We start from the raw sequence: 55,184 nt of genomic DNA, 5'->3' as shown, positions 1-55,184 counted from the left end.
CCGTATTTTCGGCGGGCTGGCCGGCTGATTCCTCAGCCGTCGGCGCCGCGGCGGGGACCGGCGGCACGGGGTTCGCCGCAGCGCTGGGCGTGGCGGACGCGACAGGCGCCGAGTGTGCCGAGTGTGCCGAGTGTGCCGAGTGTGAGGGCTCAGGCGCCTGGGCGGCGCTCGCCTGCGATGCTGTCGGCGCGGCCGGGGGGGCGGATCCGGGCGATCCGGGCGATTCGGGCGATTCGGCCGGTGCGGGGCTCGTCTCGGCGGCCTTGTTGCCGCCCGACTTGAAGCGCTTGAAGAAACTGAACATGCGTTGAAGAACTCGACGTGGGGGCGCGCGGTCGGCGTGCGTCTCTGATTTGTCTTGCCATTCGCGTCGCACAAAACCCCTACAATGGGCGAGTCGTTGTTTCCGACGCGGGAAATGCGACGTATTTTATCAGACGCGTATCGACGTCCATGACGGGCGAAAGGGGATCCATGACGCGAACCATGCGCTGGCGACACGCCTTGGCCGGACTGGCCCTGGCCGGCGTGATGAGCCTGAGCCATGCGGCCGACACCGGCGGCAGCAAGACCACGGACAACACTTCGGAATTCACGCTATCGAACGGCCTGCGGCTGATCGTTCGCGAAGACCATCGGGCGCCCACGGTGGCCCACGTGGTCTGGTATCGCGCCGGCTCGCTCGACGAGTTCAATGGCACCACGGGCGTCGCGCACGCGCTCGAGCACATGATGTTCAAGGGCACCAGATCCGTGGGCGCCGGCCAGTTCTCGCGCCAGGTCGCCGCGCTGGGCGGCCGCGAGAACGCTTTCACCAGCAAGGATTACACCGGCTACTTCGAGCAGACGGAGAAGTCGCGCCTGCCGGAGATGATGCGGCTGGAGGCCGATCGCATGACCAACCTCACGCTGTCCGCCGACGAATTCGCGAAGGAGATCCAGGTCGTCATGGAAGAGCGCCGTCTGCGCACCGACGATCAGCCGCGCGCATTGCTCTACGAACAACTGATGGCCACGGCGCTCGTGGCCAACCCGTACCGCCGTCCGATCGTCGGCTGGATGGATGATCTTCGGCACATGACCGTGCAGGACACGCGCGACTGGTACGAACGCTGGTACGCGCCGAACAACGCCGTCGTGGTCGTGAGCGGCGACGTCGATCCGGCGCAGGTCAGGCAACTTGCCGAGCAGTACTACGGGCCGCTCAAGCCGCGGGCGCTGCCTGAACGCCGTGCGCAGAACGAGCCGGCGCAAATGGGGGTGCGGCGTGTTTTCGTGAAGGCACCCGCCGAGAACCCGAACGTGATGCTCGCGTGGCGCGCGCCGCGTCTGAGCGACGTCGAGAAGGACGACGACGTCTACGCGCTGCAGGTGCTCGCCGCCGTGCTGGACGGTTATGGCAACGCGCGGCTCACGAGCCGCCTGGTGCGCGAGCAGCGCATCGCCAACGACGTGGGCGCGAGCTATGACGGCGTCGGCCGCGGTCCGCAGTTCTTCCTGATGGACGGCACGCCGGCGCAAGGCAAGACGCCGGAGCAGATCGAAAAGGCGCTGCGCGCGCAGATCGCCGACATCGCCGCGCATGGCGTGACCGAGGCGGAACTCAAGCGCGTGAAGGCGCAGGTGGTCGCATCGCAGATCTACAAGCGCGACTCGGTGTTCGGTCAGGCGATGGAGATCGGACTGAACGAAATGTCGGGCATCTCGTGGCGGCAGATCGACCGCATGCTCGAAAAGGTGAAGGCGGTGACCCCCGCGCAGGTGCAGGCGGTGGCCGGCAAGTACTTCGGCGACGATTCGCTCACGGTAGCCACGCTGGTGCCGCAGCCGATCGACGAAGCGACACGCAAGCGCCGCGCCCAAGGGGCGGAAGACCTGAAGAACATGCGCTGAGAGGGCCACACGATGATGAAGATTTCCGCACTGATGCGTGCGTTTTTCCCTGCGCGCGCGGGCCTGCTGGCGTGCGTGACGGCAGGCGCGGTCGCCGCGCTTGCCGCTACCGGCGCCCGGGCCGCGCTGCCGATCCAGACCTGGACCGCGCCGTCCGGCGCCAAGGTGCTGCTCGTCGAGAGCCGCTCGATCCCGATGATTGACCTGAACATCGATTTCGATGCCGGCAGCCGTTACGATCCGCCCGGCAAGGCCGGACTCGCGCTGCTCACGGCGGGCCTGCTCGACGCAGGCGCCGCGGCCGCGGGCGGGCGCCCCGCACTCACCGAGGCGCAGATTGCCGACCGCTTCGCCGACGTCGGCGCGATGGCAGGCACGCATGCCGGTCGGGACGCCGCGACCGTCACCATGCGCACGCTGTCGTCGCGCGCCGAACGCGACGCGGCCGTCGACACGATGGCGCAGTTCCTGCAGCACCCGACGTTCCCCGATGCCGTGCTCAAGCGCGAATCGGCGCGACTGTCGTCGGCGATTGCCGAGTCGGACACGAAGCCCGAGCCGATTGCCGAGAAGGCGTTCCGCCATGCCATCTATGGCGGCCATCCGTATGGCGTCAGCGCCACGGTGGCGAGCGTGAGCGCCATCAGGCGCGACGACCTCGTGCGCTTTTACCGCGACATGTACAGCGCGAAGCGGGCGGTCGTCACGATCGTCGGCGACATCGACCGCGCGCAGGCCGAGAAGGTGGTCGCCACGCTGACCGAGGCCATGCCGGCGGGCGTCACGCCGCCCGCAATGCCCGCCGTGGCGCCGCTGCGCAGCGCCGTGCAGATCGATCTGCCGCACCCGGCGGAGCAGGCGCACATCGTGACCGGGCAGGCGTCGATGGCGCGCAGCGATCCCGACTACTTTCCGCTGCTCGTGGGCAACTACGTGCTGGGCGGCGGCGGGTTCGTGTCGCGGCTCACGGCCGAAGTGCGCGAGAAGCGCGGGCTGACGTATGGCGTGTCGAGTGCATTCGTGCCGCAATTGCAGGAAGGGCCGTTCGAGATCAGCCTGCAGACGCGTCGCGAACAGGCGCGCGAGGCGCTCAACGTCGTGCGCGAGACGCTCGACAAGTTCGTGCAGGAAGGCCCGACCGACGCGGAGATGCAGGCCGCGAAGGACAACCTGGTGAACGGCTTCCCGCTGCGCCTGGACAGCAACCGCAAGCTGCTGGCCAACGTGGCGGCCATCGGCTTCTACAACCTGCCGCTCGATTACCTCGACACGTGGACCGAAAAGGTCAAGTCCGTCACGGCCGCGCAGGTCAGGGATGCCTTCGCGCGCCACGTGCGGCCGGACCGTCTCGCGACGGTCGTCGTGGGGCCGGGCGACGTATTCGGTACGGCCGGCGCAGGTGCCGCCGCCCCCGGCGGCAAGCCGGCCGCGGGCGCGAAGGCGAAGTAAGCGCCAGGCCGCGCCGGGGGCGATGCCGTTCGCCCTCGGCGTTACCGAAGAATCCGGCGGCGCAGCAGCACGAGCGCGACGGCAAAGCCCGCGACGGCGTACACGGCGAGCGCGCCGGCATGCAGCCACGGCGCATCGATGGCGCGACCGAGCATGGCCGGGCGGATCAGGGCCACGGCATGCGCGAGCGGCAGCCACTCCGTGACGTGCCGCGCGGCTGCCGGCAACTGCGACAACGGAAAGAACACACCCGAGAGCAGCAGCATCGGCGTCATCACGAGCGTTTGGTAGAACATGAAGAAGTCGTAGCTCGGCGCGAGCGCCGTCATGACCATCGCCAGGCTGGCGAATGCAAGACCCGCGAGCAGGATCGCCGGCAGAACGATGGCGAGACTGTCGAGGCGCGCATAGCCGAGCACGCTGGCCACGACGAGAATGGCGAGTCCTGACAGCACCGCCTTGCTTGCCGCCCAGACCACCTCGCCCAGCACCACGTCGCCGAGCGTGAGCGGCGTGTGCATGAGCGCCTCCCACGTGCGTTGCACGTGCATGCGCGAGAAGCCCGAATACATCGACTCGAAGCTCGCGGAGAACATCACGCTCGAGCCGACAGTGCCGGCCGCGAGAAACGCGATGTACGACGTGCCGTCCACGTCGCCGACCATCATCCCCAGTCCGAAGCCCAGCCCGAACAGGTAAATCATGGGATCGGCGAGATTGCCGAACATCGACGCGATCGCGAGCTTGCGCCAGACGAGGAAGTTGCGCCGCCAGACGCTCACCCACGCGCCGGCGCCGGGAAGGTAGCGAGGGAGGTCGGGCCGGGCCGTCGACTCGCTCACCGATGTTTTCAACGGCTCATTCGTCGGCTCATTCGTCGACTCACTCATCGCGCATCTCCCGTCCCGTGAGCTTGAGAAAGACGTCCTCCAGATTCGCCCGACGATGCAAATAGCGCACGCCGGGCTGGTCGTGCAGCGCGGCGACGAGCGGCGCGGCGTCGCGCACGTAGCAGAAGTGCGTCTCGCCGCTCGACTCGATGCGCTCGGCCAATGGCGCGAGCCGGGCGATCAAGCCGCGAGGGACGTCGCCAAAGAGCTCCACCACGTCGCACCCGATCTCGCGCGCGACGAGTTCGGGCGGTGTGCCCTCGGCGATCTTGCGCCCCGCGTCGATGACGCACAGCCGATGACACAGGCGCTCTGCTTCCTCCATGAAGTGGGTCGTCAGCAGAATCGTCTTGCCCTCGTTCATCAGCGATTTCAGCCGCTCCCAGATCAGATGCCGCGCCTGCGGATCGAGACCGGTAGTCGGCTCGTCGAGCACGAGCAGATCGGGATTGTTGATGAGCGCGCGCGCGAGCGTGAGGCGGCGCTTCATGCCGCCGGAGAGCTGACCGACGCGTGCGTCGGCCTTGGCCTCGAGCCGGGCGAAGGCGAGCAGCGCCGGCACGCGCTCACGCACGTCCGCGCGGGAAAGTCCGAAATACCGGCCGAAGACGGCGAGGTTCTCGCGCACGGTGAAGTCGGGATCGAGATTGTCGAATTGCGGCACCACGCCGATGCGCCGCCGTGCCTCGGGCGCCAGCCGCGGCACCGGCATGCCGCCCAGGCGGATGCAGCCCGCGTCGGGCGTCACCAGGCCGAGCAGCATGCGCAACGTGGTCGTTTTGCCCGCGCCGTTCGGCCCCAACAGGCCGAAACACTCGCCGGGCGCGACGCGAAGGGACAGACGATCGACGACAGATCGGCCCTCGTAGGCCTTGCACAGTTCTGTTACCTCGATGGCGGCAGCGGTCATGACGAATCGGGCAGACTCCTGTTGAGCCGCGGCGAGCGGCGGCGAGCCATGGGCCGCGACCGGCGCTCGCCCCATCGCCGACGCGGGCCGTTACGGCGCTGCGCGCTCCGGCGACGGGGCAAGGGGGGCGGGCGATGTGGTATGTTTCGCCTCAACAATGTAGCGTGATTTGCCATGATTTTGGATTCCCTGCGCGTGAATTGCCGCGCGCGACCTCTTTTTTGCATCGATGCGGGCCATAGCGTTCCGTGCCCCGATGTATTGGGTGCGCCCGCTCCAGGTGCGGCGCCCGTCTCCCGGAGCGCGCCATGAAGACCGGTGCCGGCAATGTGGCCCGCCACGCGCCGCAGCAGGTGCGCATCATCGGCGGCCAATGGAAGCGCACGCCGCTGCCCGTGCCGCCCGGCGACGGACTGCGGCCCACGCCTGACCGCGTGCGCGAAACGCTTTTCAATTGGCTCGGACAGGACCTCACCGGCATGCAGTGCCTCGACGCCTTCGCCGGCAGCGGTGCGCTCGGTTTCGAGGCGGCCTCGCGCGGTGCGACGCGTGTCGTGATGATCGAGCAGGCCGCGCCCGCGGTGCGGCAATTGCGCGCCAATCAGGCCAAGCTGGGGGCCAGTCAGATCGAGATCGTTCAGGCCGATGCACGGCGCTTGATAACCACACTCTCGCCCGGGGCATTCGACGTGGTATTTCTCGACCCGCCGTTTGCGAGCGGCTGGCTCGCCGAGCTGTTGGCGCCGGCGGCCCGTCTGCTTGCGCCGCACGGCGTGATCTATGCCGAGTCCGACGCGCCGCTCGCGGACGAAGCGCTCGCCGCGCTCGGGCTCGCGTGCCTGCGCCGGGCGAAAGCCGGGGCGGTGCATTATCATTTGCTTGAATCGATTCCGAAAACCTAGAGACCACAATGAACAAGTACGCAGCATCGGTCCCCAGCCGCGAGGAGACGTTGGCATGGTAGTGGCGATCTATCCAGGGACGTTCGACCCGCTTACCCGAGGGCACGAGGACCTGGTCCGCCGTGCTGCGGGCATTTTCGACAAGCTCGTCGTCGGGGTGGCCGATAGCAAGAACAAGAAACCGTTCTTCACGCTCCAGGAGCGCATCGACATCGCGCGCGAAGTGCTGGGCCACTATCCGAACGTGTCCGTCGAAGGGTTTTCCGGGCTGCTCAAGGACTTCGTGCGCAAGCATCAGGCGCGTGTGATCGTGCGCGGCCTACGCGCGGTGTCCGACTTCGAGTACGAGTTTCAGATGGCGGGCATGAACCGTTATCTGCTGCCCGACGTGGAAACGATGTTCATGACGCCGTCCGACCAGTACCAGTTCATCTCGGGTACGATCGTGCGCGAGATTGCCCAACTGGGCGGCGACGTGAGCAAGTTCGTGTTCCCTTCCGTCGAGAAATGGCTGGTGACGAAAGTCGGCGACCAGTCGGCGAAGGGATAAGTATCGTGTGCGCCGGCCGGGCCTTCGTGGCCCGCTGGCTTCGCGATACGGCTGGAGGTGCCGTATGGCCTTGATGATTACCGATGAATGCATCAATTGCGACGTGTGCGAGCCGGAGTGCCCGAACGACGCAATTTCGATGGGGATCGAAATCTACGAAATCGATCCGAACAAGTGCACCGAGTGTGTCGGTCACTTCGATGAACCGCAGTGCGTGCAGGTGTGCCCGGTGGAGTGCATCCCCGTCAATCCCGAGCACGTCGAGACGCGCGAGCAATTGCTGGACAAGTACACCCATCTGCAAGCGGCCAAATCGGCCTGATTGAGCCCAATTGGGCTGATTCCGCGCCCGGGGCGGGGTTCCGCTTCACACCCTGACGACACATTCTCGCAGCATTCCCGCACAGTCCCGCCGACGAATTACCGGAGGCTCTCGCGAGCGACAAAGAGACGGCGAAAGGGGTGACGAAAGGGACGACAAAAGGGACGACAAAGGCGCCCTGCGGCGCCTCTGTCGTGTGTTGCGAGCGTCGTGTGCTCGCATCACATGAGCGGCCCGTGTCGCTGCGCGGGCGTGGTCTTGCGCCGCCGCGTTACTTCGCGGGCGCGGCGTGCAGCCGCATCATCGCCTTTTCCATCTCGCCCTTGACGATCAGGTCGACGACGTCGAGCGAGCGCGACATCGCGTCGTCGATTTGCGCCTGCTCCTCCTTGCGCGGCGGCTTGAGCACGAAGTCCACCACCTGCTGCTGGCTGCCGGCCGGCTGCAGCGTGCGCGGATGGCCGATGCCCAGTCGCAGACGCCAGAATTCCTGCGTGGTCAGATGCGCGGCAATGTCCTTCAGGCCGTTATGGCCGCCGCTGCCGCCGCCGCGCTTGAGCTTCACGGTGCCCGGCAGCAGATCGAGCTCGTCGTGCACCACGAGAATCTCGTCGGGCAGGATCTTGTAGAAGCGGGCCAGGGCGACGACGGATTGACCCGAGCGGTTCATGAACGTCTGTGGCTCGAGCAGCCAGACTTCCTGGCCGGCCACGCGTGCCCGCGCGGCGAACCCGTGGAAGTTCTTCTGATGGGAGAGCGACGCGCCGCATTGCTGCGCCAGGGCGTCGACAAACCAGAAGCCCGCGTTGTGACGCGTCGCTGTGTATTCGGCGCCCGGATTGCCGAGCCCCACGATCAGCTTGATCATTTCGGTGTCGGAGGTGTTGGGTGCGTCACGCACCGCCATGAAAAAACCCGCCGGACATGACGTCGCGGCGGGTCTTGCGTCCAGCGTCGCCGCTGAAGGCTGACACGCGTGGCTTAGGCAGCCGGCGTTTCGCCTTCGGCAGCCGAGGCGGCAGCTTCGTCAGCCGCAGCGCCGGCCGGTTGGACGGCTTGCGCCACCACCGGGTTTTCCTGCTCGACGTGCAGCGTCAGCGTCACGCCGGCGGGCAGCTTGACGTCCTTGGCATGCACGGTCTGACCGGCTTCCAGCTTCGACAGGTCGACTTCCAGGAATTCCGGCAGCTTGCCCGGCAGGCAGCTGATGTCGAGTTCGTTGAGCGTGTGGCTGATCACGTTCGCGCCCAGCTTCACGGCCGGCGACGTCTCGGCGTTCAGGAAGTGCAGGGGCACCTTCACGTGAATGGACTTGTTCGGATCGACACGCTGGAAATCCACGTGCAGAACGAGTTGCTTGAACGGGTGATACTGCACGTCGCGCAGCAGCACTTGTTCGGTCTTGCCGGCAACTTCCAGGTCGAGGATCGACGAGTGGAAAGCTTCCTTGCGGAGGGCGTGCCACAGTGCGTTGTGATCGAGTTCGATCATCTTGGGTTCAACGTTACCACCGTACACGATGCCCGTAGTCTTACCGGCATTGCGCAGGCGGCGGCTCGCACCAGTACCTTGCTGATTGCGCTCAAAAGCGACGACTTTCATGACAACTCCTTGTACTGCCCGCGACCAGGCAGTGTTTTCTTCCCGAACGGCCCGCCGAAAAACGCGGGATTCAGGAACGACAAAGGCGAGGAAAACGCTCCTCGCCGACACAACAACGGCGCCACACAGGCGCCGTTGCAAAAACTTTACCGAACGCTTACTCCGCGAACAGCGACATCACCGAGTCGCCACGACGGATGCGCGAGAACGTCTCGGCGAGCAGGTTAGCGCAGCTCAGCTGGCGAATCTTGCCGCCCTTCGAGTCGTCACGCAGCGGAATGGTATCCGTCACGACCACTTCGTCGAGCTCCGAGGCGTTGATTCGCGCTGCGGCGCCGCCCGAGAGCACCGGGTGCGTACAGTAGGCGTACACCTTCTGTGCGCCGCGTTCCTTCAATACCTGCGCGGCCTTGCACAGCGTACCGGCGGTATCGACCATGTCATCCATGATGACGCAGGTACGGCCTTCGACTTCACCGATGATGTTCATCACTTCGGCCACGTTGGCCTTCGGACGGCGCTTGTCGATGATGGCCAGATCGCAATGCAGTTGCTTGGCCAGCGCACGGGCGCGCACCACGCCACCGACGTCCGGCGACACCACCAGCAGGTTTTCGTGGTTCTGGGCGCGCACGTCGGCCAGCAGCAGCGGCGACGCGTAGATGTTGTCGACCGGAATATCGAAGAAACCCTGAATCTGGTCGGCGTGCAGGTCCATCGTGATGATGCGTTCGACGCCTGCGATTTGCAGCATGTTGGCCACGACCTTCGCCGAGATCGCCACGCGTGCCGAGCGCGGGCGGCGATCCTGACGGGCATAGCCGAAATACGGGATGGCAGCGGTGATCCGACCGGCGGAAGCGCGCTTGAGCGCGTCGACCATGATCATCAGTTCCATCAGGTTGTCGTTGGTCGGAGCGCACGTCGACTGGAGGACGAAGACGTCCTTGCCACGCACGTTTTCCTGAATTTCGACCTGGATCTCACCATCCGAGAAGCGGCTGGCCATGGCCTTGCCGAGGGGGATACCCAGAGTGTCGACGACCGCTTGGGCCAGGGCGGGATTGGCGTTCCCGGTGAATACCATTAGGTTATCACTACTCATCTGGCTACCTGCGGGACGTTGGATGCTGAGACTCTACAACAGAGAAATTGGCAGGGGAGGAAGGACTCGAACCCTCGTATGCCGGAATCAAAATCCGGTGCCTTAACCAACTTGGCGACTCCCCTACACTAACCGGTGCCTTCATTGCGCCGTAGGAAACGCAACAAAGCAAAACTCTTCACGCGAAGGCGAACAGCGGATGTTCGGCCAGGCTGGTGGTCACCTGACCGAGCCAGCGCTCCGGCAATCGCCTGCATACGGCTTCCGCTTCCGCCTTCGTGTCGAATACCGCAAACACGCTTGCGCCGGATCCTGTCATGCGAGCCGTGGTGAAGGTTCTGAACCAGTCAATCACAGCAGCGACTTCCGCGTATTCTCGAGTGACTACCGCCTGCATGTCGTTACGGAAGATTTCATCCGTTTCGAACACGTTTTTGTTGGCGTGCTCAAGAAAGAACGCCATTGTGACGATCTTCGTATCCCTTGTCAACAGGGGATCGCGAAATATTTTGTCGGTCGCGACGTGCACGCGCGGGTTCACGACGAGAAAGTGCCATTGCGGCAGGTCGATCGCTTCCAGTTCTTCGCCCAGTCCCTGCGCAAACGCATTACGGCCGAACACGAAAAACGGCACGTCCGCCCCAAGCTTGAGGGCCAGCGTCTGGAGCTCGGCGCGCGGCAGGTCGAGCTGCCACATGCGGTTCAGCGCGAGCAGCGTCGTGGCCGCGTCGGAGCTGCCGCCGCCGATGCCGCCGCCGGCCGGCAGACGCTTCTCGATCGCGATGTCCACGCCGAAACGCACGCCGCAATGCGCCTGCAAAAGGCGTGCCGCGCGCACGGTCAGATCGGTCTCGGGCGGCACGCCCGGCAGCGGATTCGTATGGACGATGCGCGCGTCGTCGCGTCGCTCGAAATGCAACGTGTCGGCCCAGTCGATTAGCTGGAAGACGGTTTGTAGTTCGTGATAGCCATTGGGTCGGCGTCCCACGATATGCAGGAACAGGTTGAGCTTGGCCGGGGCAGGGCAGTCACGCAGGATTTCGTACATGGCGATGCGAAGCGGAGCTATCGGAGCACACGGCGCCCGCGAGGGCGTCCGTGCGCCGGGGAATCGTAGGGGCGGTTGATCGACGCGTGCGCCAAGCGGATATCGCGAACGTCGCGCAGCGCACGCGTCTCGGCGCAGCGCCCACAGCACCCGCAGCGCCGTCGGCGGCGATATGCCTCGACAGCCGCCGCCGCCGCAGCAGCAGCACGCGGCGCCAAGCATAGCACCGCCTGCGCGAACGTGCCGAACCGGCCCGGCTCGCTGCTTATTCGTCGATGACCAGGCGCACGGCCAGCGGCGAGCCGTCGAGATCGCGCGAGAGGTCGATGCGCCTGACGCGCAGCGGTGAGCCGTCGAAAAACGCCTGATAGTCGATGGTCCAGCCGTCCTGCGTCAGACGCGTGGGGCGCCGCGTTTGCGGATCGCGCTCGATGCTCGCCCGCGATCCCGGGGCGCTCTGCATGCGCAGCCAGTAGCGAAGGCCGCCGACGGGCAGCGCGAAGCCGAGCGCATCGCGCATGACGTCTTCCAGGCGCGGCCCCGTGAGCGGCGCCTTGCCCGGCAGTTCGAGCGAGGCGCTGCGCGGATTCTCGCGAACGATCGCCTGCGTCTGCCCGAGCGGGTCGAGCAACTGGACGACGGCATTCTCGCCGTTCTGCTGCCAATCGAAGTTGCCGTAGGTATTGCGGGGCTCGCCGCTCTGCTCGTACCGCACCGAGAAGCGGCCGCGATAGTGTTCCGCGCCCGCATCGGCCGATTGGACGATGGGCGCCGGCGGTGCGAGGCTCGCGCAACCGCTTGCGAAAAGCGCAGCGGCGCAGGCCAGCGAGAGGGCGCGGGCCACCCGCGCGTGCGCCGCCGGGTTCCGAAATGCGCACAACATCGTCAATCCGGGCATCAGGGCGCCACGTTGTAGCGCTTCATCGTGGAGCGCAGCGTATCGTCGTCGCCGTCGAGCTTGAGCGCCTCGCGCCAGGTCTTGCGCGCTTCGTCCTGCTGGCCCGATTCCCACAGCACTTCGCCGAGGTGGGCGCCGATTTCCGCCTGCGCCTGAATGCCGTAGGCGCGACGCAGCAGTTCGAGCGCCTGCTGCTTGTCGCCCAGGCGGTATTTCACCCAGCCCAGGCTGTCCATGATGTACGGATCCTCGGGCGAGAGCGCCGACGCCTTTTGCAGCAGCTTGAGCGCCTCGGGCAGACGCGTGTTGCGCTCGGTCAGCGAGTAGCCAAGCGCGTTGTACGCCTGCGCGTTGTCGGGTTGCGTTGCCATCACGCGGCGCATGGCCTTTTCCATGACGTCGTAGTGCTTGTTCAGCTCGGCAACCATGCCGTACTGATAGAGCAAATCCGGATCGTCCGGATGATTCTTGACCTCGGCCTCGAGCAGCTTCTCGGCGTCGCCGTAGCGCTTGGCTTTGACGAGCAGATCGGATTCGGCGCGCTTGAGCGCCAGTTGCTCGCGCGGATCGCTCGACTTGATGCCGTGCAGCAGCGCACGGCCTTCCTCGACCTTGCCCTGGTCGGCGAGCAGTTGCGCGCGGCCGATCTGCGCGGGCAGATAGGCGTTGCTGTCCTCGCGGATCTTCGAGAGCCACTTGTCCGCCGCCGGATAGTCCTTGCGGTCCTGCGCGATCTGCGCGAGATAGACGTAAGCCTGTGCGCCGTCCGTGTTCTGCTGCTCGGCCTCCGAGGCGTACTTCTGCAGATACTGTTCGGCCTTCTCCGGATGCTTCGCGTGCAGGCTCAGCAGCGCAAGCGCCATGAGCGTCGACAACTCGTGCGGATAGCGCTTCTCGAGCGTTTCGAACTGCTTTTGCGCGACATCGAGCTGGTTGTCGGCCAGCAGCAGCTTCGCGTAGGCGAAGCGGGCTTCCTTGGCGCCGGGGTTGCGATCGAGGAACGTCTTGAGTCCCGCGATGGCGTGGGCGCGCTCGGACGGCCCCATCTGGCTGTACACCAACGCCGCGGCTTCATAATCGGGCTTGATCCTGAGCGCGTTCTCCAGCGACGCGCGTGCGCCGGCCGTATCGCCGGCATCGAGCTGCGAACGCGCAATGGCCAGTTGTGCTTCCGGGCGCTGCATGTCGTTGGCCAGCATGCGCTTGAGCGAATCGACGCCGGTGGCTCGCTCGGGACTGCGCGCGATCATCTGCTGCAATTCCAGAATGGCCTGACCGCGACGCGCTTCGGGCACCTTGTTCAGTTCGTCGACGAGCAGCGGCTCGGCTTCGCCGAGATGGCCCGTGCCGACCTGCAGGCTCGCGAGCAGCTGGGACGCCGGGCGCCAAGTCGGATCGAGCTGGTGCCACAGGCGCGCGGCGATCAGCGCGTCGCCGAGCTGGCGCGCACCGAGCGCGATCTCGACCGCCCGGCGCGCCATGCGCGGATCCTTGGTGCGATTGGCCAGCGCGATGTAGGTGTTGTAAGCCGGAGCGAGGTTGCCGCGTTGCAGGCTGAGTTCGGCGGCCATCACTTCGAAGACGATCTCGCTCGAAAGCGCCACGTTCGGCAGCTTTTCCTTCGGGACGGCGGCCCCGGGCGGGACGTCCTCGGCGTCGGTATCGGTATTTGCCGCCGCCGCACGGCTCGCGGCGCCCGGCGCGGATGCCTTGCCGGGGGCCGCGGGCGAGGCCGGTGCGTTCTGCGCGAGCAGCGCGCGCGCGCCGTCCTGGGCCGCTTGCGCGAAGGCATTGGACGATGGCAGGAGCGCCATGACCGCGCTGGCGCAGGTCACGCCGAGCGCCGTGGCGCCGGCCCACGCCCCGCGTGCCAGTGCGCCGCGCAGGCGCAAGGCCATGGGTGCCACGGTTACCGCAGTCTCGGAAGCGGCGGGGATGGACGGGATTCGGGTCTTCGGCATAGGGATCCACGGCAGGTTTCGAGCGATTGTAGCGCGCCCGATACAATAGAGTCTAAATCCTCAGCAAACGTTCGCAGGCATGCCTGAACTCCCCGAAGTCGAAGTCACCCGCCGCGGTATTGCGCCGCACGTGGCGGGCACGCGCGTCGCGCGTATCGACGTGCGCAACGCCGCATTGCGCTGGCCCGTGCCCGACGGTCTCGACACGCTGCTGCGCGGCGAGACGCTCATTGGCGTGGAGCGTCGCGGCAAATACCTGCTGCTCGAATATGCGCCGGGCTGGTTGCTGGTGCACCTGGGCATGACCGGCACGCTGCGCGTGATGCCCGAGCCGCAGGCCTTGCCCGCGGCCGGGGTGCACGATCACATCGATCTCGTGTTCGAGCGATGCGCACTTCGCTATCGCGACCCGCGCCGCTTCGGCGCCATGCTGTTCCACCCCCGCTCGGCCGGCGACGTTCTCTCGCACCCGCTGCTCGCGAGCCTCGGCGTCGAGCCGCTGTCGGACGCGTTCGACGGCAATTGGCTCCATGCCGGCACGCGCGGGCGCACCGTCGCCATCAAGCAGGCGCTGCTCGCTGGCACGATCGTGGTCGGCGTGGGCAATATCTACGCCTCCGAGAGCCTGTTTCGCGCCGGCATCCATCCGCGGCTCGCTGCGGGCAAGCTGTCCCGCCCGCGTGCCGAGAAGCTCGCGCAGGCAATCAAGGTAGTGCTTGCCGCGGCAATCGAGAAAGGGGGCAGCACGCTGCGCGATTTTGTCGGCAGCGACGGTCGCAGCGGCTATTTCCAGCAGGAGTATTTCGTCTACGACCGCACCGGACAGCCATGCCGCGTGTGCGGCACGCCGATTCGCCAGATCGTGCAGCAGCAGCGTTCCACGTTCTTTTGCCCGCATTGCCAGAAATGACGCACGCGCGGCGGCCCGCGAAGACGCCAGCCCGCGAAGACGCCCGCAGCCGCGCTGTACAGTCGTACTCGACGCCTCCCCGGACATCCTCATGAACGCCTCTACCCCCGATTTCGCCGCCGGTTCGCTGGCCGACACCTTTGCCGAGCGGCTGATCGCATGGCAGGCCGAGCACGGCCGTCACGATCTGCCCTGGCAGAACACACGCGACGCGTACCGCATCTGGCTGTCCGAAATCATGTTGCAGCAGACGCAGGTCGCCACGGTGATCCCGTATTACGGCCGCTTTCTCGAGCGCTTTCCCGACGTCGCCGCGCTCGCCAGCGCGCCGCAGGACGATGTCATGGCGCTCTGGAGCGGCCTGGGGTACTACTCGCGTGCCCGCAACCTGCATCGCTGCGCCCAGGTGGTCGTGGCCGAGCATGGCGGGCGCTTCCCGTCGGATCCGGACACGCTCGCCACGTTGCCCGGCATCGGCCGTTCGACGGCCGCCGCGATCGCGGCATTCGCTTACGACGCGCACGCCGCGATTCTCGACGGCAACGTCAAACGGGTACTCGCGCGCGTGTTCGGCATCGAGGGGTTTCCTGGCACGCCGAAGATCGAGCGGGAGATGTGGGCGCTGGCCGAATCGCTGCTGCCCGATCACGATCTGCCGGCCTACACGCAAGGGATGATGGACCTCGGCGCCACGCTGTGCGGGCGCGGCAAGCCGCGCTGCGGCGAATGCCCGTTTGACAGCGATTGCGTGGCGCATGCGACGGGGCGCGAGCGCTCGTTGCCCACGGCCAAGCCGAAGAAGGCGCAGCCGGAGCGCTATGTCGATGTGCTGGTGATTCGCGCGGGCGGGCGAGTGCTGTTCGAGCGGCGCCCGGACAGCGGCATCTGGGGCGGCCTGTGGAGTCTGCCGGAGCTCACGCCGCCGACCGGCGCGCCAGCGCCCGACGACGCCTCACTGCGCGAGCGCCTGTGCGCGCACGCCGCGGCGCTCGGGGCGCAGCAGGGGGCGGTGCAGTCGCTCGCGCCGCTGCATGGGCTCACGCACGTCTTCACGCATTTCCGGCTGCACTTGCGTCCGTGGCTGGTAACGCTCTCGCCGTCTGCCCCCGGGCGGCAGCCGCCGGCGAGCGGCGCACGCCTGGCCTGGCTGGATGCGGCCGGTATCGCCGCCGCCGGTCTGCCGTCACCCATCCGAAAGATCGCCGACGCCTTGTCGCCGAGCGACGGTCAGTTGCTGCTGCCGGCCTGAAGCTCGCGCGCCCGACGTCCGCTGGCAGCGAGCGCGGTCGCGCCGCTCAGGCGGCCTCGAGCGGTGCGAGCTCGCGATGGCGCACGAGCACGCTCGCTTCCTGGCGAAAGCGCGCGCCGAGCGTCTCGGCGATGAAGACGGAGCGGTGCTGCCCGCCCGTGCAGCCGATGGCCACCGTCAGATAGCTGCGGTTGTCGCGCATGAAGCTCGGTAGCCACTTTTGCAGATACGCGCCGATGTCGTCGATCATTTCGGCGACCTCGGGAATGGCCGACAGGAAGTCGATGACCGGCTGATCGCGGCCGGTGAGCGGCCGCAACTGCGTGTCGTAGTAGGGATTGGGCAGCGAGCGCACGTCGAAGACGAGATCGGCGTCGAGCGGCACCCCGTGCTTGAAACCGAACGATTCGAACATCAGCGTAAGCCCGGTGTGATCGTGCTGCACGAACTCGCGGATCCAGCGGCGCAGCGCACTCGCGCGCAGATTGCTGGTGTCGATCTGGTGACCGAGTTCGGTCACGCTGTTGAGCATTTCGCGCTCTTTCTCGATCGCTTCGACGAGCGAGCCGTTGGCCGAGAGCGTGTTGTCGCCCACCGAGAGCGGATGGCGGCGGCGCGTCTCGGAGAAGCGCTGCACCAGGGTTTGCGTGTTGGCGTTGAGGAACAGCACGCGCACATCGTGGCCGAAGCGGCGCAGACCGCCGATGATCGGCGGCAGATCGGCAAGCGAGCCGCCGCTGCGCGCGTCGATGGCGACGGCAAGCCGCGTGTGATTCTGCGTTTCGAGATATTCGGCAAGCTCAGGCAGAAATCGCGACGGCAGGTTGTCGACGCAGTAATACCCGGCGTCCTCGAGGACATTCAGGGCGAGCGACTTGCCGGAGCCCGATACACCGGTAATGAGTACGATCTTCATGACATTTCCCGAATACAACCATCATGGTAAGCGATTGTGTCTTACGGGTGTCGAGCGGCGGGCTGTCCGGGCGTTGCGCTCTCCTCGGCAATGCTCGGCAATTCACGGCAAAGGTAGGCAATTCCAGGAGTTTCCGGCCGCTCCGGCCCGTTTAGGCCCGGTTAGGCCCTTTCCAGCCTCGCCGCCATTCCAGCCATTTCCAGCCCTTTTCAGCCGTTTTCAGCCGTTTTCAGCCGTTTTCGTCCGTTTTCGAACCTTCCGGCCCTTCCGGCCATTTCCCCGCGACCACGGGGCGATTCCGACTGCGCTACGCAAACGAAAACGGCGCCCGGAAGGGGCGCCGTTCGGCGTAGATTGGCGTCGATGCCTCAGGCGGCCGGCTTGTTCGACAGACAGGACTTCATGAACGCCTTGCGGTCGTCGCCCTTCTTGTCGCCCGCTTGCGCGTTGCAGGTCTTCATCTTCTCCTGCTGCGTTTGCTTGGCGGACGCGGCCGGCTTGTTCGACAGGCATTGCTTCATGAACGCCTTGCGATCGTCGCCCTTCTTGTCGCCGGCCTGCGCGTTGCACGCGGTCATCTTGTTTTGCTGTGCGTTGGCCTTCGGGGCTGCCTCGGGCGCGGCGGCGCTTTGGGCGAACACGGGCGACGCGAGCAGCGGGGATACCAGGAGCAGTGCAGCGAATGCTTTCTTCATGATCGTCTCTCCATTAAGGTCGACACGCACGGGGAAGAACCGCGTGGCGATTACAACATGAAAGAAAACGCGCCGCAATCGCGCTGCGTTGACAGAAAACCGCATGCAATGCGGTAAACCCGGAGACGCGGCTCAGAGCAGTTTGCCCTGCATCCCGTCGGGATCCTGCATGGCCTGGCGCTGGCGCTCCATGAAATCCTTGAGCGTGTCGATGCCGCGCAGTTGCAGGATCGTGTTGCGCACGGCGGCCTCCACGAGCACGGCGAGGTTTCGCCCGGCGGCCACTTGCAGGATCACCTTGTTGATGGGCAAGCCGAGCACATCCACCGTCTGCGCTTCGAGCGGCAGGCGCTGGAATTCGCCGTCCGGGCGGCGCACCAGTTGCACGATCAGCTTGAGCTTCATTTTCCGGCGCACGGCCGTCTCGCCGAAGATGGTCTTGATGTCGAGCAGGCCCAGCCCGCGCACTTCCAGCAGGTTTTGCAGCAGTGGGGGGCAGCGTCCTTCCACGAAATCGGGGCCCAGCCGCACGAAATCGACCGCATCGTCGGCGACCAGGCCGTGGCCGCGGCTGATCAATTCCAGACCGAGTTCGCTCTTGCCCAGCCCGGAGTCGCCGGTGAGGAGCACGCCCATGCCCAAAATGTCGATAAAAACGCCGTGCATCGTGCATCGCGGGGCGAACACGCGCGAAATGTACAGCCGCAGGCTGTCGATAACCGATGCGGTGGAGAGCGGGGTGGTGAACAGCGGTGTGGACGACCGGGTGCAGCGCAGCACCAGATCGGGCGGCGCCTCCAGTCCGTCGGCGACGACCAGGAACGGCGGCTCCAGGGCGATGACCTCGCCCATGTGGCGCTTGCGGTTCTCATCGCTCAGGCGCTGGTAATAGCGCAGTTCCGCCTCGCCGAGCACCTGAATGCGGTTCGGGTGGATGAGGTTCAGGTGACCCACGAGGTCGGCGCTGGAGGTGGCGGTGGCCACGCTCTCGGGCGTGAACCCGCGCTCCCAGCCCTCGTGGCCGGTGAGCCACGACAGACGCAGCGTCGCGGCGTTGTCATCGAAAATGCTTTGCGCGTTGATGCCGGTCAGTTCCACCGCGTCGCCTCGTTCGGTTGAGTATGGGAGCTACGGGACTCGAAGTTGGCGGCGGCTCAGGGCTGCCAGTTCGCCAGGGCCGTGTGAACGTCGTCGGCGCTGGGCGCGTTGCTCAATGTCTCGCGCATCGAGCGATCGGAGAGCAACTGCGCGATTTCGGACAGAATCTCGAGATGCTGCTGCGTGGCCTGTTCCGGCACGAGCAGGAAAAACAGCAGGGAGACGGGCTGGCCGTCGGGCGCCTCGAACGGAATCGGGTCGTCCAGACGCACGAAAGCCGCCATCGGATGCTTGAGTCCCTTGATGCGGCCATGCGGGATCGCCACGCCTTCGCCGAGCCCGGTCGAACCCAGGCGCTCGCGCGCGAACAGGTTGTCGGTGACGAGTGCGCGCGACAGTCCGGCGTTGTTCTCGAACAGGAGCCCGGCTTGCTCGAAGACACGCTTCTTGCTGGTGACGGACAGTCCAAGCAGGATATTGGACGCAGGTAAGAGTTTGACTAAACGGTTCATCTTGTAATGCGGGCGAACGCGTAGTCGCCCTCCAACCCCCGATTGACCTCGCATTATAGACCACCCGTAGGCGCGTCAGCCCAGACGCGTCGCCCCATACAAAAGGGGCCGTTCAACGGCCCCGCGGTGGGTGATGCCAGACTTATGACAGACGTAGATTCGCTCGTGTGGTTCCGTGCGGGCTTGCGTCAGTGACAGTCGATGCGACTACCTCGCCGGAAAGGAATTATTGGAGCGGTTCCGCCTCGGGCGGCTGTTGATGCTTGAGGGCTTCGCGACCATGATTCTGCACCTTGTCCTTGTACTGCATTACCTTGCGGTCGAGCATGTCGATCAGCTTGTCGATGGCGGCATACATATTTTCGTCACACTTTTCGACGAAAATTTCCTTGCCCTTGAGATACACGGTGACGCTGGCGATCTGGCGTCCGGCCTTCTCCTTGGTCTTATCGACAGAGAGGATCACCTCGGCGCCGATGAGCTGGTCGAAGTGCCGCAACACGCGTTCAAGCTTGTTGACGACGAATTCGCGCAGGGACGGCGTGAGCTCGAGATGGTGTCCACTGATCTTCAGATTCATAGCTGCTCTCCTTGCTGAAATGCCGAAGTGCAGGCCGCGTCATGAGCGGCGCTGGCTAGCGGGAGTGCGAGCCATTGACGTGACGCAATGTCGCACTGCGGCGTGATGCCCCAGCGAGCCAACATGGCGCACCAGGACTGTCCTACAAAGATTTGCGCAAGTTCACTGCGGGGATTCGCATGGCCTCGCGGTACTTCGCGACGGTGCGCCGCGCAACCACGAATCCTTGCTCTGCCAGCAGCTCCGCGATACGACTGTCGGAAAGGGGGCTTTGGGGGTCTTCTGCTCCTATCAGTTGCTTGATGAGGGCGCGGATGGCTGTCGACGACGCAGCCCCTCCGGCTTCGGTGGCCACATGCGACCCGAAGAAGTACTTGAGCTCGAAGGTTCCAAATGGAGTGAGCATGTACTTACTCGTAGTCACGCGTGAAATCGTGGATTCATGTAAACCCAGCGTATCAGCAATCTCACGTAAAACCAAGGGCCGCATGCCGATTTCGCCATGCGTGAAGAAGTTCTTTTGACGCTCGACAATGGCCTGCGCCACACGCAGGATCGTGTCGAACCGCTGCTGGATGTTCTTGATCAGCCAGCGCGCCTCCTGGAGCTGCTGCTGGAGATTGCCGGTGCCCGGGTCGTTGCGGTTGTTGCGCAGGATGCGCGCGTACATCTCGTTGATGCGCAGGCGCGGCATGACTTCCGGGTTGAGCTCGGCGCTCCAGCCGCTGCCCTGCCTGCGCACCAGTACGTCCGGCACGACGTAATCGGCGGGCGGCGAGCCGTAGGCGGCGCCCGGGAACGGGTCGAGCGAGCGGATCAGCTGGTGCGCGGCGCGCAGTGCGTCTTCGCTCACGCCGAGCAGGCGGCGCAGCCGCGTGTAATCGCGTGCCGCGAGCAATTCCAGGTGATCGCAGACGATGCGCAGCGAAAGCGTGCGAACGCCGCTCGCGGGCAGCCGCTGCAGTTGCAGACGCAGGCATTCGGCCGGATTGCGGGCGCCCACGCCCGCCGGATCGAAGCTCTGCAGCAGCGCGAGGGCGGCGTTGATCTCCTCGGTCTCGAGCGCCAGCTCTTCGGGCATTTCCGCCTGAATTTCGTCGAGCGTGGTGCCGAGATAGCCGTCTTCGTCGAGCGATTCGATAAGGAACTCGACCAGCGCGCGATCGCGCGGGCTGGCCTTGGTCACGCGCAACTGGGCGAGCAGGTGCTCGCGAAGGTTGGGGTGATCGACGTGCAGCTGGGGGCGAGCGTTGTCGTCGTCGTCCGAAGCGCTGCCCGTCCGGGCGAAATCGTTCAGGCTCCAGTCGCTGCCGTTATCGCTCGCCCCGTCCTCGAAGCGGGTTTCGCCGTCGAGTTCGCGGGCGTCGTCGTGGCCGTTGGCGGTGTCGGGGCCGTCGTTGCTGCTGCTCGCCGACGTGCTCCGTTCGTTGCGCAGCGACCCGTCCGTGCCCACGCGCACCGAGCCGGCGAGCCAGTCGTCTTCTCGCTCGAGCATCGGGTTCTGGGTAAGGGCGTGCTCGACTTCCTGCTGGAGTTCGAGCGTCGACAGTTGCAACAACCGAATCGATTGCTGCAACTGCGGCGTGAGGGTCAGGTGCTGCGAGGTGCGAAGTTGAAGAGTCGGTTTCATAGCGTGTCTCGCCTTCATTGTAGAGGCTTTGTCACGCCAACGGAACCGGCCCGGCGCCCTATCGGGGGCAGGGTTTACATGCGAAAAATTTCCTTTACATCCGGAAATTCTCGCCCAGATAGACGCGCCGCACGCTTTCGTCGGCCACGATCTGGTCGGGGGTGCCGGCAGCCAGCACGGAGCCTTCGCTGATGATGTAGGCGTGATCGCAGATGCCAAGCGTCTCGCGCACGTTGTGGTCGGTAATCAGGACACCGATGCCACGGTCTTTCAGAAAGCGCACAATGCGCTGGATTTCCAGCACGGCAATCGGATCGACGCCGGCGAAGGGTTCGTCGAGCAGGATGAACCGGGGCTGCGTGGCCAGCGCACGCGCGATTTCCACGCGACGGCGCTCGCCGCCCGAGAGCGACATTGCCGGGTTCTCGCGCAGATGGCTCACCTGCAGTTCGTCGAGCAGCGCCTCGATGCGGCGCTCGATCTCGTCGCGCTTGAGCGGCTTGCCGGCGGCATCGACCTGCAGTTCGAGCACGGCGCGGATGTTGTCCTCGACCGTGAGCTTGCGAAATACCGACGCTTCCTGCGGCAGGTACGACACGCCCATGCGGGCGCGCTCGTGGATCGGCAGTTCGCTGATGAGATTGCCGTCGAGCTGGATTTCGCCGTCGTCGGCGGGCACCAGCCCCACGATCATGTAGAACGAGGTGGTCTTGCCCGCACCGTTCGGCCCGAGCAAGCCGACGACCTCGCCGCTCTTCACGTCGAGCGAGACGTCCTTGACGACGGTACGCGCGCCGTACTGCTTCTTGAGCGAGCGCACGACGAGCGCGCTCGGCTTGCCCGACGGGCCGGCGCCCGGATTGATGCTGGAGGCGTTGCTGGCAGGATTACTCACGCGGATTCCCGATGCTTTTGGAGGGGGACAGCGGCGGCAGGTCGCCCTTGGGCGCCGCGGCGGGCTTGCTCGCCCCGCCCGGCTGCGCCTGGTTGGCCCCGGTGGCGTTGCGCGGCGCGAGCGTGGCGCGCACGCGGCCCTTCGGATTGTTGGCGTTGACCTGGTCGGCGCCGCTGTTGGCGGTGTAGACCTCGTTGTAGGTGTCGTAGGTGATCACGCTGCCGTGAATCTCGTCGAGCACGCGCGTGCCGCCGGCCAGCCGCTTGAGCGTGGCCTGCGTGGTGAGCGTGGCGACTTCGGTCTTGCCGTTGTAATAGATCGTCTGGCCCCACCCGTCGATGTACTCGTCCACGCCGTCGCGCTTCTGGCGCATGTACGCGAGCGGGCCGCCCGGCTTGTAGAACGCCGTGGCGTACTGATAGCCCTCCGGATCCTGAGTCACTTCGACGCGATCGGCCTTGAGGAGAATCGTCCCCTTGGTCATCGTCACGTTGCCGGTGAAGATGTTGACCTGCTTGAGGTCGTCATAGCTCATGTGATCCGATTCGATGTTGAGCGGCTTGTCGCGGTCGGCACGCTCGGCGTGCGCGAGCGGCGCGCTCAGCGTGGCCAGTGCGCCGAAGACGGCGAGCGCTGCGAAGGCAGCGGCCACCGTGCGCAGCGCACGCAGCGATCGGGATGCAGGTCGCAGGTTGCGGCGATCGATCATGGGGTCTTGGGGCCCTGTTTGGTCTGGGGGGCCGCGCTCGGCGCGGCGGGCGGTGCCGGACGTTTGTTGCTCAGTTCCGCCGGCTGGATGGTGCCGTGGACGTTGCCGAGCAATTGTACGGCCCGCGTGATGTTATTGAAAATCATGCCGTCACCGTACATGACGGAGGCGCCGCGATAGAGCTGGACAGGCTTCTCCGTGCGCACGATGTCCTCGTTCACCAGCACCTGGAAATGCTCGGAGAGCGCGCGCATTTCGGGGTCGCGCGGTCCCGGCTGACGCACCACGACAGCGTTGTCGTACAGGTCGACGACCGACATGTCGGCATTGAGCGTGCCGCGCTTGCCCGTGGCCGTCACTTCCGGCTGGTCGGGGGTGAAGGCGCGCACCGCCGGCAGCGTCATGGCGGTGGTCTGGTCGTCCTCGAAGTGCGTCATGTGCACGGCGTTGACGCGGTACTGCGTCTGGCCGCTCGCCGAGAGCATGGAGATCACCATGTCATCGGCGTAGTAATCGGGGATGTGCTGCTTCACATACGGCGTGCGATCGGCGTTCGACGGCAGCGTGCGTTGCACGAGCCAGTACGTGCCGGCCGCGAGGCAGGCGAGCACGGCGATCGCGATCAGGGAGGCGGGCGAGACGCGTTGAATGGCCATGGGCGGGGCGGCTTCCTCGGGGCGTCAGGCCAGTGCTTCGGCAAGCAGGGCGTCGTAACGTCCCTGCGCGCGCAGGATGAAGTCGCACAGCTCGCGCACGGCGCCTTCGCCGCCGCGCGTGGCGCCGATCCAGTGGCAGCGCGCCTTCACTTCGACGTGGGCGTTCGCCGGGCAGGCCGCGAAGCCCACGCGCGTGAGCACGGGCAGATCGGGCCAGTCGTCGCCGATGTGCCCGCACGCCTCGGGGGCGGCCGACACCTTGGCGCAGAGGTCCTCGAACGCTTCGCGCTTGTCGTGCACGCCCTGGTATACATGTGCGACGCGCAGATCGGCCGCGCGCCTGGCGACGATATCGGACTGGCGCCCCGTGATGATCGCCGTGACGATGCCGGCCTCGGCGAGCAGCTTCAGGCCGTGACCGTCAAGCGAGTCGAACGTCTTGATGACTTCGCCGGCCGGGCCGTAACGCAGGCCGCCGTCGGTGAGCACGCCGTCGACGTCGAAGACCATCACGCGCACACGCGCGGCGCGCGCGCTCGCGTCGGCGACGTCGAAATGGGTGAACGGGGTGTGGCTGGGCTGACTCATCGGCAAGAAGCAGGGGCTTGAGGGCGGGGACTCACACGACCTTCGCGGCGAACAGGTCGTGGACGTTCAGCGCCCCGACGAGGCGGCCGTTCTCGGTGACGAGCAGTTGCGTGATGCCGAAGCGCTCCATCAACTCGGCCGCTTGCGCCGCGAGCTGGTCGGGGCCGATCGTGCGCGGGCCGGCCTTCATCACGTCGGCCAGCCTGAGCGTGCTGAAATCCAGCGTGCGCTTGAACAGGCGGCGCAGGTCGCCGTCGGTGAAGATGCCCACGACCTGATCGTCGCCATCGACGATGGCCGTCATGCCGAGTCCCTTGGCGGTCATCTCGAGCAGCGCCTCGGACAGGCTCGCGTCCGAGCGCACGCGCGGGACGCGATCGCCGGTGCGCATCACGTCCCGCACGAAAGTGAGCAGGCGGCGTCCGAGCGCGCCGCCTGGGTGCGAGCGGGCGAAGTCTTCGGCGCCGAAGCCGCGTGCGTCGAGCAGGGTGACGGCCAATGCGTCGCCGAGCGCGAGGGCGGCCGTGGTGCTGGCAGTCGGCGCGAGGCCCAGCGGGCAGGCTTCCTTGTCGACGTGCGCATCCAGGTGCACGTCCGAGAGCCGCCCCAGGCTCGACGCGGCGTTGCCCGTCATGGCGATGAGCTTCGCGCCAAGGCGCTTGATCGTCGGCAGAATGCTGACGATTTCGCCGGTCTCGCCGGAGTTGGAGAGCGCGACGACGACGTCGTCGGCCGTGATCATGCCGAGGTCGCCGTGGCTGGCTTCGGCAGGATGAACGAAGAATGCGGGCGTGCCGGTGCTGGCGAACGTGGCGGCCAGCTTGCGGCCGATGTGGCCCGACTTGCCCATCCCGGTGACGACGACGCGTCCGCGGCAGGCGAGCAGCAGCGAGACGGCTTCGAAGAAGCTATCGTCGAGGTGCGCGGAGACGCGTTCGATGGCGTCGGCTTCCGTGCGCAACACCTCCCGGGCAACCTCGAGCGCCCGGCCTGGATTGATTTTCGCTATCATGCGCGGAGTATATCAAAACGGATGCGGCGCCGAGGTGCAGCCGCGCCACGCCTGGCCCCGCGCGCATCGGACAGGGCCCCGGCACGTTCGGATATCGCCTGGTTTCCCGATGGAGACCGCCGCCCGGACGCAAACTGGCACGGCACTTGCATGACATCCGGTCATGACAGTTTCGCGCTTCTCTCTGGAAATCCACCTTCGCTGATGGCATCGCCGCTCGAACTCACACTCGTCTTGCTGTTTGCCGCCTGTCTCGGGGTGGTGCTGTTCCGCATGCTTCATCTGCCGCCCATGCTCGGCTATCTGAGCGTCGGCATCGTGATCGGCCCGCACGCGCTCGGGCTGGCTGCCGACTCGCAGCGCGTGCAGTACCTCGCCGAATTCGGCGTTGTCTTCCTGATGTTCTCGATCGGCATCGAATTCTCGCTGCCCAAGCTCAAGAGCATGCGACGCATCGTGCTCGGCCTGGGCGTATCCCAGGTGCTGGGCACGCTGCTCATCGCGCTCGGCCTGGGCGCGCTCGTCAACCTGTTCTGGTCGTTCTCGTGGCAGGCATCGGTGGCGCTGGGCGGCGCTCTGGCAATGTCGTCCACCGCGATCGTCACCAAGATGCTCGCCGAGCGGCTCGAGCTGGAGACCGAGCACGGCCGCAACATCATGGGCGTGCTGCTGTTCCAGGACCTCGCGGTGGTGCCGCTGCTCATCGTGATCTCCGCGCTGGGCGGCAACTCGAAGGCGCTGGTCCTGGCGCTGTCGCTCGCGGCGCTCAAGATCACCGGCGCACTGGCGCTGCTGCTCTGGCTCGGACAGAAGCTCGTCGGCCGATGGTTTCACGTGGTCGCGGCGCGGCGCTCGCAGGAGCTGTTCATGCTCAACCTGCTCCTGCTCACGCTGGGGCTTGCCTACATTACCGAGCATCTCGGTCTGTCCATGGCGCTCGGCGCGTTCATCGCGGGCATGCTGATCGCCGAGACGCCGTACCGGCACCAGGTGGAAGACGACATCAAGCCGTTTCGCGACGTGCTGCTCGGCCTGTTCTTCATCACCACGGGCATGCTGCTCGATCCCGCGATCGTGATGAAGCAGCCGCTGCTCGTGCTGCTTTTCTTCGTCGGCCCGCTGCTCGTCAAGTTCACCCTCATCGCCGGTCTCGCGCGCGTGTTCGGCAGTCCGCCGGGCACGGCGATCCGCACCGGCCTGGGCCTTGCGCAGGCCGGCGAGTTCGGCTTCGTGCTGCTCAATCTGGTGATCGACCGCGAACTGCTGGACCCGTCGCTGTCGCAGGCGGTGCTCGCGGGCATGCTGCTGTCGATGCTCTGCGCACCCTTCCTGATCATCAACGCCGATCGCATCGCGCTGCGCTTCGTCGCCAACGAATGGATGATGCAGTCGCTGCAGATGACCCGCATCGCCACGCAAAGCATCAAGACCTCGGGCCATGTCATCATCTGCGGCTATGGCCGATGCGGGCAGAACCTCGCGCGCATGCTCGAGCAGGAGGGCATTGGCTATGTGGCGCTCGACCTCGATCCCGACCGCGTGATGGAGGCGGCGCGCTCCGGCGAGACGGTCGTGTTCGGTGACGCGGCCCGGCGCGAGGCGCTGGTCGCCGCGGGCATCCACCGCGCCGCGGGTATCGTGGTGACATACGACAGCACGCCGGCGGCGCTCAAGGTGCTGGCGCAGGTGCAGGCGCTGGAGCCGACCCTGCCGGTGGTCGTGCGCACCGTCGACGACACGCACATCGACGACCTGATTGCCGCCGGCGCCACCGAAGTGGTGCCCGAGATCGTGGAGGGCAGCCTGATGCTCGCCTCCCACGCGCTGGTGCTCATGGGCGTGCCGATGCGCCGGGTGTTGCGCCGCGTCGCACAGGCGCGCAACGAGCGCTACAGCCTGCTGCGCGGTTACTTCCACGGCATCGACGACGAAGACGAAGGCGGCGAGCGCGAACAGGTGCGGCTGCAGTCGGTGCCGCTCACACTGAACGCCGACGCGGTCGGCCGCACGCTCGGCGAATTGCGGCTCGACAAGCTCGGCGTGACGGTCACGGCGATCCGGCGCCACGGCATCCGGGGCGTGGAGCCCGTGGCCGAGACGCGGCTCATGGCCGAGGACATCGTCGTGCTGCGCGGCCTGCCCGACAAGCTGGTGCTCGCGGAGCAGCGCCTGCTGGGCAACGGGTAAGCAACCGGTAAGCAGCGGACGAGCAGCAGGTAAGCAGCGCGTAAGGAGTTGGAAGGCGGTGCGCGGAGGCAAATGTCCGGACGCCCGCGCACGCATGAGAGCCCGCCACGCCGACAGCGGGGCGGGGCCACCGGGCCTTTTTGGCATAATGTGGCGTGTTACCTCTCAGTACCGAAACAAGGATCCCCGTGCAGATCGACGAGTCCCCTGCCGCCTACATCAAGAGCCAGATTCGCACCGTGCCGGACTGGCCTTCGCCGGGCGTGCAGTTTCGCGACATCACGCCATTGCTCAAGAACCCGCGAACCCTGCGGGTGCTGATCGACGTGTTCGTGCATCGCTACATGGCGCAGCGCCCGGACTATGTCGCCGGACTGGACGCCCGCGGCTTCATTCTCGGCTCGATCCTGGCCTATGAGCTGAACATCGGCTTCATCCCCATTCGCAAGAAAGGCAAGCTGCCTTACCAAACGGTCGCCGAGGAGTACGAACTCGAGTACGGCAGCGCGACGGTCGAAATCCATGCCGACGCCTGCGGTCCGGGCGATCGCGTGCTGCTCATCGACGATCTGGTCGCCACTGGCGGCACGATGCTCGCCGGCAAGAAACTGCTCGAGCGCCTGGGCGCGACGGTAATCGAAGGGGCGGCCATCGTCGACCTGCCGGAGCTGGGCGGCTCGCGCCTCATCAGCGAGGCGGGCCTGCCGCTATTCCTGCTGTGCTCCTTCGAGGGCCACTGACCTTGCGGCATTCGCCATTGACGCACCCCGTGCAACCTCACCCATGAACCGGACGTCCCGATGCCCAACCTTTGGCTGTTTCTGCTGAGCTCGGTGGCAATCACGCTCGCGCCCGGGCCCGACAACATGCAGGTCATCGCGCGGGGCATTGCGCAGGGCCGCCGGGCGGGTCTTGCCGCCGCGGCGGGCTTCACCTTCGGCTGCCTCTTTCACACGAGCATCGCGGCGATCGGCCTTGCGGCGGTGCTGCGTTCGTCACCGTGGGCGTTCGAGGCGATCAAGCTCGCAGGTGCGGCGTATCTCCTCTGGATCGGCATCAAGGCATTGCGCGCGCGAGGCGCAATGGCGCTGGCAAGCGAGGCCCGGGCGCAGCCGCTTGGCGCGGTGTTCCGCCAGAGCGTGTTCGCCAACATGCTCAATCCGAAGGTCACGCTGTTCTTTCTGGTGTTCCTGCCACAGTTCGTGAGCGCCGATGCGTCGCACCCGGGCTGGCAGATGCTGCTGCTCGGCCTCGTGTTCATGGCGCAGACCATCGTCGTGTTCAGCGCATACGGCTGGTTCGCCGGTGTGCTCGGCACGTGGCTCAAGCGCCGGCCCGGCGCGGGACGCTGGCTCGACCGTGCGGCAGGAGCGATCTTCATCGGCCTGGGGCTGCGCGTGGCATTGCAGGGATAATGCGCGAGGCGCCGAAGTGCAACGGTGCGGGCGGCGCCACCTCGGTGCCGCCGTCGACAAAATGAATTCGTAGTTCAACCGACACTGTCCGAACATGCTTGCCGAACAACGCCAACAATACGTGCTCGAACAACTCGCCAAGACCGGGGCGCTTGCCATCAGCGATCTGGTGCGCGAGCTCGGCGTCTCGCGAGAGACGGTGCGTCGAGATCTGAACACGCTCGCCGCACGCGGGCTGCTGCTCATGACGCACGGCGGCGCGCTCGCCGCCGATCGCAGCGAACCGGACTGGACGCTGCGCGAGAACGTCAATGCCGTGGGCAAGCGCGCCATCGGCGTGCGCGCGGCGGAACTCGTGCCCGACGGTGCGTCGGTCATCATCGACTATGGCACCACGACGCGTGCGCTCGCGCAGGCGCTGCTCTCGAAACACAGGCTGCGCGTGTACACCAACGACTGGCAGATCGCGCGCCTGCTGGGGCGTCACCACGACAATCGCGTCACGCTGCTCGGCGGCGAACTGCAGGACAACGAAGACGCCGTGCAGGGCTGGGACGCCATCAACCAGATCGCCCAATACCACGCGGACTTCGCGTTCATCGGCGTGGGCGGCGTGACCGAGGACGGCGGCATCACCGACTTCAACCGTGCCGCCGCCGAACTGCGGGCGCGCATGCTGCTGTGCGCGAACGTGTCGGCCGTGGTCGCCGACCACACGAAGTTCGGGCGTGTGACGCCCGTGCGCATCCGCCACTTCGAAGCGGCGCGCTACCTCATCAGCGACGCGGCGCCGCACAAGGCCATGCTCGCACAGTTGCGCGCCCGCGGGCCCGAGCTTCTTGTCGCCTAGCGGCGTCGCGCCACAGCACGCCACACGTCGCCACGCGGCAAAGGCGCACACCCGTCCGTCTACACATCCGTATGTCTTCGCGCCGCCGGTGTCCTGTGCGGCGCTGCGAGCTTCGGGCGTTGGGCAACGTCGCGCCCCGCACCTCCAAAAGATGTAGACAAAATTGTGTGCGCGAGGGCGGCCCCCCCGGCTGCCCGCCCGTTCGGCCGCGCCCGCGAGCCGTAGGCGCAGGGCGCTCCGCGCCATGGAAAATCCTCCCAAATCATTGACCGAATAAGGCTTTTTCACTCGCGGGGAAAAGCTCGCCGGTTGTCACTGTCTTGTCATCCAGACTTTTTAGACTGCGTTCACTTTTGGCACAAATTGCCACAAAACAGCTAGTCGGGCGATGCGCGCGCGGCCGCTTCCGTCGGGGCGGACACAGCGGCGCGCGTCGGTGGCGACCGGCGATTCGACTAACAGGTGAACCGTGGACGAAGCGATTCGAATCGAGCGACTGACCAAGACATTCGGCAGCGGGCGCCGCGCGCTGGACGAAGTGGCGCTCAAGGTCATGCCGGGCGAGATGGTGGCGCTCATCGGGGCGTCGGGCTCGGGCAAGTCGACGCTGATGCGTCACATCGCCGGCTTCGTCGCGGCCGATCCGCAGCCGGGCAGCATCGAGATCCTCGGTCGTCCGATCCAGCGCGACGGCCGCATCGTGCGCGAGGTGCGCCAGATCCGGCGCGACATCGGCTTCGTCTTCCAGCAATTCAATCTCGTGGGCCGTCTGCCCGTAATCACCAACGTGCTCACGGGCGTGCTCGCCCGCGTGCCGCTGTGGCGCAGCCTGATGTTCCGCTTCACGCCTGCCGAGCGCCAGGCGGCGATCGCCGCGCTTGGCGAGGTGGGCATTGCCGATCTTGCGTTCCAGCGCGCGAGCACGCTCTCGGGCGGCCAGCAGCAGCGCGCGGCACTGGCGCGCACGCTGGTGCAGGGCGCGAAGATCATTCTCGCCGACGAGCCGATCGCCTCGCTCGACCCGGAGTCGGCGCGCAAGGTCATGGACATGCTCGCGCGCATGAACCGCGACCACAAGCTGACGGTCGTCGTCTCGCTGCATCAGGTCGACGTGGCCATGCGCTACTGCGTGCGCACGGTCGCGTTGCACCAGGGGCGTGTGGTGTACGACGGCCCGTCCTCGGCGCTCACGCCCGATCTGCTGCGCCGGCTGTACGGCGTGCAGGCGAGCGAGTTGCTCAACGACGCTCCCGACGAAGCCTCGGAGGGCGCGGCGGGCACGAATGCAGCCGACGCGCAAACCCCCTTTCTAACCTCGATGTCCCTCAGCCTGACCTGACCAGGAGCCTGCTCTCATGAAACTGTGGAAAACCCTGCTGGCCGGCGCGGCCATGTTCGCTTCGGTGGCGGCGGCGCACGCGCAGGAAATCAACTTCGGCATCATCTCGACCGACTCCAGCGCCGCGCTGCGTCAGCGCTGGCAGCCGCTCATCGACGACATGGAGAAGCAGACGGGCCTGAAGGTGACGCCGTTCTTCGCCACCGACTACGCCGGCGTGATCGAAGGCATGCGCTTTAACAAGGTGCAGCTCGCGTGGATGGGAAACAAGGGCGCGATGGAAGCCGTGGACCGCTCGCAAGGCGAAGTCTTCGCGAAGATCGTCTACGCCGACGGCACCGAGGGCTATTACTCGCTGCTGATCTCGAACAAGTCGAGCCCGTACAAGACACTCGACGACGTGATCCGGAACGGCAAGAAAATCAACTTCGGCCTGGGCGATCCGACTTCGACGTCGGGCACGCTGGTGCCGGGCTACTACGTGTTCGCGAAGCACAACATCGACCCGCGCACGTACTTCAAGAGCGCGCGCAGCTCGAACCACGGTGCGAACCTGATGGCGGTGCTCAACAATCAGGTCGACGTCGCCACGAACAACACCGAAGAGCTCAACAAGCTCGAAGCCACGCAGCCGGAGAAGGCCAGGCAGGTGCACGTGATCTGGAAGTCGCCGCTCATCCCTTCGGACCCGCTGCTCTGGCGCAAGGACCTGCCGGACGCCACGAAGAAGAAGATCCGCGACTTCTTCCTGTCGTATGGCAAGGACGCGCATGAGAAGGAAGTCCTGAAGAACATCTACAACTACGGCGGTTTCCGCGCGTCGACCGACGCCCAACTGTTGCCGATCCGTCAGCTCGAACTGTTCAAGCAGAAGGTGCAGCTCGAATCGGACACCACGCTCGACGCCGCCAGGAAGAAATCGCAACTGGCCGACATCGACAGCAAGCTCGCGGCGCTCGATCAGGCGCTCAGCCAGACGAAGTAACCGTTTCACGACGCAGTTCGTGCCGGCGCATGACGCGATGGCGTTCCGCGCCGGCCGGGCGCGGCGGGCAGGCAGCAGGGCCCGCCGCTGCCGCTGCGGTCCGATTTTTCGCCGGTTGAGGTCAGGCCGGTCCGACTTGTGGCAAACGACATGAACACCAGCGTACCCTCCACTGCAAGCGCCGCGCCCGGCGCGACCGGCCGTCTGCCGGGCGAGCCGCCCAAGCGCTCGTGGCTGTCTCTGACCGGCTGGGGGCTTTTCTTTCTGGTGCTGGTATGGTCGTGGGGCGGTGCGGACATGCGCCCGCTCGATCTGCTTCGCGACTCGGGCAACATGAGCCAGTTCGCGCACGACTTCTTTCCGCCCGACTTCCGTGACTGGCGCGTGTACGTGCACGAGATGATGGTGACCATCCACATCGCGGTGTGGGGCACGGTGCTCGCCGTGGCATGCTCGATCCCGATGGGCTTGCTCTCGGCGTCGAACATGGTGCCCGCATGGGTGTATCAACCGGTGCGCCGTGTGATGGACGCTTGCCGGGCGATCAACGAAATGGTGTTCGCGATGTTGTTCATCGTGGCCGTTGGGCTGGGGCCGTTCGCGGGTGTGCTCGCGCTGTGGGTGCACACGACAGGTACGCTCTCGAAGCTCTTCGCCGAGGCCGTCGAGGCGATCGACCCGCGTCCGGTCGAGGGTGTGCGCGCCACGGGCGCGCGCGCCATCGACGAAATCCTGTACGGCGTGCTGCCGCAGGTCATGCCGCTGTGGATTTCCTACACGCTGTACCGTTTTGAATCGAACGTGCGCTCGGCGTCCGTCGTCGGCATGGTCGGCGCCGGCGGCATCGGCGTGGTGCTATACGAAGTGATTCGCAGCTTCCAGTACGCCCAGACGTGCGCCGTGATGCTCATCATGATCGTCGTGGTGACCTGCATCGACGTGTTCTCCGCGCGCGTGCGAAAGATGGTGATCTGACGCCACGATGGCGCGGTCGCCAAAAAACGCCGGTCGCTCGGGACCGGCGTCATGGCTTTGCACGCCAGCGCATCAGGCCACACGCGCGCCCAGCACATAGGTCGCGCGCGGCACCGGGGGCATGCCGGGGCGCACGGTCACGCGCACCAGGTCCGCACGCAGGCCCGGCACGATGCCGCCGCGGTCCGCAAGACCGGCGGAGCGGGCCGGATTCCACGACACCGTGCGCATTGCCTTCGACAGCGACCAGCCAATGTCGGTGTGCAGCGCGAACGCGGCCTGCAACAGGCTCGGCGGCACGTAATCCGACGACAGTATGTCGAGCACGCCCTCTCTGGCGAGGTCCGCGGCTGCCACGTTACCCGAGTGGGACCCGCCGCGCACGACGTTCGGCGCGCCCATGATCACCCCGATCGCGCGCGCGTGCGCGCTGCGTGCGGCGGCCAGCGTCGTCGGGAATTCGGATAGGGTCACGCCGTCGCGCACGGCCTCCTCCACGTGCTCGAGCGACGTGTCGTCGTGGCTGGCCAGCGGCAGCCCGCGTGCGCGGCTCATCTCCACGATCCTGCGGCGATGCGGGCCGGCGAACGCTGCCTGCTGCGCCTTGAGCTCGCCCAGCATCTTCTCCCAGGTCTCGTCCGACACCTTGCCGTTGCGCTCGTGATACTGACGGTACAGCGCCGGGTCGTGCCACTGACGCTGCCCCGGCGTGTGGTCCATGACCGACACCAGGCGCAGCAGCGGGTGATCGCACATCTCGACGAACGCATCGGCAGCGTCGCGCGTGGCGACTTCGCAGCGCAGATGCAGAAAGTGATCGGCGCGAAACAGGCCGGCGGCCGCCGTCTCGAGCAAGGCCTGCCCGCATTCGTCCTGCACGCGGCGGCTACGCAGGCCGCTCGCGTCGCGCTCGCCGATGACGAGCGAATCGAAGACCGTGGTAATGCCGGCGGCCGCGACCTGCGCGTCGTGAATGGCAAATGCCGCATGCGTGTTCCACAGCACGCCCGGGCGAGGTGCGAGGTGCTTCTCCAGATTATCGGTGTGCAATTCGACCAGACCGGGCAGCAGATGGTCGCCCTCCCAGTCGACGGCATCCGGCACCTGCGTCGTGCCTTCCTCCACGGAGCGAATGCGGCCCTCGCGCACTTCCACGACACCGGTGAAGGTGGTCTGCGGCGTGACGATGTGGGCGTTCTTGATGAGCATGGACGGACTCCGGGGATCAATGATCGTTGCGAAGCGCCGCACGCATGGCGAGCGTGCGTGTGGCGACCGCGTCGCGCGTCGCTTCGTCGTGGAAGATGCCGACGATGGCGCTGCCCGCCGCACGCGCTTCGACAATCAGGTCGGCCACGACGGCGCGATTGCGCGCATCGAGCGACGCCGTCGGCTCGTCGAGCAACAGCACCGGGGCGGCGGCGATCAGTCCGCGCGCGATGTTGATGCGCTGCTGCTCGCCGCCCGAGAAGGTGGCGGGCGCAAGCTCCCACAGCCGCTCCGGGATGTTCAGGCGGGCGAGCAGCTCGCGCGCGCGCCCGGCGGCGTCGGCGTGCGCGTGACCGAGACGCCGCAGCGGCTCGGCCACGATATCTAGCGTGCTCACGCGCGGAATCACGCGCAGGAACTGGCTGACGTAGCCGAGCGTGGTGCGGCGCACGGCGAGCACGTCGCGCGCGCCGGCCGTGCTCAGGTCGACCCAACGCTCGCCATCGCCGTGCGAGGCGTCCCGGTGCCGGATTTCGATGCGTCCCGCGCCCACCAGGTAGTTGCCGTAGAGGCAGCGCAGCAGCGTGCTTTTGCCGGCGCCGGAGGGGCCGACGAGCGCCACGCATTCGCCGCGCCGCACCGTCAGATCCACGCCGTCGAGCGCGGGAATCGTCGCGCCGCCCTGCGCGTGCAGACAGAAGGTCTTGTGCAGGCCCTGGGCGCGCAGCATCACGTCGCGATCGCGCGTGGCGAGCGAGACCGACGCGTGCCCTAGCGGGCCCGGACCGGGGGGGAGGGGAAAGGTCGTCGCGCTCATACGGGCAGTACCGAGGAAACCAGCAGTTGCGTGTAGGGGTGTTGCGGGTCGTCGAGCACCTGGTCGGTGAGCCCGGATTCGACGACGCGCCCGGCCTGCATCACGATCAGGCGGTGGGCAATGAGCCGTGCCACGCCGATATCGTGCGTGACGATGATGGCTGCCAGATGAAGGCGTTCGACGAGCGAGCGCAGCAGATCGAGCAAGCGGGCCTGCACCGACACGTCGAGGCCGGCGGTCGGCTCGTCCATGAACACGAGACGCGGTTCGGTCACCAGGTTGCGCGCGATCTGCAGGCGCTGCTGCATGCCGCCGGAGAACGTGTCGGGCATGTCGTCCACGCGCGCCGGGTCGAGCTCGACCTGCTCCATCCAGTGCCGTGCCTTCGCGCGAATGTTGCCGAAGTGGCGTGCGCCCACGGCCATCAGCCGGTCGCCGATGTTGCCGCCGGCCGAAACGTTCATGCGTAAGCCGTCGCGCGGGTTCTGTTCCACGAAGCCCCATTCGGTGCGCAGCAGGCGGCGCCTCTGTGCTTCGTCGAGCGCACGCAGATCGTGCTGCGCCCCGTCGGCGCCGCGGTAGTGCAGCGTGCCCGCATCGATCTCGTGACGCAGCGCGAGCGCGTTGAGCAGCGTCGACTTGCCCGAGCCGGACTCGCCCACGACGCAAATGACTTCGCCCGGCCACAGATCGAACGAAACGTCCGCGCAACCAATGCGCTGGCCGTAGCGCTTGCCGAGGCCGGCCACGCGAAGCAGCGGGGCGTCCCCGGCCGGCGCAGTGCGCAATGCGGTATCCGGATGCGCGCTCATGCGTTCTCTCCGGCGCCCGGCGCGTCGGCGCGGCCGCCGCAATAGTCGCTGTCCGAGCACACGTACATGCGCGTGCCCGCGTCGTCGGTGATCACTTCGTCGAGGAAGCTGTCCGTCGCGCCGCACAGCGCGCAGTGGGTTTCCCACTTCTGAATGGCAAACGGATGGTCGTCGAAGTCGAGACTCTCGACCGGCGTGTATGGCGGAATCGCATACAGACGCCGTTCGCGTCCCGCACCGAAGAGTTGCAGCGCCGGGTTCATATGCAGCTTGGGGTTGTCGAATTTCGGAATCGGCGAGGGCGACGCGAGATAGCGTCCGTTGACGATCACCGGATAGTCGTAAGTCGTGGCGATCGCGCCGTGCCGCACGATGTCCTCGTACAGGCGCACGCGCATGAGGCCGTATTCGCCGAGCGCGTGCAGCTTGCGCGACTCGGCAATACGCGGCTCGAGACGGAACAGCGGCTCGGGCATCGGCACCTGATAGACCATGATCTGGCCTTCGCGCAGCGGCGTCTCCGGAATGCGGTGACGGGTCTGAATCACGGTGGCCTCGGACGTCCTCGTGGTCGTGGCGACGCCAGCCGTGCGCGCGAAGAAGCGGCGAATGTTCACGGCGTTGGTCGTGTCGTCCGCGCCCTGGTCGATGACCTTGAGCGTGTCGCGCCTGCCGATCACGGCCGCGCTCACCTGAATGCCGCCCGTGCCCCAGCCGTAGGGCAGCGGCATCTCGCGGCTGCCGAACGGCACCTGGTATCCGGGAATCGCCACGGCCTTGAGCAGGCTGCGGCGGATCATGCGTTTGGTCTGCTCGTCGAGAAACGCGAAGTTGTAACCCTCGACGGCGTCGCCGGCCGCCGGGCGGGGCGATGCGCGCTCGCGCGAAATGGCGGCATCGCTCATGCGGCCTCCTTGTTCTGATCGGTGTCCGGCGCGACTGGGGCGGCCGAAGCGACTGAAGCGGCCGAAGCGGTGATGTCGTGCGCATGGGCGGCGCCATGTTTGGCGGCGTGCTCGGCGCGCAGCCGACGCACCAGCGCCAGCTCCGCCTGGAAGTCGACGTAGTGCGGCAGCTTCAGGTGCTGCACGAAGCCCGAGGCTTCCACGTTGTCGCTGTGATAGAGAACGAACTCCTGCTGCTGCGCGGGCGAGGTGACAGCGTCGCCCAGCTCCTGCGTGCGCAACGCGCGCTCGACGAGCGACATCGCCATTGCCTTGCGCTCGTTGTCACCGAACGCAAGGCCGTAACCTTGCGTGAACTGTGGCGCCACGTGCTGGTTGCCGCCGAACTGCGCGACCATCTGGCATTCGGTCACGGTGATCTCGCCAATGTCGATGGCAAAGCCGAGCTCTTCCGGCACGATTTCGACCGCGACCTGTCCGATGCGGATTTCGCCGGCGAACGGGTGGTCGTTGCCGTAGCCGCGCTGCGTCGAATAGCCGAGCGCGAGCAGGAAGCCTTCGTCGCCGCGCGCGAGGTTCTGCAGACGCGCGGTGCGAGGTGCCGGCGTGAACAGCGGCGAATGCACGAGGTCATGCGGTTCGGGGTCCGTGTCGTCGGCGGGCGGCCGCTCGAGCAGGCCGTCGCGCGCCAGAATGTCGGTCACACGCGGCGTGCGGTCGATGGGCGGTACGGCGAATGCCACGGGTGCAGTCCGTGCGTCCGGCGCCGACGCGTCGGTATTCGCGGGCGAGGCCGCGTCGGAGGCGAGCGGTGCGTCGTCGCGCGCATTGTCTTGTGCGAGCAGCGCGAAGTCGAGCAGCCGCTGCGTGTAGTCATACGTGGCCCCCAGGGTCTGTCCGCCGGGCACGTCCTTGAACGTTGCGCAGATGCGCCGCGACAGGCGCATGGCGACCGTGTCGATGGGCAGCGCCGTGCCCAGACGCGGCAGCGTCGTGCGATACGCGCGCAGCAGAAAGATCGCTTCGACGAGATCGCCGGCGGCCTGCTTGATAGCCAGCGCCGCGAGCGTTTCGTCGTACAGCGCGCCTTCGCTCATCACGCGCGCGACTGCGAGGCGCATCTGCTCGCGGATCTGCGTGACGGTGAGCTCGGGCACGCGCGTGTCGCCGCGCCGTGCGCGTGCGAGCAGGTCCCAGGACTGTTCGATGGCACGCTCGCCACCCTTGACGGCGACGTACATCAGCAGACCTCCACATGGGTTGTGCGCGGCAGGCCGAGCACGGTGTCGCCGGCGGTGACCAGCAGATCGAGTCCGGCGGGAAAGCGCGGGGCAAGGGCAGCGCGCGCGCGCCAGAACGCCGCGTCGAGACCGCCGACCGTGACGTCCGAATGCGTGGCAATGCCCGGGCCGCGCAGGCGCAAACGAAGCGCTGCGCGACTTGTCGGCCCCGCATGTCCGTCATGCCCGTCATGTCCACCATGTCCACCGTGACCTGCGTGCAGCGTGGGAACGTCGACGATGAGCGTGGCGGCATGCTCGGGCGACTCGGCCGTGCCGAACGCAAACCGCTCGAGCGCGGGGCAGCGCGCGGGGTCCGTGAGCAGCGCGAACTGCGCGTTGGCCAGTTCCGCTTCGCCGCTCAGCAGGGGCGCACCCGTGTGAAAGCGCAACGCGCTGGCGACTTCCGGCAGCGACGATTGCAGCCAGACGGACGTGGTGGCGTCCGCCAGGGCGAGCAGCGTGGCGCGCGCGGCAACGCTTGCCTCGGCGCTGGGCGCGAGCCGGCTGCCCACGCTGCGCAGTTGCCCGGGCCGGGCGAGCGCGTCGAGCACGGCGCGAAAGACGCCTTGCGCGTCGTGAACCGGGTCGGCAAAACCGGGCTGGAGTTGCGACCAGTCAGGCATCGATGCCATCAGCATTCAGGCCTCCCGAGCCATCGTGAAGAATTCGACACGGCTCGCGGCCGCGTCGGCTTTGTGTTGCGCCGCCGCGGCAGCCAGCCGCTGCGCGATCGCCCTGAGCGGGCCGGCGGCGAGCGTGTCGTGATAGACGGGCATCTGCATGAGGGCGTCGAGCCGCGCCACGCGCTCGGCGCGTTCGGCATCGCGCCCGAGCACGTAACCGGTGCCCACCACGCCGTCGGGCTGGCGCAGGGTGCAGCGCGTCACCGTCGCTTCGCCCAGATTGAAGCGATCGCCGCAGCCGCCCACGCGGCCCTGCACGAGCACGAGGCCAGTCTGCGGCGCGCGCAACCAGACGAATCCGGGAGCGCCGGCGCAGCGCGCAATGGCGCCGTCCAGCTCATCGCGGGTGGCGCGGGCAAGCAGCGCGAGCCAGCGCGCGCGCGCTGGCGGCGCGGCGGCGCCCTCGTTGCCTGTCGTGCCGGAATTTGTGTTTGGCATGATTGTCTAGTCGTATAGACGTGTGTATGATCATCGAGACATCGGAGGGGTAATGCACGCGAACCCATTACAACTTTGCCGGGTGTCAATTTGATGACAGCACAACTCGAACGCGGCGGCGGTGTGGCCGTCTGGCGGCAGATCGCGCAGATTCTCGCCGCGGAAATCGGTCAGCGCCGGTATGGCGAGGGGGCGCCGGACGATCGCCTGCCCAGCGAGACCGAGCTCGCACAGCGCTTCGGCGTGAATCGTCACACCGTGCGGCGCGCGATTCTCGGACTCGCGCAGCAGGGGCTCGTGAGCGTGGAGCACGGGCGCGGCACGTTCGTGCAGGCGGGCGCCATCGGCTACGTGATCGGCCGCCGCACGCGCTTTACCGAAAATCTCTCGCAGCACAATCTCAAGACGGCGCAGCAGATCGTTTCGGCGCACAAGCGCAAAGCCGAGGCCCATGTGGCGCAGGCGCTGGGGCTGCGCGCCGGCTCGCCGGTCTATCGTGTCGAGCTCGCGCGCCGCAGTCTCGATGCGCAGGGCGTCGAATTGCCGCTCGCCTACAGCGAGAACTGGTTTCCGGCGGCGCGCTTTCCCGACTTCCCCGACGCTTTCGCGCAGCACCCGAGCATCAGCGAAACGCTTGCGAGCTTCGGCGTGACCGACTATACGCGCCGGGAGAGCCGCATCGGCGCGCGGCTGCCCGATGCGCAGATCGCGCGTCATCTCGGTATCAATCGCCAGCAGCCCGTGCTGAGCGTGGAGAGCACGGACGTGGACGAAGCGGGCAAGCCGATCAAGTACGGTATCGCCTACTTCCCGGCCGACCGCATGCAACTCGTCGTGCATGGGGAGACGGCATGACGGTCGCGCCCCGCCGCCAACCGCTGCCCGATCTCGACCTCGCCGTGGCGCGCTTTGCCGTCTACTACGCGCCGCCGCCCGGCTCGTGCTGGTGGAACGAAGGCAGCCGCTGGCTGGGCCGCGACGCCATCACCGGCCGCCAACTCGCTTGTCCGCACGTTCCCGGCCTCTCCCGCGCGCTCCGCGACCTGACGGGCGAGCCGCGCCGCTACGGCTTGCACGCCACGCTCAAGGCGCCAATGCGCCTGACACCGGACGCGCGCGTCGACGCGCTTTTCACGACAGCGGCCGGTGTGGCGGCACGCCACGCGGCTTTCGATCTGCCCGTGCAGGCGGACCTCATCGACACCGGGTGCGGCAAGCGCCCCGGCTTCGTCGCGTTGCGCCCGAAAGCGAACGATCCGGCCGGCGCGGCGATGCAATCGCTGGCGGCCGACTGCGTGCGCGCGTTCGACGCGTTGCGCGCCCCGCTGACCGAGGCCGAATGCGAACGCCGGCAAGCGCAGCGGCTTTCATCGCGCCAGCGCGAATTGCTTGCGCGGTGGGGCTATCCGCACGTGCTCGACGAATTCCGTTTTCACGTCACGCTATCGGACCGTGTCGACGCGGCGGACGCTTCGGCGATGATCGACTGGTGGCAGCCGCGCGCGCAGGCGCTCGGTGCGATGCGCGTCGAGGCGATCGCGATCTTCGTCCAGCCGGCGCCCGGCGAGCCGTTCATGCTTCACGAGCGATTCACCCTCGGGGAGGCGGCATGACGAAAGCGCATCTCTTCTATGTGATGGGGCCGTCCGGCGCGGGCAAGGACTCGTTGCTCGCCTACGCGCGCGAGCGGCTCGACACGGCGGCGTGCGGCACGCCGCCCGTGCTGTTCGCGCACCGCTACATCACGCGAGCGCCCGCGCACGGCGAGAACCACATCGCGCTCACGCATGCGGAGTTCGCACAGCGGCGAGCGCTGGGCTGCTTCGCGCTCGACTGGGAGAGCCACGATTGCCGGTACGGCGTCGGTGTGGAGATCGACGCGTGGATGGCGGCCGGTGCGAACGTGGTCGTGAACGGCTCGCGTGCCTTTCTCGGGCGGGCCGTGCGCCGTTACGGCGAGCGGCTGCATCTCGTGGAAGTCCGCGTCGATCCGCAGGTGCGGGCATTGCGCCTGGCCCGACGCGGCCGCGAAACCGGCGACGCGCTGCACAAGCGCGTGACGCATCGCGTCGCGTGGACGCCGCCCGACGGCGTGCCGCTCACCGTCGTCTCCAACGACGGCGCTCTCGCGGAAGCCGGCGACCGTCTGGTGGCCGTGCTCACGTCGCCGGGAAAGGGTTGAGCGACGCGACTTCGCTGGCTCGCCGGCGGGATGGCGATGGCGATGGCGCGGCGGCCATTGCGCCATGAGTCGCACGAAGCTCGCACCGCGTCTCCGGGGAGGGCATGGCGGTGCATGGCCCGGGTTTCGTGACGGCCATATGTCAGTCGCTATATCCGCCCTTCCTCCCCACGTTTCTGTGGCAATATGTGTTGTAATGTTGCAAATTATTGCAATGATGGGGCGATTTGCGTAATCTCACGTCATCGCCCACGACACATTGCCCGGCGTCGGCCGGTGCGAGCCTTTTCCGGAGCCCGCTCATGACTGCAGCCTTGCCCACCCACGCCCGCGTCGTCATCGTTGGCGGCGGCATCGTCGGATGTTCGGTCGCGTACCACCTCGCCAAGCTCGGCTGGACGGACGCTGTCCTGCTGGAACAGGGGCAACTGTCCTGCGGCACGACCTGGCACGCTGCCGGGCTCGTCGGGCAATTGCGCTCACAGGAAAGCATGACGAAGCTCATCCGCTATTCGACCCGGCTCTATGGCGAACTCGAAGCGGAGACCGGACTCGGCACCGGCTGGAAGCCATGCGGCTCGCTGTCGGTCGCACGCACGGCCGAGCGGATGACGCAGCTCAAGCGCACGGCCGCCGTCGCGCGCGCCTATGGCGTGCAGTGCGACGTGATTTCGCCGCGCGAGGCGGGCGAGCTCTGGCCCGTGATGCGCACCGACGATCTCGTGGGCGCGGTGTGGCTGCCGGGCGACGGCAAGGCGAACCCGACCGACCTCACGCAGGCGCTCGCGCGCGGCGCGCGAAGCCGCGGCGTGCGCATTGCCGAGAACACGCGCATCACGGAAATTCACACGGCGTCGCCGAACGGCATCCGCACCGCGACGGGTGTCTCGTGGCGCAACAAGGACGGCGAGAGCGGGCGCATCGACGCCGAGATCGTCGTCAATTGCGCGGGGCAGTGGGCCAAGGCGGTGGGCCGGCTGTGCGGCGTGAGCGTGCCGCTGCATTCGGCCGAGCACTATTACATCGTGACCGAGCGCATCGCCGGCGTGCATCCCGATTTGCCGGTCATGCGCGATCCGGACGGCTACATCTATTTCAAGGAGGAGGTCGGCGGTCTCGTGATGGGCGGCTTCGAGCCGGACGCCAAGCCCTGGGGCATGGACGGCATTCCGGAGCATTTCGAATTCCAGTTGCTGCCCGACGACTGGGACCAGTTCGAAATCCTCATGGAGAACGCGCTCATTCGCGTGCCCGCGCTGCAGACCGCACAGATCCGGCAGTTCTACAACGGTCCGGAGTCATTCACGCCGGACAACAACTTCATCCTCGGCGAGGCGCCCGAGCTGCGCAACTTCTACGTCGGCGCGGGCTTCAACTCGATGGGCATCGCTTCGGCCGGCGGCGCGGGCATGGCGCTCGCCGAGTGGATCGTCGCCGGCGAGCCGACGATGGACCTCTGGCCGGTGGACATCCGGCGCTTTGCGGGCTTCAACGGCAACGACACCTGGCTGCACGATCGCGTGAAGGAAACGCTCGGCCTGCATTACGCCATGCCATGGCCGAATCGCGAACTGGACACGGCGCGGCCGTTTCGTCGCTCGCCGCTGTACGCGGCGCTGCTCGCGAAAGGCGCGTGCTTCGGGAGCAAGATGGGCTGGGAGCGGCCGAACTTCTTCGCGCCGTCGCCGGCCGAGGCGAAGATCGCATACAGCTTCGGCCAGCAGAACTGGCACGCCTGGAGCGGCGCGGAGCACCGCGCGTGTCGCGAGGCCGTGGCGCTGTTCGACATGAGCTCGTTCTCGAAGCTGCTCATCAAGGGCCGGGACGCCGAGGCCGTGCTGCAGACCTTGTGCGCGAATGACGTGGCCGTGCCGCCCGGGCGCACCGTCTACACCGCGATGCTCAACGAGCGCGGCGGCTACGAGTCGGATTTCACGCTCACGCGCCTTGCGCCGGACCAGTACCTGATGGTCACCGGCTCGGCCCAGACCACGCGCGACATGGACTATCTGGAGCGGCGCATCGCCGGCTTGCCGGGCGATCCGCGCTGCACCGTCGTCGACGTCACCGGCCAGTACGCGGTGCTCGCCGTCATGGGCCCGAACTCGCGGGCGCTGCTCCAGCGAGTCTCCCGGGCGGATTTCTCCAACGACGCTTTCCCGTTCGGCGCGAGCCGCGAGATCGACCTCGGCTATGCGACCGTGCGCGCCACGCGCCTCACCTACGTGGGCGAACTCGGCTGGGAGCTCTACGTGCCGGTGGAGTTCGCCGTGGGCGTCTACGAGACGCTGCACGCGGCCGGCGCGGCGCTCGGCCTGAAGGACGCGGGCTACTACGCCATCGACTCGCTGCGCATCGAGAAGGGCTATCGCGCGTGGGGCCGCGAGCTCACGCCGGACACAAACCCCGTGGAGGCCGGCCTCGCGTTCGCCTGCAAGCTGGGCGGCGACGTGCCGTTCGTGGGGCGCACCGCCGTCGAGCACGCCAGGGCGAACGGCGTGCGGCGCCGGCTGGTGAGCGTGGCGCTCGACGGCGCGCGCGACAAGATGCTGTGGGGCGGCGAGGCAGTGCTGCGCGACGGCAAGCCGGTGGGGTTCGTTTCCTCGGCGGCATACGGTCACACGATCGATGCGCCCATCGGGCTGGCATTTCTGACGAACCCGCACGGCACGGTCACGGCCGACTACGTCGAATCGGGACGCTATGAAGTCGAGCTCGCGGGCGAACGCCTCGCGGCGCGCGTGCAGCTGCGCGCGCTGTACGACCCGAAGGGCGAGCGGGTGAAGGCTTGAGCCGCGCCAGCGCGCAAAGGCGTCGGCCCGTAATGCGAAGGGCGAGGCCCGTGCGGGCATTCGAGGGCGGGGACGGTGCTGTGCGGGCCACCGGACGCCACCGGACACCACCGGGCGCCGCACCACACCGCTGGGCGCCGGCGACGGTCTGCGCCGCGCAGCACCGACGCCCGAGACGGGCGGAGTCCCCGCCGCTTCTGTAAAATGCCGCTTTTGCTTCGATTTCGCGCGTCTTCACCGAGGAGCGCGTCCGGTCTCTGACGTATGTCTTTTGCTTGTATTGCGGCGGCGCGCCGCTTCGACGACACGGCGCATTTGCCGCTCGTGATCGGCTCGCAGCGTTATGGATGGATTCGCCGAAGCGACGTGGCGTCGCTGCGCGACTGGCCCGACGTGTTCGAGATCAGCTCGCTTGCCGTGCGCATTCACCCGCGCCACGACACATGCGAGGCCCGGACGGCAGCGCTCGCCCCGGTCATCGAAGCGCTGGCCGCGCAGGGGCGCATCACGGGCTGGCGCAACGAGCGGTATGCCATTCGCCAGCGGCTCTACGACACGCCGCTCGCCTGGATCGAGCGGGCCGCCTCGCGATTCTTCGGTACGCGCACGTTCGCCGTGCATGTGAACGGCTACGTGCCGGCCCGCTTCATCGGCGAAGCCCCGAAGCTGTGGATTGCGCGCCGCAGCGTGCTCAAGGCGACCGATCCCGGCTGTCTCGACAACGCCGCGGCCGGCGGCATCGGCAACGGCATCGGCGTGGGCGACACGCTCGTCAAGGAATGTTGGGAAGAAGCTGGCATTCCGGCGTTTCTCGCCAGCGAGGCGCGTCCGGGCCGCACGCTGCACATTCTGGCGGAGATTCCGCAGGGCGTGCAGTCGGAGCAGATTTTCGTCTACGATCTCGCGCTGCCGCCCGGCTTCGTGCCCGAGAATCAGGACGGCGAGGCGAGTGCGCACTGGCTGTGCGCGGCAGGTCACGTGCGCGACGTGATCGCACGCGGCAAGATGACTGTCGACGCGAGCCTCGCGAGCCTCGACTTCCTGCTGCGCGAAGGCGCGATCCGCGCGAGCGAGTGCGCCGGCATCGAAGCGCTGTTCAAGCCGGCCGACGAATGACCGATACCCGTGCGCCGCGCGCGCTCGAAGCCGCGAGGCCACGAACATGAATTTCAACACTGCAACGACATTGCAAGCCTTTGCCCAGGAGCAATCATGGCACCGATCGAAAATAGCTACATTCTGAAGTTGTCCTGTCCGGACCGTCCCGGCATCGTCCACGCGGTGGCCGGTTTCCTGGTCGAGCGCGGCGGCAACATTCTCGACTCGGCGCAGTTCAACGATCGCTTCACGGGCGGCTTTTTCATGCGCGTGCATTTCCAGCAACTGCCCGGCCAGACCGATCTGGCTACGCTGCAGCGCGAGTTCGCGCCGCTCGCCGAGCAGTACGAGATGCAGTGGGAACTGGTGGACGCCGCTATCAAGCCGCGCGTCTTGCTCATGGTCTCGAAGATCGGCCATTGCCTGAACGATCTGCTGTTCCGCTACAAGACCGGTCAGCTCAACATCGAAATCCCGGCGATCGTCTCGAACCACAAGGATTTCTACCAGCTCGCGGCCAGCTACAACATTCCGTTCCATCATCTGCCGCTGATGAACGCGACGCCGGAATCGAAGGCCGCGCAGGAGGCGAAGGTCTACGAACTCGTCCAGGACAACCACGTCGATCTGGTCGTGCTCGCCCGCTACATGCAGGTGCTCTCGGCCGATCTGTGCAAGAAGCTCGCGGGCCGCGCGATCAACATCCACCATTCGTTCCTGCCGAGCTTCAAGGGCGCGAAGCCGTACTACCAGGCGTTCGATCGCGGTGTGAAGCTGATCGGGGCCACGGCGCACTACGTCACCTCGGATCTCGACGAAGGCCCGATCATCGAGCAGGAAGTCGAGCGCGTGGACCACACGATGGACCCGGAGCAGCTGACCGCCATCGGTCGCGACGTGGAATGCGTGGCGCTCGCGCGCGCCGTGCGCTACCACGCCGAGCACCGCATTTTGCTCAACGGCCACAAGACGGTGATCTTCCGCTGAGCCGCAAGGCCTGCGCGCACACGCGCGCACGGACACGAACGACAACGCCCGGGGCACGATGTCCCGGGCGTTGTCGTTGGACAGAGGAGAGAGGCCGCGGCGAGCGAGACGTCAGCTTCGCTGGGCGAGTTCGCTGCCGGCGTCGCGGGCAAGCCGCGCGATCGAGGCCGTCGAGCTGACGGCGATCAGGCCAACGGCGAGGAACGCCCATGGGAAGTCGGCGTGCGTGACGTGGTCGCGGCCATGCAGATACGACGACGTCTGCAGCACCGCCGCGCCGATCGTGATGCCCAGGGTGAGCGAGACTTGCTGCGCCACGCTCGCAAGACTCGTCGCCTGGCTCATGCGATGTGCGGGCACGTCGGCATAGGAAATGGCGTTGAGACTCGTGAACTGCAGCGAGCGGAAGCAACCGCCGAAGAGCAGCGTGCCGAGAATGACGAGGTGCGGCGTCTGGCCGGTAAACAACCCGTAACCGCCAAGGGTGGCCGCGGCGATCACGGCGTTGGTCATCAGCACTCGCCGGAAGCCCCAGCGCTGCAGAATTCGCAGCGAAAGCGTCTTCATGAACATGGCGCCTGCCGCCGAAATGAAGGTCAGTGCGCCGGACTCCATGGGCGTCATGCCGAAGCCGAGCTGCAGCATCAGCGGCAACAGAAACGGCGTGGCGCCCACGCCGATGCGAAACAGCGTGCCGCCGGCCACGCCCGCACGAAACGTTGGAATGCGGAACAGGTCGAGTCGCAGCAGCGGATGCGCGAGACCCCTGGCATGGCGCAGATACGTCCAGATCAGCGCCGCGCCGATGGCGACGAGCCCGAGCGCCAGCGGCGTGGGAATCAGGTGACGGCCGATCGTGGACAGACCCAGCAGCAGGATCGACAGCCCGAGGCCCGACAGCACGAAGCCCTTCACGTCGAGCGGCGGCACATCGTTCTCGTACAGATCGGGGATGTACCGTGTGGCGAGCACGAAACCGAGCACACCGATCGGAATGTTGATGAAGAAGATCCAGCGCCAGTGCCAGTACGTGGTGATGAAGCCGCCGAGCGGCGGGCCGAGCACCGGCCCGACGAGCGCCGGAATCGTCAGATAGTTGAGCGCGCGCACCATGTCGCGCTTCTCGACCGACTTGAGCAGCGCGAGTCGCCCGACGGGCACCATCATGGCGCCGCCCATGCCCTGCACGAAGCGCGCGATCACGAACTCGGGCAGGCTGGTCGAGATGCCGCAGCAGATCGAGCCGAGCACGAACACGCCGATGGCGGTGCGAAACACGTTTCGTGTGCCGAAGCGGTCGGCGATCCACCCGCTCACCGGAATGAACACGGCGAGGCTGATGAGATAGGTCGTGAGTGCCAGCTTGAGCGTGATCGGGCTCTCGCCGAGATCGCGCGCGATCAATGGCAACGAAGTGGACAACACGGTCGAGTCCATGTTTTCCATGAACAGCGCGCAGGCAACGATCAGTGGAACGAGCATGAGGCGTGGCGTTGCCGGGAGCGGCAACCGGGTAAGCATTCGAAGCACGGCACGGCAGGCGGTATCGGCGTGCGCCGCGCAAATGGGGTCTACGGCGAAAACGTGACCGACCTCCGGGACGGCGCCGGCGCTAAAGCTGCGTTATAGCAAATTCGCCGCAGTGCGTCGCCGTCCTTGCGCGCGGGCCGGCGCCATGCGGGTTGGCGCGGCGCCCGCCGCGCGTCGGGGCGTTTCGACGAGCGGAATGCCGTGTCGTGCCACGATACCGCGTTGTTCCTGGCAAAACATCGGCAATGTGGCGGCAATACGTCGGCGAAGTCCGGCGAAGTCCGCCGCAGCGGGGGCGTCAATGCCTCGCGAGGAAGTCGCGCAGCACCTCGAGGTGCGTGTGCGTGGCGTCGTCTTCGAGACGGTGCGCGGCCGTGAGCAGCGTGACGCGGCCATCGGCCAGGCGCGCCCGGAGCTCGCCGAGCGTGGCGTTGTGCCCGGCGTCGAGCGCGGCGAGTTCGTCGAGGTACTGCTTGCGAAACGCGTCGAACTCGTCGGGATGCTGGTGGAACCACTGGCGCAGCGGCGTGCTCGGAGTGACGTCCTTGGCCCAGAAGTCGATGTGCGCCTTCGCCTTGGCGAGACCGCGCGGCCAGAGGCGATCGGCCAGCACGCGCTGACCGTCGTCGGGCTCGGGGGCGTCATAGGCGCGCTTGAAGCGGATGTCGGGCGATTCGCTGCTGCGTTTGCGGGCCGGGGCGCGTTTAGCCGGGGGCGCCGCACCGGCGGCTTTCGGTGATGGCATGAGGGACGGTCTCCGCGGGGCGCGCATGCACGCGCGATACCTCGGAGCTTACCGGAGGGCGGCCGCGTGTGCGAGTCTCGCCCGCCGCGCCCGCCGCGCCCATCATGCCCATCACGCCCATCATGCCGCCCGCGTGAGGGGCGCCACCTGCCGGATGCCCAGCGCAGCCAGCGCTTGCCCGATCGCGGTCACGACATTGCGCATTTCGTTCTCGTCGATGGCGCCGATGCAGCCCACGCGAAACGTCTCGATCTGCGTGAGCTTGCCCGGATACAGGATGTAGCCGCGATCGCGCACGGCGGCGTAGAACGCCTTGAAGTCGTACTTGCTGTCGGCCGGCGCGTGGAACGTCACGATCACGGGCGCCTGCACTTCGGGCGCAAGAAACGGCCGGAAACCCAGCGACGCCATACCCTCGATCAACGTCCTGCAATTGCGCCGATAGCGCTCGCCGCGCACCGGCTGGCCGCCTTGCGCGAGAAACTGGTCGACCGCCGCACGCAGCGCAGCCACCACGTGCGTGGGGGGTGTGAAGCGCCATTGCGTCGTCTTCTGCATGTAGACGTACTGGTCGTGCAGGTCCATCGCCAGCGAGTGACTGTTGCCGGCGCTCGCTTCGAGCACGGACTTCTTCGCGATCACGAAGCCCATGCCGGGCACGCCTTCGAGGCACTTGCCGCTCGCGGCGATGAGCGCATCGAACGGCATCGTGCGCACGTCGATCTCCACCGCGCCGAACGAACTCATCGCGTCCACGATCAGCCCCTTGCCGTACTTCTGGCAGACGCGCGCGATATCGGCGAGCGGATTGAGCAGGCCGGCGCCCGTCTCCAGATGCACTTGCGCGACGTGCGTGATCGACGGGTCGCGCGTGAGCGCGTCCTCGACGGCGGCGGCCGTGGCCGTCTGGTCTTCGGCAATGGCAAGCGCGACGGCGTCGCGCCCGAGATAGCGGCAGATCTTCAGAATGCGCTGGCAGTACGCACCGTTGTCCGGCACGAGAATGCGCGCGCCTCGCGGCGTGAGCGTGCCGATGGCCGCCTCGACGGAGAACGTGCCCGAGCCTTGCAGCGGCACGCACACGTAGTCCTCGCCGCCATGCACGATGTCCACCAGATCGAGGCACAGCGAAGCCGTGATGCGATTGAACTGGGCGTCCCACGAGCCCCAGTCGCGCAGCATGGCCTGGCGGGTGGCCGGCGACGTGGTGAGCGGGCCGGGGGTGAGCAGAATCGGTTCCTGACCGAGAATCATGACCGCCTCCTATCAAGCGGGGAAACAAGCGAGAGAAGTAACCGCACCGTCGACATTCGCGAACATGGCGGGCGAGGGCCCGTGGACACCGCCGCGCGCCGGCTTCATACGTGAGATCCGGAGGCGGGCGCGCCGCCCGACGCGTTCGGCGTGCTCGCCGTCGGCCGGCGCCACGCCTGCGTGTAGCGCTCCACCACCTGCTGAATGCCGTGATAGAGCAGGCAGACCAGCACGGAGGTGAGCACCACCAGCGTGGCCATTGCCGCCGCGGGACCGATGGAGCCGGTCTCGTCCATGTTCACGATGGCCACCGAGGCGAGCGACGTGTCGGCCGAGTAGAGGAACACCACGGCGGAGACTGTCGTCATCGCGTTCACGAACAGGTAGCGGCTGATGTCGATGATGGACGGCAGGCAGATTGGCGCCGACACGCGCCAGAAGGTGCGGTAGAAGGGCACCTTGAGCGAGGCCGAGACGTATTCGAACTCCGGATCGATCTGCTTGAGCGCGGTAAGCGCCGTGAGGTGGCTCGACGAGTAGTAGTGCACCACGTTGACGATCACGAGGATCGCGAGCGTGCCGTAGAGGCCGTGCAGCGGGTTCGCCTCGGACACGAAGAAAAAGATGTAGCCGAGGCCGAGCACGAGACCCGGCACGCCCATCGGCAACACGGCCATCATGCGGATGAAGCCGCGCAACCAGGTCATGCCGCGCGTCTTCTCGAGCAGGTAGGCGATGACGAAGATCGCCGCGGTGCCCCACACGGCGCACCAGAACGCCATCTGCACGCTGTTGAGGTACGAGTCGAGCGCGCCGCTCTCCACGAGCCCGAAGCGATAGTGGCCGAGCGAGAGGCTGAAGTTGTACGGCCAGAACTTCACGAACGACGCGTACACCGCCATGCCGAGAATGGCGAGCATGATCGCGGCCATGCTCCAGCACAGCACCGCCATCAGCCAGTCGAAGCCGCGCGAGGGCTTCGGCGCGTAAGGCACGGCGCGCGCCGAGAGCAGCGCCTGCTGCTTGCGCTGCACCATGGCGTCCACGACATAGGTGATGCCCACGGGCACGAGCAGCACGAGCCCGACAACGGCGCCCTTGGAGAAGTCCTGCTGCCCGATGACCAGCTTGTAAATGTCGGTGGCGAGCACGTTGAAGTCGCCGCCGATGACCTTCGGAATGCCGAAGTCCGAAATCGCGTAGGTGAACACGATCATCGCCGCGCTGATCACGCCGTACTTGGCGCCGGGCAGCGTGATGGTGAAAAAGCGCCGCAGCATGGGCGTGCCGAGCGCGTCGGCGGCTTCGTACAGTCGCGCGTCGGTGAGCGAGAGCGCGGTGATGAGGATCATCAGTGCGTGCGGGAACGTGGCGTTCACCAGCGACATCACGATGCCCGGCGGGCCGTAGATGTCGATGTCGCCCATGAACGGGCGCAGCAGCCCCTGGTTGCCGAACCAGAAGATGAACGAGATTGCGGGCAGCAGCGTCGGGCCGAGAATCGGAATGAGCGCGATGTTGCGCAGCAGTGTCTTGCCGCGAATGCAGCTGCGCGTGAGCGCGTATGCGAAGATGAACGCGAGCGGCACGGTGAGGCAGGTCGTCACCGCCGAAATCCAGACGCTGTTCCAGATCGAGCCGAGCAGCGCGGGCGAGTGGAAGTACTCGCGAAAGTGCTGCAGGCCCACGAACCGGCCGTCGCCGTCTTGCACGCTCTTGACCAGAATCGCCGCCATCGGCGCGAGCAGGAACAGCACGCCGGCGGCGGCCGCCGCCAGCAGCAGGGCCTGCGCGAGCCGGTCCGTCCAGTGCGAGGCCAGTCGCACGGGGCGCAGGGCCGGGACCGGCGAGACGGATGAGACCGATGAGACCGATGGGGGTGATGAGGGCAACGACTGGCTCCCCGCCTCGCCGGTCGGACCCGCGTGCACGGGTGGCGCACTGCGCAGTGTCGAAGGTACGGAACTCATCTCGGCTTCACCCCTGGCGGAAGACGCGCACGGCGGCGCTTGGCACGGCAAAGCGCAGGGCGCCGCCGGCGGCCGGTTGCAGGGCCTGCATGTCCGCAGGCGAGAGATCGGCGTAGAGCGGGTGCTCGCACGCCTGCATGCGCAGCGTCACGCGCGAGAACGCGCCGAGGAATTCGATCTTCTCGACGGCGCCATCGAAGACGTTTGCGTCGTCGTCGAGCTCGTCGAGATCACGCACGCGCACGTCCTCCGGACGGAAGAAGACGCGAATGTCCTCGCCGGTGCGGCAGCCGTTGAGCGTGCCGCAGGTGAGCTCGTACCGGCCGACGTGTACGCGCCCGGCATTGCCCAGGCGCGCGGGCAGGATGTTCGTCTTGCCGACGAAGTCGGCGACGAACGGCGTGGCAGGGCGCTGGTAAATCTCGCCCGGCGTGCCGACCTGCTCGATCACGCCCTGATTCATCACCACGATGCGGTCGGCCATCGACAGCGCCTCCTCCTGATCGTGCGTGACGAGAATCGTCGTGATGCCAAGGCGCTGCTGCAGCGCGCGGATCTCGCCGCGCAGGCGCACGCGCACGCGCGCGTCGAGCGCGGACAGAGGTTCGTCGAGCAGCAGCAGGCCGGGCGAGGTGGCCAGCGCGCGTGCAATGGCAACGCGCTGCTGCTGGCCGCCGGAGAGCTGACCGGGAAACCTGCCGCCCGCATCGGGCAGGCCGACCATCGCGAGCAGTTCGGCCACGCGCCGGTCGCGCTCGGCGCGCGGCACGCGGCGGTTCGTGAGCCCGTAGGCGACGTTTTGCGCCACGCTCAGATTCGGGAACAGCGCATACGACTGGAAGACGATGCCGTAGTCGCGCCGCATGGGCGGCAACGTCGAAATGTCGCGTCCGTTTTGCGACAGCGTGCCGTGCGTCTGCGCTTCGAGCCCGGCGATGATGCGCAGCAGCGTGGTCTTGCCGCAGCCCGAAGGGCCGAGAAAGCACAGCATTTCGCCGCGCCTGACCTGCAGATGAATGTCGTGCAGCACCACGGTGTTCTCGAACCGCTTGTGAATGCCGTTCAGGCTCAGATAAGTGTCGTCGCTCATTCGGGGGGACCCTCCTGCGGTGTTCGCCCTGTGATCAGTCGGTACGGACCGGCGGTGTGTCGCGCCCGTCCGTCCCGGATGCCGGCCGACGTTACTTCTTCTCTGACTTCGCGCCGTAGCGCTTTTGCCATTCGGCCAGCACCGGCTCACGGCTCTTCGCGATTTCGGTGAAGTCGTTCTTCACGAGCAGGTCGGGGTAGTTCGCCGGGATCGTGTCGAATTTCCTGGCCACGCCCGGATAGGCGACGATGGCCCAGTCCTTCGCGTACATCTGATTCGCTTCCTTGCTGGCGAGCCAGTCCATATAGCGTTTGGCGGCATCCATCTTCTTGGTGGTTTTCACGATGCCGGCGGCTTCGATGTCATAGCCCAGCCCTTCCTTGGGGAAGACGAGATCGATCGGCGCGCCCGCGGCCTTGGTGCGATGCGCGTTGAACTCGAACGAGATACCGATCGGGTATTCGCCCGCGCCCGCGTCGCGGCACGGCTTGGAGCCGGAGTGGGTGTACTTGACGATGTTCTTGTCGAGCGCGTCCATGTACTTCCAACCGCCTTCCTTGCCGAACATCTGCAGCCAGGCCGTCACGTCGAGAAAGCCCGTGCCGGACGTGGCCGGGTTCGGCATCACGATCATGCCCTTGTAGACGGGTTTCGTGAGGTCTTCCCAGGACGTGGGTTTCGGCAGATTGCGCTTGGCCGCCTCCACCGTGTTGAAACACACCGTGGCACCCCATACGTCGAGGCCGACCCACGACGGCGGGTTCGCGCTGTCGCTGTAGGCGCGCGTGAGCTGATCGAAACCCTTCGGTGCGTAAGGCGCGAGCAGGCCTTCCTGTTTGATCAGCTCCAGACTCGAGGCGGCCAGCCCTGCGATGACGTCCGCCTGTGGATTGGCCTTTTCCGCGAGGATTTTCGCGGTCACGACCCCGGTGGAGTCGCGCACGTACTTGATCTCGATGTCCGGATTCGCCTTCTGGAACGCCTCGGCATACGGGCGCATGACTTCGACTTCCCACGCCGTGTAGACGGTGAGCGTGGTCTTGGCGAGCGCCTGACCCGCCTGGGCCGCACAGACGATCGCGGCGGCGAGGACAGCGGCGGCACGCATGGCGCGGCGCAACGGTTGGTTCATGGATGGCTCCTGTGGGTCGCGACCATGGGTCGCGCTGTCAGTCGGGAAGTTGCCTTCTCCGAGGCGATGTGTTGCATATTATTGGCAATTTATGTCTTTTTATTGAAACCCTGGGTGTTTGTCATCTGCGCGTCAAATACCTCCAATAGTATGGAAAGCGTTGATTCAGATAGGGTTTTGTCGTTGCCTGCGCCGACTCGCCCCGACGGTGCCGCCAAACTTGCCTGCAAAGTCGGATGTGTTTTGTTGACAATCTACAAACCGCTGTGCTTGAATGTCAAGCAACAAAATTAATCACGTAATGCCACAAATTGCCTCAGACGATCCGTTAAGGCAACTTGCCCCCGGTGTAACGGCTTTGCGTGATGGCACCCGTGCCCAGAGACAAGGAAGACCGGTATGACCTCCAAGCCCACGTCGCCGACCGCAATCGAGTTGCTGCAGAGTCAGTCGCTCACCACGCTCGTTCAGCACGAAATCGAGCGCCAGATCATGGCGGGCACGCTCACGCCCGGCACCAAACTCAATGAAATTGAGGTCGCGGGCCGGCTCGGGGTGTCACGCGGCCCGGTGCGCGAGGCGTTCCGCGCGCTCGAAGAGGCGGGGCTGCTGCGCACCGAGAAGAATCGCGGCGTGTTCGTGCGCGTGATCACGCTGGAGGAAGCCGAAGAGATCTACACGCTGCGCGGCGTGCTCGATGAATACGTGGCGCGCACGCTGGCCGAAGCCATCGACTCGGAACAGCTCACGCGGCTGCGCGAATCGGTCGAAGCGATGCACCAGGCGGTGGAGGCGGGCGACAGCGAGGCGTACTACGGCTTGAACCTGGCGTTTCACGACGCGCTCGTCGAGATGGTCGGCAATCGCAAGCTGCTCGAGACGTATCGCCGTCTCGTCAAGGAACTGAGCCTGTTCCGGCACGAGGCGCTGACCGGCGATACCTCGGCGCCGCCGAAGTCCGAGCGCGAGCATCGGGACATCGTGAGTGCCATCGCCTCGCGCGATCCGGAGCGCGCCGCGCGGGTCACGCGCGAGCATCTGTCGCGCGGACGGGCGCGCATTCGCGAGGCGCTCGCTCGCGTGCCAGGGGGGCCCGCGCAAGCGAGCGCCGGATGAGAACCGCAGTCCGGGACCACAGCCGGAGCCCACGCTCCAGACCCGCGCCGCCCTTGGGACAACGCATGAGCGCACACATGAGCCCGCACATTACCGCGCACCACGGCGTACTACCGCGCACGATCGCATTACGGAATACCCGGCCGCCGGGCTGGCAGCGCACCCTGCGCGACGCCAGCGGCGACCAACCGAGTTGCTCTTGAGGAGACCCGACGTGAACCAGCCCGTGCAGATCCAAGTCAACGGCCGCCAGTACCGGCTGCCGCAACAGCCGACCGTCATCGTTTGCGTCGACGGCTGCCAGTTCGAGTATCTCGAAGCGGCCGCCGCGGCCGGTGTGGCCCCATACCTGAAGCACTTGCTGGCCGAGGGGGCCGTGTTTCAGGGCGACTGCGTCGTGCCGTCGTTCA

At 66.7% G+C, this 55,184-nt stretch carries 55 protein-coding genes and 1 tRNA gene (2 of these 56 only partly in view); 22 read left to right on the top strand and 34 right to left on the bottom strand.

What is annotated here, in order from left to right:
* A protein-coding gene (gene ftsY, locus PNO31109_RS01525; RefSeq protein WP_150553866.1) for a signal recognition particle-docking protein FtsY crosses the window boundary here: on the bottom strand, positions 1-304 show its start. Its footprint begins 1,067 nt before the window's first position; 304 of the gene's 1,371 nt are visible here — the first part of the coding sequence; it begins with the start codon at positions 302-304; its stop codon lies beyond the left edge, outside the window.
* 170 nt (positions 305-474) lie between these two features.
* On the opposite strand from ftsY, the gene PNO31109_RS01520 reads away from it, so the two are divergent.
* Complete coding sequence (locus tag PNO31109_RS01520) at positions 475-1,893, top strand: M16 family metallopeptidase (RefSeq protein WP_150553865.1); 1,419 nt, start codon at positions 475-477, stop codon at positions 1,891-1,893.
* A 12-nt stretch (positions 1,894-1,905) separates the two neighbouring features.
* Positions 1,906-3,342, top strand: a complete 1,437-nt coding sequence (locus PNO31109_RS01515; protein WP_150553864.1) for a M16 family metallopeptidase — start codon at positions 1,906-1,908, stop codon at positions 3,340-3,342.
* 41 nt (positions 3,343-3,383) lie between these two features.
* Here PNO31109_RS01515 and PNO31109_RS01510 read toward each other — a convergent pair whose 3' ends face one another.
* Together PNO31109_RS01510 and nodI are read right to left on the bottom strand one after the other, a co-directional pair.
* Positions 3,384-4,232, bottom strand: coding sequence for an ABC transporter permease (locus PNO31109_RS01510; RefSeq protein ID WP_241013716.1), 849 nt, complete (start codon positions 4,230-4,232; stop codon positions 3,384-3,386).
* Positions 4,225-5,142 (bottom strand): nodulation factor ABC transporter ATP-binding protein NodI, encoded by a 918-nt coding sequence (nodI, locus tag PNO31109_RS01505; RefSeq protein ID WP_241013717.1) that lies wholly within the window; start codon positions 5,140-5,142, stop codon positions 4,225-4,227. Before nodI ends, PNO31109_RS01510 begins: the two co-directional genes overlap by 8 nt.
* Before the next feature lie 308 nt (positions 5,143-5,450).
* On the opposite strand from nodI, the gene rsmD reads away from it, so the two are divergent.
* From rsmD to PNO31109_RS01490, 3 genes are all read left to right on the top strand, one after another.
* A complete protein-coding gene (rsmD, locus tag PNO31109_RS01500) occupies positions 5,451-6,044 on the top strand; it encodes a 16S rRNA (guanine(966)-N(2))-methyltransferase RsmD (RefSeq protein WP_150553862.1) in 594 nt (197 codons plus the stop codon).
* A 55-nt stretch (positions 6,045-6,099) separates the two neighbouring features.
* Positions 6,100-6,594 (top strand): pantetheine-phosphate adenylyltransferase, encoded by a 495-nt coding sequence (gene coaD / locus PNO31109_RS01495; RefSeq protein WP_150553861.1) that lies wholly within the window; start codon positions 6,100-6,102, stop codon positions 6,592-6,594.
* Positions 6,595-6,658: 64 nt separating this feature from the next.
* Entirely contained in the window at positions 6,659-6,916 is a 258-nt protein-coding gene (locus PNO31109_RS01490; protein ID WP_150553860.1) for a YfhL family 4Fe-4S dicluster ferredoxin, read from the top strand.
* 271 nt (positions 6,917-7,187) lie between these two features.
* Here the strand turns inward: PNO31109_RS01490 and pth are convergent, their stop codons facing one another.
* The 7 genes from pth to PNO31109_RS01455 form a co-directional block, all read right to left on the bottom strand.
* On the bottom strand, positions 7,188-7,784 hold the full coding sequence (pth, locus tag PNO31109_RS01485; protein WP_150554155.1) for an aminoacyl-tRNA hydrolase: 597 nt from the start codon (positions 7,782-7,784) through the stop codon (positions 7,188-7,190).
* 113 nt (positions 7,785-7,897) lie between these two features.
* Positions 7,898-8,518 (bottom strand): 50S ribosomal protein L25/general stress protein Ctc, encoded by a 621-nt coding sequence (locus PNO31109_RS01480; RefSeq protein WP_150553859.1) that lies wholly within the window; start codon positions 8,516-8,518, stop codon positions 7,898-7,900.
* 157 nt (positions 8,519-8,675) lie between these two features.
* The gene (locus PNO31109_RS01475) at positions 8,676-9,623 is read right to left on the bottom strand and encodes a ribose-phosphate pyrophosphokinase (RefSeq protein ID WP_150553858.1); all 948 of its coding nucleotides are present in this window, start codon (positions 9,621-9,623) and stop codon (positions 8,676-8,678) included.
* Between the two features lie 48 nt (positions 9,624-9,671).
* Positions 9,672-9,748: transfer RNA gene (locus PNO31109_RS01470), tRNA-Gln, on the bottom strand.
* Positions 9,749-9,801: 53 nt separating this feature from the next.
* The gene (gene ispE, locus PNO31109_RS01465; RefSeq protein WP_150553857.1) at positions 9,802-10,671 is read right to left on the bottom strand and encodes a 4-(cytidine 5'-diphospho)-2-C-methyl-D-erythritol kinase; all 870 of its coding nucleotides are present in this window, start codon (positions 10,669-10,671) and stop codon (positions 9,802-9,804) included.
* 265 nt (positions 10,672-10,936) lie between these two features.
* The gene (locus PNO31109_RS01460; protein WP_150553856.1) at positions 10,937-11,554 is read right to left on the bottom strand and encodes an outer membrane lipoprotein LolB; all 618 of its coding nucleotides are present in this window, start codon (positions 11,552-11,554) and stop codon (positions 10,937-10,939) included.
* A 14-nt stretch (positions 11,555-11,568) separates the two neighbouring features.
* Positions 11,569-13,383 (bottom strand): tetratricopeptide repeat protein, encoded by a 1,815-nt coding sequence (locus PNO31109_RS01455; protein ID WP_370749697.1) that lies wholly within the window; start codon positions 13,381-13,383, stop codon positions 11,569-11,571.
* 226 nt (positions 13,384-13,609) lie between these two features.
* Between PNO31109_RS01455 and mutM the strand changes: the two genes are divergently transcribed.
* Complete coding sequence (mutM, locus tag PNO31109_RS01450) at positions 13,610-14,440, top strand: bifunctional DNA-formamidopyrimidine glycosylase/DNA-(apurinic or apyrimidinic site) lyase (protein WP_150553854.1); 831 nt, start codon at positions 13,610-13,612, stop codon at positions 14,438-14,440.
* 91 nt (positions 14,441-14,531) lie between these two features.
* Positions 14,532-15,689: an A/G-specific adenine glycosylase gene (mutY, locus tag PNO31109_RS01445; RefSeq protein ID WP_150553853.1), complete on the top strand. Its 1,158-nt coding sequence runs from the start codon at positions 14,532-14,534 to the stop codon at positions 15,687-15,689.
* 46 nt (positions 15,690-15,735) lie between these two features.
* Here mutY and rapZ read toward each other — a convergent pair whose 3' ends face one another.
* From rapZ to PNO31109_RS01390, 11 genes are all read right to left on the bottom strand, one after another.
* Positions 15,736-16,605 carry an RNase adapter RapZ gene (rapZ, locus tag PNO31109_RS01440; RefSeq protein ID WP_150553852.1) on the bottom strand — a complete coding sequence of 290 codons (870 nt, stop codon included), beginning with the start codon at positions 16,603-16,605 and terminating at the stop codon, positions 15,736-15,738.
* A 368-nt stretch (positions 16,606-16,973) separates the two neighbouring features.
* Entirely contained in the window at positions 16,974-17,300 is a 327-nt protein-coding gene (locus PNO31109_RS01435) for a PsiF family protein (protein WP_150553851.1), read from the bottom strand.
* Between the two features lie 132 nt (positions 17,301-17,432).
* Positions 17,433-18,398: an HPr(Ser) kinase/phosphatase gene (gene hprK, locus PNO31109_RS01430; RefSeq protein WP_039407855.1), complete on the bottom strand. Its 966-nt coding sequence runs from the start codon at positions 18,396-18,398 to the stop codon at positions 17,433-17,435.
* Between the two features lie 56 nt (positions 18,399-18,454).
* Positions 18,455-18,910, bottom strand: coding sequence for a PTS IIA-like nitrogen regulatory protein PtsN (gene ptsN, locus PNO31109_RS01425; protein ID WP_150553850.1), 456 nt, complete (start codon positions 18,908-18,910; stop codon positions 18,455-18,457).
* Positions 18,911-19,136: 226 nt separating this feature from the next.
* Entirely contained in the window at positions 19,137-19,490 is a 354-nt protein-coding gene (gene hpf, locus PNO31109_RS01420) for a ribosome hibernation-promoting factor, HPF/YfiA family (protein ID WP_150553849.1), read from the bottom strand.
* Between the two features lie 142 nt (positions 19,491-19,632).
* Complete coding sequence (locus PNO31109_RS01415; protein ID WP_150553848.1) at positions 19,633-21,120, bottom strand: RNA polymerase factor sigma-54; 1,488 nt, start codon at positions 21,118-21,120, stop codon at positions 19,633-19,635.
* A 94-nt stretch (positions 21,121-21,214) separates the two neighbouring features.
* Positions 21,215-21,985: an LPS export ABC transporter ATP-binding protein gene (gene lptB, locus PNO31109_RS01410; RefSeq protein ID WP_150554154.1), complete on the bottom strand. Its 771-nt coding sequence runs from the start codon at positions 21,983-21,985 to the stop codon at positions 21,215-21,217.
* A gap of 22 nt (positions 21,986-22,007) precedes the next feature.
* On the bottom strand, positions 22,008-22,724 hold the full coding sequence (lptA, locus tag PNO31109_RS01405) for a lipopolysaccharide transport periplasmic protein LptA (RefSeq protein WP_150553847.1): 717 nt from the start codon (positions 22,722-22,724) through the stop codon (positions 22,008-22,010).
* Entirely contained in the window at positions 22,721-23,380 is a 660-nt protein-coding gene (lptC, locus tag PNO31109_RS01400; RefSeq protein WP_150553846.1) for an LPS export ABC transporter periplasmic protein LptC, read from the bottom strand. The genes lptA and lptC overlap by 4 nt, the downstream gene beginning before the upstream one ends.
* A 24-nt stretch (positions 23,381-23,404) precedes the next feature.
* The gene (locus tag PNO31109_RS01395; RefSeq protein WP_150553845.1) at positions 23,405-23,968 is read right to left on the bottom strand and encodes a KdsC family phosphatase; all 564 of its coding nucleotides are present in this window, start codon (positions 23,966-23,968) and stop codon (positions 23,405-23,407) included.
* A 31-nt stretch (positions 23,969-23,999) separates the two neighbouring features.
* Positions 24,000-24,980 (bottom strand): KpsF/GutQ family sugar-phosphate isomerase, encoded by a 981-nt coding sequence (locus PNO31109_RS01390; RefSeq protein ID WP_150553844.1) that lies wholly within the window; start codon positions 24,978-24,980, stop codon positions 24,000-24,002.
* A gap of 204 nt (positions 24,981-25,184) precedes the next feature.
* On the opposite strand from PNO31109_RS01390, the gene PNO31109_RS01385 reads away from it, so the two are divergent.
* The 7 genes from PNO31109_RS01385 to phnE all read left to right on the top strand — a co-directional run bounded on the left by PNO31109_RS01385 (position 25,185) and on the right by phnE (position 32,731).
* Positions 25,185-27,167: a monovalent cation:proton antiporter family protein gene (locus PNO31109_RS01385; RefSeq protein WP_150553843.1), complete on the top strand. Its 1,983-nt coding sequence runs from the start codon at positions 25,185-25,187 to the stop codon at positions 27,165-27,167.
* A gap of 188 nt (positions 27,168-27,355) precedes the next feature.
* Positions 27,356-27,907 carry an adenine phosphoribosyltransferase gene (locus tag PNO31109_RS01380; RefSeq protein WP_150553842.1) on the top strand — a complete coding sequence of 184 codons (552 nt, stop codon included), beginning with the start codon at positions 27,356-27,358 and terminating at the stop codon, positions 27,905-27,907.
* A gap of 60 nt (positions 27,908-27,967) precedes the next feature.
* Positions 27,968-28,582: a LysE family translocator gene (locus PNO31109_RS01375; protein ID WP_150553841.1), complete on the top strand. Its 615-nt coding sequence runs from the start codon at positions 27,968-27,970 to the stop codon at positions 28,580-28,582.
* A 94-nt stretch (positions 28,583-28,676) separates the two neighbouring features.
* A complete protein-coding gene (locus PNO31109_RS01370; protein ID WP_150553840.1) occupies positions 28,677-29,432 on the top strand; it encodes a DeoR/GlpR family DNA-binding transcription regulator in 756 nt (251 codons plus the stop codon).
* 469 nt (positions 29,433-29,901) lie between these two features.
* Entirely contained in the window at positions 29,902-30,771 is an 870-nt protein-coding gene (gene phnC / locus PNO31109_RS01365) for a phosphonate ABC transporter ATP-binding protein (protein WP_150553839.1), read from the top strand.
* A 16-nt stretch (positions 30,772-30,787) separates the two neighbouring features.
* Positions 30,788-31,756, top strand: coding sequence for a phosphonate ABC transporter substrate-binding protein (phnD, locus tag PNO31109_RS01360; protein WP_150553838.1), 969 nt, complete (start codon positions 30,788-30,790; stop codon positions 31,754-31,756).
* Positions 31,757-31,906: 150 nt separating this feature from the next.
* The gene (phnE, locus tag PNO31109_RS01355) at positions 31,907-32,731 is read left to right on the top strand and encodes a phosphonate ABC transporter, permease protein PhnE (protein WP_150553837.1); all 825 of its coding nucleotides are present in this window, start codon (positions 31,907-31,909) and stop codon (positions 32,729-32,731) included.
* Between the two features lie 72 nt (positions 32,732-32,803).
* Here the strand turns inward: phnE and PNO31109_RS01350 are convergent, their stop codons facing one another.
* The 7 genes from PNO31109_RS01350 to phnG form a co-directional block, all read right to left on the bottom strand.
* Entirely contained in the window at positions 32,804-33,940 is a 1,137-nt protein-coding gene (locus PNO31109_RS01350) for an alpha-D-ribose 1-methylphosphonate 5-triphosphate diphosphatase (RefSeq protein WP_150553836.1), read from the bottom strand.
* Between the two features lie 16 nt (positions 33,941-33,956).
* Positions 33,957-34,670 (bottom strand): phosphonate C-P lyase system protein PhnL, encoded by a 714-nt coding sequence (phnL, locus tag PNO31109_RS01345; RefSeq protein WP_241013741.1) that lies wholly within the window; start codon positions 34,668-34,670, stop codon positions 33,957-33,959.
* Positions 34,671-34,753: 83 nt separating this feature from the next.
* Positions 34,754-35,569 (bottom strand): phosphonate C-P lyase system protein PhnK, encoded by an 816-nt coding sequence (phnK, locus tag PNO31109_RS01340; RefSeq protein WP_150553834.1) that lies wholly within the window; start codon positions 35,567-35,569, stop codon positions 34,754-34,756.
* Complete coding sequence (locus PNO31109_RS01335) at positions 35,566-36,474, bottom strand: alpha-D-ribose 1-methylphosphonate 5-phosphate C-P-lyase PhnJ (RefSeq protein ID WP_150553833.1); 909 nt, start codon at positions 36,472-36,474, stop codon at positions 35,566-35,568. Before PNO31109_RS01335 ends, phnK begins: the two co-directional genes overlap by 4 nt.
* Positions 36,471-37,715 carry a carbon-phosphorus lyase complex subunit gene (locus tag PNO31109_RS01330; protein WP_150553832.1) on the bottom strand — a complete coding sequence of 415 codons (1,245 nt, stop codon included), beginning with the start codon at positions 37,713-37,715 and terminating at the stop codon, positions 36,471-36,473. The genes PNO31109_RS01335 and PNO31109_RS01330 overlap by 4 nt, the downstream gene beginning before the upstream one ends.
* A complete protein-coding gene (gene phnH / locus PNO31109_RS01325) occupies positions 37,715-38,389 on the bottom strand; it encodes a phosphonate C-P lyase system protein PhnH (protein ID WP_241013718.1) in 675 nt (224 codons plus the stop codon). Before phnH ends, PNO31109_RS01330 begins: the two co-directional genes overlap by 1 nt.
* Positions 38,390-38,395: 6 nt before the next feature.
* On the bottom strand, positions 38,396-38,878 hold the full coding sequence (phnG, locus tag PNO31109_RS01320) for a phosphonate C-P lyase system protein PhnG (protein WP_150553830.1): 483 nt from the start codon (positions 38,876-38,878) through the stop codon (positions 38,396-38,398).
* Positions 38,879-38,971: 93 nt separating this feature from the next.
* Here phnG and phnF point away from each other — a divergent pair, with 93 nt between their 5' ends.
* The 6 genes from phnF (at position 38,972) to purU (ending at position 45,937) form a co-directional block, all read left to right on the top strand.
* A complete protein-coding gene (phnF, locus tag PNO31109_RS01315; protein WP_150553829.1) occupies positions 38,972-39,733 on the top strand; it encodes a phosphonate metabolism transcriptional regulator PhnF in 762 nt (253 codons plus the stop codon).
* Entirely contained in the window at positions 39,730-40,491 is a 762-nt protein-coding gene (locus PNO31109_RS01310) for a DUF1045 domain-containing protein (RefSeq protein ID WP_150553828.1), read from the top strand. The genes phnF and PNO31109_RS01310 overlap by 4 nt, the downstream gene beginning before the upstream one ends.
* Positions 40,488-41,060: a phosphonate metabolism protein/1,5-bisphosphokinase (PRPP-forming) PhnN gene (phnN, locus tag PNO31109_RS01305; RefSeq protein ID WP_150553827.1), complete on the top strand. Its 573-nt coding sequence runs from the start codon at positions 40,488-40,490 to the stop codon at positions 41,058-41,060. Before PNO31109_RS01310 ends, phnN begins: the two co-directional genes overlap by 4 nt.
* A 302-nt stretch (positions 41,061-41,362) precedes the next feature.
* Positions 41,363-43,852 carry a GcvT family protein gene (locus PNO31109_RS01300; RefSeq protein WP_150553826.1) on the top strand — a complete coding sequence of 830 codons (2,490 nt, stop codon included), beginning with the start codon at positions 41,363-41,365 and terminating at the stop codon, positions 43,850-43,852.
* Positions 43,853-44,116: 264 nt separating this feature from the next.
* Positions 44,117-44,968 (top strand): NUDIX hydrolase, encoded by an 852-nt coding sequence (locus tag PNO31109_RS01295; RefSeq protein WP_150553825.1) that lies wholly within the window; start codon positions 44,117-44,119, stop codon positions 44,966-44,968.
* 96 nt (positions 44,969-45,064) lie between these two features.
* Entirely contained in the window at positions 45,065-45,937 is an 873-nt protein-coding gene (gene purU, locus PNO31109_RS01290) for a formyltetrahydrofolate deformylase (protein ID WP_150553824.1), read from the top strand.
* A 111-nt stretch (positions 45,938-46,048) separates the two neighbouring features.
* Here the strand turns inward: purU and PNO31109_RS01285 are convergent, their stop codons facing one another.
* The 6 genes from PNO31109_RS01285 to PNO31109_RS01260 all read right to left on the bottom strand — a co-directional run bounded on the left by PNO31109_RS01285 (position 46,049) and on the right by PNO31109_RS01260 (position 53,634).
* The gene (locus PNO31109_RS01285) at positions 46,049-47,419 is read right to left on the bottom strand and encodes an MFS transporter (RefSeq protein ID WP_150553823.1); all 1,371 of its coding nucleotides are present in this window, start codon (positions 47,417-47,419) and stop codon (positions 46,049-46,051) included.
* Between the two features lie 346 nt (positions 47,420-47,765).
* Positions 47,766-48,212, bottom strand: a complete 447-nt coding sequence (locus PNO31109_RS01280) for a DUF488 domain-containing protein (RefSeq protein WP_150553822.1) — start codon at positions 48,210-48,212, stop codon at positions 47,766-47,768.
* Between the two features lie 120 nt (positions 48,213-48,332).
* A complete protein-coding gene (locus PNO31109_RS01275; protein WP_150553821.1) occupies positions 48,333-49,466 on the bottom strand; it encodes a 2-aminoethylphosphonate--pyruvate transaminase in 1,134 nt (377 codons plus the stop codon).
* Between the two features lie 104 nt (positions 49,467-49,570).
* Positions 49,571-51,436, bottom strand: a complete 1,866-nt coding sequence (locus PNO31109_RS01270; RefSeq protein ID WP_150553820.1) for a putative 2-aminoethylphosphonate ABC transporter permease subunit — start codon at positions 51,434-51,436, stop codon at positions 49,571-49,573.
* Between the two features lie 7 nt (positions 51,437-51,443).
* The gene (locus PNO31109_RS01265) at positions 51,444-52,526 is read right to left on the bottom strand and encodes a putative 2-aminoethylphosphonate ABC transporter ATP-binding protein (protein WP_150553819.1); all 1,083 of its coding nucleotides are present in this window, start codon (positions 52,524-52,526) and stop codon (positions 51,444-51,446) included.
* 91 nt (positions 52,527-52,617) lie between these two features.
* Positions 52,618-53,634 (bottom strand): putative 2-aminoethylphosphonate ABC transporter substrate-binding protein, encoded by a 1,017-nt coding sequence (locus tag PNO31109_RS01260; protein WP_503124984.1) that lies wholly within the window; start codon positions 53,632-53,634, stop codon positions 52,618-52,620.
* 423 nt (positions 53,635-54,057) lie between these two features.
* Between PNO31109_RS01260 and PNO31109_RS01255 the strand changes: the two genes are divergently transcribed.
* On the top strand, positions 54,058-54,774 hold the full coding sequence (locus tag PNO31109_RS01255; protein ID WP_150553817.1) for a phosphonate utilization associated transcriptional regulator: 717 nt from the start codon (positions 54,058-54,060) through the stop codon (positions 54,772-54,774).
* 214 nt (positions 54,775-54,988) lie between these two features.
* On the top strand, positions 54,989-55,184 hold the 5' portion of the coding sequence (gene phnA / locus PNO31109_RS01250; protein ID WP_150553816.1) for a phosphonoacetate hydrolase. The gene runs 1,058 nt beyond the window's last position; 196 of the gene's 1,254 nt are visible here — the first part of the coding sequence; its start codon is at positions 54,989-54,991; the stop codon falls past the right edge of the window.

It is taken from the genome of Pandoraea nosoerga (assembly GCF_902459585.1).
Classification (GTDB): Bacteria; Pseudomonadota; Gammaproteobacteria; order Burkholderiales; family Burkholderiaceae; genus Pandoraea; species Pandoraea nosoerga.
The sequence above is the reverse complement of the archived record's forward strand: the minus strand, read 5'-3'. Positions and strand labels throughout refer to the sequence as shown.

What these genes read in the sequence shown, in the direction of transcription:
- PNO31109_RS01370 (WP_150553840.1), top strand. Translation starts at nt 28,677, where the DNA reads ATGCTTGCCGAACAACGCCAACAATACGTGCTCGAACAACTCGCCAAG.
- PNO31109_RS01255 (WP_150553817.1), top strand. Translation starts at nt 54,058, where the DNA reads ATGACCTCCAAGCCCACGTCGCCGACCGCAATCGAGTTGCTGCAGAGT.
- PNO31109_RS01475 (WP_150553858.1), bottom strand. Translation starts at nt 9,623, where the DNA reads ATGAGTAGTGATAACCTAATGGTATTCACCGGGAACGCCAATCCCGCC.
- PNO31109_RS01510 (WP_241013716.1), bottom strand. Translation starts at nt 4,232, where the DNA reads ATGAGTGAGTCGACGAATGAGCCGACGAATGAGCCGTTGAAAACATCG.
- PNO31109_RS01490 (WP_150553860.1), top strand. Translation starts at nt 6,659, where the DNA reads ATGGCCTTGATGATTACCGATGAATGCATCAATTGCGACGTGTGCGAG.
- ispE (WP_150553857.1), bottom strand. Translation starts at nt 10,671, where the DNA reads ATGTACGAAATCCTGCGTGACTGCCCTGCCCCGGCCAAGCTCAACCTG.
- PNO31109_RS01295 (WP_150553825.1), top strand. Translation starts at nt 44,117, where the DNA reads ATGTCTTTTGCTTGTATTGCGGCGGCGCGCCGCTTCGACGACACGGCG.
- phnK (WP_150553834.1), bottom strand. Translation starts at nt 35,569, where the DNA reads ATGAGCGCGCATCCGGATACCGCATTGCGCACTGCGCCGGCCGGGGAC.
- PNO31109_RS01300 (WP_150553826.1), top strand. Translation starts at nt 41,363, where the DNA reads ATGACTGCAGCCTTGCCCACCCACGCCCGCGTCGTCATCGTTGGCGGC.
- PNO31109_RS01265 (WP_150553819.1), bottom strand. Translation starts at nt 52,526, where the DNA reads ATGAGCGACGACACTTATCTGAGCCTGAACGGCATTCACAAGCGGTTC.
- rapZ (WP_150553852.1), bottom strand. Translation starts at nt 16,605, where the DNA reads ATGAAGATCGTACTCATTACCGGTGTATCGGGCTCCGGCAAGTCGCTC.
- phnH (WP_241013718.1), bottom strand. Translation starts at nt 38,389, where the DNA reads ATGGCATCGATGCCTGACTGGTCGCAACTCCAGCCCGGTTTTGCCGAC.
- ptsN (WP_150553850.1), bottom strand. Translation starts at nt 18,910, where the DNA reads ATGAACCGTTTAGTCAAACTCTTACCTGCGTCCAATATCCTGCTTGGA.
- PNO31109_RS01280 (WP_150553822.1), bottom strand. Translation starts at nt 48,212, where the DNA reads ATGCCATCACCGAAAGCCGCCGGTGCGGCGCCCCCGGCTAAACGCGCC.
- coaD (WP_150553861.1), top strand. Translation starts at nt 6,100, where the DNA reads ATGGTAGTGGCGATCTATCCAGGGACGTTCGACCCGCTTACCCGAGGG.
- PNO31109_RS01375 (WP_150553841.1), top strand. Translation starts at nt 27,968, where the DNA reads ATGCCCAACCTTTGGCTGTTTCTGCTGAGCTCGGTGGCAATCACGCTC.
- PNO31109_RS01455 (WP_370749697.1), bottom strand. Translation starts at nt 13,383, where the DNA reads ATGGCGCTCCTGCCATCGTCCAATGCCTTCGCGCAAGCGGCCCAGGAC.
- PNO31109_RS01270 (WP_150553820.1), bottom strand. Translation starts at nt 51,436, where the DNA reads ATGAGTTCCGTACCTTCGACACTGCGCAGTGCGCCACCCGTGCACGCG.
- PNO31109_RS01460 (WP_150553856.1), bottom strand. Translation starts at nt 11,554, where the DNA reads ATGTTGTGCGCATTTCGGAACCCGGCGGCGCACGCGCGGGTGGCCCGC.
- PNO31109_RS01275 (WP_150553821.1), bottom strand. Translation starts at nt 49,466, where the DNA reads ATGATTCTCGGTCAGGAACCGATTCTGCTCACCCCCGGCCCGCTCACC.
- purU (WP_150553824.1), top strand. Translation starts at nt 45,065, where the DNA reads ATGGCACCGATCGAAAATAGCTACATTCTGAAGTTGTCCTGTCCGGAC.
- PNO31109_RS01395 (WP_150553845.1), bottom strand. Translation starts at nt 23,968, where the DNA reads ATGAGTCAGCCCAGCCACACCCCGTTCACCCATTTCGACGTCGCCGAC.
- nodI (WP_241013717.1), bottom strand. Translation starts at nt 5,142, where the DNA reads ATGACCGCTGCCGCCATCGAGGTAACAGAACTGTGCAAGGCCTACGAG.
- PNO31109_RS01260 (WP_503124984.1), bottom strand. Translation starts at nt 53,634, where the DNA reads ATGCGTGCCGCCGCTGTCCTCGCCGCCGCGATCGTCTGTGCGGCCCAG.
- PNO31109_RS01415 (WP_150553848.1), bottom strand. Translation starts at nt 21,120, where the DNA reads ATGAAACCGACTCTTCAACTTCGCACCTCGCAGCACCTGACCCTCACG.
- PNO31109_RS01335 (WP_150553833.1), bottom strand. Translation starts at nt 36,474, where the DNA reads ATGAGCGATGCCGCCATTTCGCGCGAGCGCGCATCGCCCCGCCCGGCG.
- rsmD (WP_150553862.1), top strand. Translation starts at nt 5,451, where the DNA reads ATGAAGACCGGTGCCGGCAATGTGGCCCGCCACGCGCCGCAGCAGGTG.
- PNO31109_RS01385 (WP_150553843.1), top strand. Translation starts at nt 25,185, where the DNA reads ATGGCATCGCCGCTCGAACTCACACTCGTCTTGCTGTTTGCCGCCTGT.
- PNO31109_RS01285 (WP_150553823.1), bottom strand. Translation starts at nt 47,419, where the DNA reads ATGCTCGTTCCACTGATCGTTGCCTGCGCGCTGTTCATGGAAAACATG.
- phnE (WP_150553837.1), top strand. Translation starts at nt 31,907, where the DNA reads ATGAACACCAGCGTACCCTCCACTGCAAGCGCCGCGCCCGGCGCGACC.
- phnN (WP_150553827.1), top strand. Translation starts at nt 40,488, where the DNA reads ATGACGAAAGCGCATCTCTTCTATGTGATGGGGCCGTCCGGCGCGGGC.
- phnD (WP_150553838.1), top strand. Translation starts at nt 30,788, where the DNA reads ATGAAACTGTGGAAAACCCTGCTGGCCGGCGCGGCCATGTTCGCTTCG.
- phnF (WP_150553829.1), top strand. Translation starts at nt 38,972, where the DNA reads ATGACAGCACAACTCGAACGCGGCGGCGGTGTGGCCGTCTGGCGGCAG.
- PNO31109_RS01330 (WP_150553832.1), bottom strand. Translation starts at nt 37,715, where the DNA reads ATGTACGTCGCCGTCAAGGGTGGCGAGCGTGCCATCGAACAGTCCTGG.
- PNO31109_RS01435 (WP_150553851.1), bottom strand. Translation starts at nt 17,300, where the DNA reads ATGAAGAAAGCATTCGCTGCACTGCTCCTGGTATCCCCGCTGCTCGCG.
- PNO31109_RS01480 (WP_150553859.1), bottom strand. Translation starts at nt 8,518, where the DNA reads ATGAAAGTCGTCGCTTTTGAGCGCAATCAGCAAGGTACTGGTGCGAGC.
- PNO31109_RS01310 (WP_150553828.1), top strand. Translation starts at nt 39,730, where the DNA reads ATGACGGTCGCGCCCCGCCGCCAACCGCTGCCCGATCTCGACCTCGCC.
- pth (WP_150554155.1), bottom strand. Translation starts at nt 7,784, where the DNA reads ATGATCAAGCTGATCGTGGGGCTCGGCAATCCGGGCGCCGAATACACA.
- mutY (WP_150553853.1), top strand. Translation starts at nt 14,532, where the DNA reads ATGAACGCCTCTACCCCCGATTTCGCCGCCGGTTCGCTGGCCGACACC.
- PNO31109_RS01520 (WP_150553865.1), top strand. Translation starts at nt 475, where the DNA reads ATGACGCGAACCATGCGCTGGCGACACGCCTTGGCCGGACTGGCCCTG.
- hpf (WP_150553849.1), bottom strand. Translation starts at nt 19,490, where the DNA reads ATGAATCTGAAGATCAGTGGACACCATCTCGAGCTCACGCCGTCCCTG.
- lptC (WP_150553846.1), bottom strand. Translation starts at nt 23,380, where the DNA reads ATGGCCATTCAACGCGTCTCGCCCGCCTCCCTGATCGCGATCGCCGTG.
- lptA (WP_150553847.1), bottom strand. Translation starts at nt 22,724, where the DNA reads ATGATCGATCGCCGCAACCTGCGACCTGCATCCCGATCGCTGCGTGCG.
- PNO31109_RS01350 (WP_150553836.1), bottom strand. Translation starts at nt 33,940, where the DNA reads ATGCTCATCAAGAACGCCCACATCGTCACGCCGCAGACCACCTTCACC.
- phnL (WP_241013741.1), bottom strand. Translation starts at nt 34,670, where the DNA reads ATGCTGCGCGCCCAGGGCCTGCACAAGACCTTCTGTCTGCACGCGCAG.
- phnG (WP_150553830.1), bottom strand. Translation starts at nt 38,878, where the DNA reads ATGCCAAACACAAATTCCGGCACGACAGGCAACGAGGGCGCCGCCGCG.
- PNO31109_RS01515 (WP_150553864.1), top strand. Translation starts at nt 1,906, where the DNA reads ATGATGAAGATTTCCGCACTGATGCGTGCGTTTTTCCCTGCGCGCGCG.
- PNO31109_RS01390 (WP_150553844.1), bottom strand. Translation starts at nt 24,980, where the DNA reads ATGATAGCGAAAATCAATCCAGGCCGGGCGCTCGAGGTTGCCCGGGAG.
- mutM (WP_150553854.1), top strand. Translation starts at nt 13,610, where the DNA reads ATGCCTGAACTCCCCGAAGTCGAAGTCACCCGCCGCGGTATTGCGCCG.